53 protein-coding genes (1 of these 53 running past the window's edge) are annotated in these 56234 nt (G+C 73.5%); 25 read left to right on the top strand and 28 right to left on the bottom strand.

From position 1 onward, the window contains the following. A protein-coding gene (locus ACFWP2_RS06660; protein WP_380449066.1) for an ATP-binding protein crosses the window boundary here: on the bottom strand, window positions 1-1765 show its 5' portion. It extends 242 nt beyond the left edge of the window; 1765 of the gene's 2007 nt are visible here — the first part of the coding sequence; its start codon is at window positions 1763-1765; the stop codon falls past the left edge of the window. 199 nt (window positions 1766-1964) lie between these two features. Here ACFWP2_RS06660 and ACFWP2_RS06655 point away from each other — a divergent pair, with 199 nt between their 5' ends. Further along, window positions 1965-3404 (top strand): cation:dicarboxylate symporter family transporter, encoded by a 1440-nt coding sequence (locus tag ACFWP2_RS06655; protein ID WP_380449064.1) that lies wholly within the window; start codon window positions 1965-1967, stop codon window positions 3402-3404. A 160-nt stretch (window positions 3405-3564) separates the two neighbouring features. On the opposite strand, the gene ACFWP2_RS06650 is transcribed toward ACFWP2_RS06655, so the two are convergent. Both ACFWP2_RS06650 and ACFWP2_RS06645 read right to left on the bottom strand, forming a co-directional pair. Continuing rightward, entirely contained in the window at window positions 3565-4584 is a 1020-nt protein-coding gene (locus ACFWP2_RS06650) for a hypothetical protein (protein ID WP_380449062.1), read from the bottom strand. A gap of 102 nt (window positions 4585-4686) precedes the next feature. Beyond that, window positions 4687-5283 (bottom strand): RNA polymerase sigma factor, encoded by a 597-nt coding sequence (locus tag ACFWP2_RS06645; RefSeq protein WP_380449060.1) that lies wholly within the window; start codon window positions 5281-5283, stop codon window positions 4687-4689. Window positions 5284-5666: 383 nt separating this feature from the next. Here ACFWP2_RS06645 and ACFWP2_RS06640 point away from each other — a divergent pair, with 383 nt between their 5' ends. Then, on the top strand, window positions 5667-6041 hold the full coding sequence (locus ACFWP2_RS06640; protein WP_380449057.1) for a hypothetical protein: 375 nt from the start codon (window positions 5667-5669) through the stop codon (window positions 6039-6041). A 168-nt stretch (window positions 6042-6209) separates the two neighbouring features. On the opposite strand, the gene ACFWP2_RS06635 is transcribed toward ACFWP2_RS06640, so the two are convergent. From ACFWP2_RS06635 to ACFWP2_RS06605, 7 genes are all read right to left on the bottom strand, one after another. Further along, entirely contained in the window at window positions 6210-6803 is a 594-nt protein-coding gene (locus tag ACFWP2_RS06635) for an ATP/GTP-binding protein (RefSeq protein ID WP_380449055.1), read from the bottom strand. Between the two features lie 148 nt (window positions 6804-6951). Then, complete coding sequence (locus tag ACFWP2_RS06630) at window positions 6952-7281, bottom strand: DUF742 domain-containing protein (RefSeq protein ID WP_380449385.1); 330 nt, start codon at window positions 7279-7281, stop codon at window positions 6952-6954. Window positions 7282-7424: 143 nt separating this feature from the next. Continuing rightward, window positions 7425-7835: a roadblock/LC7 domain-containing protein gene (locus ACFWP2_RS06625; protein WP_355257205.1), complete on the bottom strand. Its 411-nt coding sequence runs from the start codon at window positions 7833-7835 to the stop codon at window positions 7425-7427. Next, complete coding sequence (locus ACFWP2_RS06620; protein ID WP_380449053.1) at window positions 7832-10822, bottom strand: nitrate- and nitrite sensing domain-containing protein; 2991 nt, start codon at window positions 10820-10822, stop codon at window positions 7832-7834. Before ACFWP2_RS06620 ends, ACFWP2_RS06625 begins: the two co-directional genes overlap by 4 nt. Window positions 10823-10931: 109 nt before the next feature. Beyond that, entirely contained in the window at window positions 10932-11795 is an 864-nt protein-coding gene (locus ACFWP2_RS06615; protein WP_380449051.1) for an MHYT domain-containing protein, read from the bottom strand. A gap of 374 nt (window positions 11796-12169) precedes the next feature. Next, the gene (locus ACFWP2_RS06610) at window positions 12170-13576 is read right to left on the bottom strand and encodes a cytochrome P450 (protein WP_380449049.1); all 1407 of its coding nucleotides are present in this window, start codon (window positions 13574-13576) and stop codon (window positions 12170-12172) included. A 155-nt stretch (window positions 13577-13731) separates the two neighbouring features. Continuing rightward, window positions 13732-14799 carry an RNA ligase (ATP) gene (locus ACFWP2_RS06605; RefSeq protein ID WP_380449047.1) on the bottom strand — a complete coding sequence of 356 codons (1068 nt, stop codon included), beginning with the start codon at window positions 14797-14799 and terminating at the stop codon, window positions 13732-13734. A gap of 285 nt (window positions 14800-15084) precedes the next feature. On the opposite strand from ACFWP2_RS06605, the gene modA reads away from it, so the two are divergent. From modA to ACFWP2_RS06590, 3 genes are all read left to right on the top strand, one after another. Then, a complete protein-coding gene (modA, locus tag ACFWP2_RS06600; RefSeq protein ID WP_380449045.1) occupies window positions 15085-15933 on the top strand; it encodes a molybdate ABC transporter substrate-binding protein in 849 nt (282 codons plus the stop codon). Window positions 15934-16055: 122 nt separating this feature from the next. Then, window positions 16056-16871, top strand: coding sequence for an ABC transporter permease (locus ACFWP2_RS06595; protein ID WP_380449384.1), 816 nt, complete (start codon window positions 16056-16058; stop codon window positions 16869-16871). Window positions 16872-17034: 163 nt separating this feature from the next. After that, window positions 17035-18111, top strand: a complete 1077-nt coding sequence (locus ACFWP2_RS06590) for an ABC transporter ATP-binding protein (RefSeq protein WP_380449043.1) — start codon at window positions 17035-17037, stop codon at window positions 18109-18111. Window positions 18112-18241: 130 nt separating this feature from the next. Here the strand turns inward: ACFWP2_RS06590 and ACFWP2_RS06585 are convergent, their stop codons facing one another. Together ACFWP2_RS06585 and ACFWP2_RS06580 are read right to left on the bottom strand one after the other, a co-directional pair. Further along, entirely contained in the window at window positions 18242-18949 is a 708-nt protein-coding gene (locus ACFWP2_RS06585; RefSeq protein WP_380449041.1) for a response regulator, read from the bottom strand. Then, complete coding sequence (locus tag ACFWP2_RS06580; protein ID WP_380449039.1) at window positions 18946-20229, bottom strand: sensor histidine kinase; 1284 nt, start codon at window positions 20227-20229, stop codon at window positions 18946-18948. Before ACFWP2_RS06580 ends, ACFWP2_RS06585 begins: the two co-directional genes overlap by 4 nt. 201 nt (window positions 20230-20430) lie before the next feature. Between ACFWP2_RS06580 and ACFWP2_RS06575 the strand changes: the two genes are divergently transcribed. From ACFWP2_RS06575 to ACFWP2_RS06565, 3 genes are read left to right on the top strand one after another with little or no spacing between them, the layout of a single operon-like run. Then, complete coding sequence (locus tag ACFWP2_RS06575) at window positions 20431-21348, top strand: ATP-binding cassette domain-containing protein (RefSeq protein ID WP_380449037.1); 918 nt, start codon at window positions 20431-20433, stop codon at window positions 21346-21348. Further along, window positions 21345-22187 (top strand): hypothetical protein, encoded by an 843-nt coding sequence (locus ACFWP2_RS06570; RefSeq protein WP_380449035.1) that lies wholly within the window; start codon window positions 21345-21347, stop codon window positions 22185-22187. The genes ACFWP2_RS06575 and ACFWP2_RS06570 overlap by 4 nt, the downstream gene beginning before the upstream one ends. A 50-nt stretch (window positions 22188-22237) precedes the next feature. Then, window positions 22238-22981: a hypothetical protein gene (locus tag ACFWP2_RS06565; RefSeq protein ID WP_380449033.1), complete on the top strand. Its 744-nt coding sequence runs from the start codon at window positions 22238-22240 to the stop codon at window positions 22979-22981. A 132-nt stretch (window positions 22982-23113) separates the two neighbouring features. On the opposite strand, the gene ACFWP2_RS06560 is transcribed toward ACFWP2_RS06565, so the two are convergent. Together ACFWP2_RS06560 and ACFWP2_RS06555 are read right to left on the bottom strand one after the other, a co-directional pair. Then, entirely contained in the window at window positions 23114-23821 is a 708-nt protein-coding gene (locus ACFWP2_RS06560) for a peptidyl-tRNA hydrolase (protein ID WP_380449031.1), read from the bottom strand. A gap of 358 nt (window positions 23822-24179) precedes the next feature. Beyond that, window positions 24180-25109 carry a hypothetical protein gene (locus ACFWP2_RS06555; RefSeq protein ID WP_380449029.1) on the bottom strand — a complete coding sequence of 310 codons (930 nt, stop codon included), beginning with the start codon at window positions 25107-25109 and terminating at the stop codon, window positions 24180-24182. A 124-nt stretch (window positions 25110-25233) separates the two neighbouring features. On the opposite strand from ACFWP2_RS06555, the gene ACFWP2_RS06550 reads away from it, so the two are divergent. Beyond that, window positions 25234-25605, top strand: a complete 372-nt coding sequence (locus ACFWP2_RS06550; RefSeq protein ID WP_380449027.1) for a YbjQ family protein — start codon at window positions 25234-25236, stop codon at window positions 25603-25605. 188 nt (window positions 25606-25793) lie between these two features. Then, complete coding sequence (locus tag ACFWP2_RS06545; RefSeq protein WP_380449025.1) at window positions 25794-27026, top strand: NAD(P)-binding domain-containing protein; 1233 nt, start codon at window positions 25794-25796, stop codon at window positions 27024-27026. A gap of 3 nt (window positions 27027-27029) precedes the next feature. Here the strand turns inward: ACFWP2_RS06545 and paaE are convergent, their stop codons facing one another. The 8 genes from paaE to ACFWP2_RS06505 form a co-directional block, all read right to left on the bottom strand. Beyond that, a complete protein-coding gene (gene paaE / locus ACFWP2_RS06540) occupies window positions 27030-28247 on the bottom strand; it encodes a 1,2-phenylacetyl-CoA epoxidase subunit PaaE (protein WP_380449023.1) in 1218 nt (405 codons plus the stop codon). Then, entirely contained in the window at window positions 28248-28931 is a 684-nt protein-coding gene (gene paaD / locus ACFWP2_RS06535; protein WP_380449021.1) for a 1,2-phenylacetyl-CoA epoxidase subunit PaaD, read from the bottom strand. Continuing rightward, window positions 28925-29851 (bottom strand): 1,2-phenylacetyl-CoA epoxidase subunit PaaC, encoded by a 927-nt coding sequence (paaC, locus tag ACFWP2_RS06530; RefSeq protein ID WP_380449019.1) that lies wholly within the window; start codon window positions 29849-29851, stop codon window positions 28925-28927. Before paaC ends, paaD begins: the two co-directional genes overlap by 7 nt. A gap of 13 nt (window positions 29852-29864) precedes the next feature. Continuing rightward, the gene (paaB, locus tag ACFWP2_RS06525) at window positions 29865-30182 is read right to left on the bottom strand and encodes a 1,2-phenylacetyl-CoA epoxidase subunit PaaB (RefSeq protein ID WP_360337971.1); all 318 of its coding nucleotides are present in this window, start codon (window positions 30180-30182) and stop codon (window positions 29865-29867) included. Then, window positions 30179-31210: a 1,2-phenylacetyl-CoA epoxidase subunit PaaA gene (gene paaA / locus ACFWP2_RS06520; protein WP_380449016.1), complete on the bottom strand. Its 1032-nt coding sequence runs from the start codon at window positions 31208-31210 to the stop codon at window positions 30179-30181. The genes paaB and paaA overlap by 4 nt, the downstream gene beginning before the upstream one ends. Window positions 31211-31469: 259 nt before the next feature. Next, window positions 31470-33152, bottom strand: coding sequence for a M20 family metallopeptidase (locus ACFWP2_RS06515; protein WP_380449014.1), 1683 nt, complete (start codon window positions 33150-33152; stop codon window positions 31470-31472). 798 nt (window positions 33153-33950) lie between these two features. Next, the gene (locus tag ACFWP2_RS06510; RefSeq protein WP_380449012.1) at window positions 33951-34610 is read right to left on the bottom strand and encodes a response regulator; all 660 of its coding nucleotides are present in this window, start codon (window positions 34608-34610) and stop codon (window positions 33951-33953) included. Beyond that, complete coding sequence (locus ACFWP2_RS06505) at window positions 34607-36007, bottom strand: sensor histidine kinase (RefSeq protein ID WP_380449010.1); 1401 nt, start codon at window positions 36005-36007, stop codon at window positions 34607-34609. Before ACFWP2_RS06505 ends, ACFWP2_RS06510 begins: the two co-directional genes overlap by 4 nt. 197 nt (window positions 36008-36204) lie before the next feature. Here ACFWP2_RS06505 and ACFWP2_RS06500 point away from each other — a divergent pair, with 197 nt between their 5' ends. The 5 genes from ACFWP2_RS06500 (at window position 36205) to ACFWP2_RS06480 (ending at window position 40522) form a co-directional block, all read left to right on the top strand. Then, window positions 36205-37092, top strand: a complete 888-nt coding sequence (locus tag ACFWP2_RS06500) for a class I SAM-dependent methyltransferase (protein ID WP_380449008.1) — start codon at window positions 36205-36207, stop codon at window positions 37090-37092. Between the two features lie 49 nt (window positions 37093-37141). Next, the gene (locus ACFWP2_RS06495; RefSeq protein WP_380449006.1) at window positions 37142-37444 is read left to right on the top strand and encodes a GNAT family N-acetyltransferase; all 303 of its coding nucleotides are present in this window, start codon (window positions 37142-37144) and stop codon (window positions 37442-37444) included. Window positions 37445-37674: 230 nt separating this feature from the next. Continuing rightward, window positions 37675-38688 carry an aldo/keto reductase gene (locus ACFWP2_RS06490; protein WP_380449004.1) on the top strand — a complete coding sequence of 338 codons (1014 nt, stop codon included), beginning with the start codon at window positions 37675-37677 and terminating at the stop codon, window positions 38686-38688. Window positions 38689-38777: 89 nt separating this feature from the next. Then, window positions 38778-39365 carry a TetR family transcriptional regulator gene (locus ACFWP2_RS06485; RefSeq protein WP_380449002.1) on the top strand — a complete coding sequence of 196 codons (588 nt, stop codon included), beginning with the start codon at window positions 38778-38780 and terminating at the stop codon, window positions 39363-39365. Window positions 39366-39487: 122 nt separating this feature from the next. Further along, on the top strand, window positions 39488-40522 hold the full coding sequence (locus ACFWP2_RS06480; protein ID WP_380449000.1) for an ADP-ribosylglycohydrolase family protein: 1035 nt from the start codon (window positions 39488-39490) through the stop codon (window positions 40520-40522). Here the strand turns inward: ACFWP2_RS06480 and ACFWP2_RS06475 are convergent. Both ACFWP2_RS06475 and ACFWP2_RS06470 read right to left on the bottom strand, forming a co-directional pair. Continuing rightward, complete coding sequence (locus ACFWP2_RS06475; RefSeq protein ID WP_380448998.1) at window positions 40489-40752, bottom strand: GlsB/YeaQ/YmgE family stress response membrane protein; 264 nt, start codon at window positions 40750-40752, stop codon at window positions 40489-40491. The genes ACFWP2_RS06480 and ACFWP2_RS06475 overlap by 34 nt on opposite strands. 205 nt (window positions 40753-40957) lie before the next feature. After that, window positions 40958-41224 (bottom strand): GlsB/YeaQ/YmgE family stress response membrane protein, encoded by a 267-nt coding sequence (locus tag ACFWP2_RS06470; protein ID WP_224275209.1) that lies wholly within the window; start codon window positions 41222-41224, stop codon window positions 40958-40960. A gap of 267 nt (window positions 41225-41491) precedes the next feature. Between ACFWP2_RS06470 and ACFWP2_RS06465 the strand changes: the two genes are divergently transcribed. Then, window positions 41492-42739 (top strand): glycosyltransferase, encoded by a 1248-nt coding sequence (locus tag ACFWP2_RS06465; protein ID WP_380448996.1) that lies wholly within the window; start codon window positions 41492-41494, stop codon window positions 42737-42739. Window positions 42740-42874: 135 nt separating this feature from the next. On the opposite strand, the gene ACFWP2_RS06460 is transcribed toward ACFWP2_RS06465, so the two are convergent. From ACFWP2_RS06460 to ACFWP2_RS06445, 4 genes are all read right to left on the bottom strand, one after another. Continuing rightward, window positions 42875-44437, bottom strand: a complete 1563-nt coding sequence (locus tag ACFWP2_RS06460; protein WP_380448994.1) for an NCS1 family nucleobase:cation symporter-1 — start codon at window positions 44435-44437, stop codon at window positions 42875-42877. A gap of 181 nt (window positions 44438-44618) precedes the next feature. After that, entirely contained in the window at window positions 44619-45632 is a 1014-nt protein-coding gene (locus ACFWP2_RS06455) for a TIGR03842 family LLM class F420-dependent oxidoreductase (protein WP_380448992.1), read from the bottom strand. Between the two features lie 179 nt (window positions 45633-45811). Next, entirely contained in the window at window positions 45812-47263 is a 1452-nt protein-coding gene (gene hydA, locus ACFWP2_RS06450; RefSeq protein ID WP_380448990.1) for a dihydropyrimidinase, read from the bottom strand. A gap of 11 nt (window positions 47264-47274) precedes the next feature. Then, window positions 47275-48117 carry a nitrilase-related carbon-nitrogen hydrolase gene (locus ACFWP2_RS06445; protein ID WP_380448988.1) on the bottom strand — a complete coding sequence of 281 codons (843 nt, stop codon included), beginning with the start codon at window positions 48115-48117 and terminating at the stop codon, window positions 47275-47277. A gap of 331 nt (window positions 48118-48448) precedes the next feature. On the opposite strand from ACFWP2_RS06445, the gene ACFWP2_RS06440 reads away from it, so the two are divergent. From ACFWP2_RS06440 to ACFWP2_RS06400, 9 genes are all read left to right on the top strand, one after another. Next, complete coding sequence (locus tag ACFWP2_RS06440) at window positions 48449-48526, top strand: putative leader peptide (RefSeq protein ID WP_107086570.1); 78 nt, start codon at window positions 48449-48451, stop codon at window positions 48524-48526. Between the two features lie 195 nt (window positions 48527-48721). Further along, window positions 48722-49315 carry a cysteine dioxygenase gene (locus tag ACFWP2_RS06435; protein ID WP_380448986.1) on the top strand — a complete coding sequence of 198 codons (594 nt, stop codon included), beginning with the start codon at window positions 48722-48724 and terminating at the stop codon, window positions 49313-49315. After that, window positions 49309-49695 carry a rhodanese-like domain-containing protein gene (locus ACFWP2_RS06430; RefSeq protein WP_380448984.1) on the top strand — a complete coding sequence of 129 codons (387 nt, stop codon included), beginning with the start codon at window positions 49309-49311 and terminating at the stop codon, window positions 49693-49695. Before ACFWP2_RS06435 ends, ACFWP2_RS06430 begins: the two co-directional genes overlap by 7 nt. Window positions 49696-49910: 215 nt before the next feature. Continuing rightward, window positions 49911-51170: an ATP-binding cassette domain-containing protein gene (locus ACFWP2_RS06425; RefSeq protein ID WP_380448982.1), complete on the top strand. Its 1260-nt coding sequence runs from the start codon at window positions 49911-49913 to the stop codon at window positions 51168-51170. Beyond that, window positions 51160-51828 carry an ABC transporter permease gene (locus ACFWP2_RS06420; protein WP_360337908.1) on the top strand — a complete coding sequence of 223 codons (669 nt, stop codon included), beginning with the start codon at window positions 51160-51162 and terminating at the stop codon, window positions 51826-51828. Before ACFWP2_RS06425 ends, ACFWP2_RS06420 begins: the two co-directional genes overlap by 11 nt. Next, a complete protein-coding gene (locus ACFWP2_RS06415; protein WP_380448979.1) occupies window positions 51825-52502 on the top strand; it encodes an ABC transporter permease in 678 nt (225 codons plus the stop codon). The genes ACFWP2_RS06420 and ACFWP2_RS06415 overlap by 4 nt, the downstream gene beginning before the upstream one ends. A gap of 46 nt (window positions 52503-52548) precedes the next feature. Further along, complete coding sequence (locus ACFWP2_RS06410) at window positions 52549-53505, top strand: ABC transporter substrate-binding protein (RefSeq protein WP_380448977.1); 957 nt, start codon at window positions 52549-52551, stop codon at window positions 53503-53505. 274 nt (window positions 53506-53779) lie between these two features. Then, the gene (locus ACFWP2_RS06405; protein WP_380448975.1) at window positions 53780-54343 is read left to right on the top strand and encodes a hypothetical protein; all 564 of its coding nucleotides are present in this window, start codon (window positions 53780-53782) and stop codon (window positions 54341-54343) included. 636 nt (window positions 54344-54979) lie between these two features. Continuing rightward, window positions 54980-56234: chitinase (locus ACFWP2_RS06400; protein WP_380448973.1), on the top strand; the 1255-nt coding region annotated here is incomplete at its 3' end.

Here is a 56234-nt window from a genome sequence, read left to right as displayed (position 1 = left end):
TCCAGCCGCGCCGGAACACGTCCTCGACCGCGGCCGGGTCGATCCCCGCGCCGGTGTCGGCGACCCGGAGCAGCAGGCAGTCCCCGGCCACCACCTCGCCGGCACCGCCGTCACCGCTGTCGCCGCCGGAACCGCCCCCGCCGCCCTCACCGCTGTCACCGCCGGCACCGCAGTCCGGTCCCCCGCAGTCCCGGCCGCGGGCGACCCGCGCCGTGACGGTGACCTCCGGCGGGACGGGGCTCTCGGCCGCACCGGCGATGGCGGCGTCCACGGCGTTGTCGATCAGGTTGCCGAGCACGGTGATCAGATCCCGCGCGGAGAGCCCGGGCGGCAGCACTCCGTCGTCGATCCGACTGTCCTCGGTGAGCGTCAACTCCACGCCCCGCTCGGCGGCTTGAGCCGCCTTTCCGAGCAGCAGCGCGGCCAGGACCGGCTCGCTCACCGCCGCGACCACCCGGTCGGTGAGCTGCTGGGCGAGTTCGAGCTCGGCGGTGGCGAACTCCACCGCCTGTTCGTGGCGGCCGAGTTCGATCAGCGAGACCACCGCGTGCAGGCGGTTGGCGGCCTCGTGCGCCTGCGCGCCGAGCGCCTCGGTGAATCCGCGCACCGAGTCCAACTCGCCGCTGAGCGCCTGGAGTTCGGTGTGATCCCGCAGGGTGACCACCCGGCCGAGCCCGGTACCGGTGCCGATGGTGGAGGTGTTCAGCACCACGACCCGCTCGACGGTCAGGTGCACCTCGTCCCGCAACGGCTCCTCCCCCAGTACGGCCGCCACCAGCGCCTCCGGCAGCCCCAGTTCCGCCACCCGACGACCGTCCACCTCGCCCGCCAGGCCGAGCAGTTCTCGAGCCGCGTCGTTGCACAGCACCACCCGGTGCGAACGGTCCAGCAGGACCAGCCCCTCGCGCACCGCGTGCAGAGTGGCCTGGTGGTACTCGTAGAGGTGGCTCAGCTCGTCCGGCCCCATCCCGTGGGTGTGCCGCCGCAGCCGGGAGTTGGCGAGGTACGTGCCGACCCCACCGAGCGCGAGCGCGGCCACCGCCACGCCGACCAGGGCGAGCAGCGGACCGCTCAGCTGCGCGGAGATCGACTCCACCGTGAGGCCGGCACTGACCAGCGCGACCACCCGGTGCCGGTCGTCCCACACCGGGGTGACCACTCGCACGGACGGACCGAGCGTGCCGGTGTACGTCTCGCTGCGGGTCTGCCCGGCGAGCGCCCAGTCGATGTGCCCGAGGTAGGTCCGCCCGATCTGCTCGGGCAGCGGGTGGGTCCAGCGCACGCCGTCGGTGTCCATGACGGTGATGAAGGAGACCCCGGCGTCGGACCGCACCTGCTCCACGTACGGCTCGAGTTCCGAGGTCGGGTCCGGACCGACGACAGCGGCCCGGACGGACGGCGAGTCCGCGACGGCGTGCGCGACCGCGGTGACCTGTCGGCGGGCGGCGTCCTCGGCGCGGTCGGCGGTGAAGAGGTACGCGAGCACGGCGCCACCGGCGACCACCGCGGCGACGATCACCACCTGGACGACGAACAGCTGCCCGGCCAGGCTACGGACCAGGCGCCGGGACAGGCATCCGGGCAGGCGCCGGACCAGCCGGGAGGGCAGGCGTCGGGGAAGGTGCCGGACCAGCCGGAAGGGCAGGCATCGGGACAGACGCCGGGCCGGGCGCCGGGGCGACTCCGGAGGCAGTCGCCGGGCTCCGCGGCCCGCCGTCCGGTGCGAGCGGCGGCGCGGGGCGGTGGGGGCGGTGCGCTCGGACATGCCTGCCAGTGTGCACCACGCTTCCGGACGCCCCCAGGGCCCGTCCGGCGCGCACCGGCCGACGAACCCGCCATCGGGGCCACTCGCGCGGTCCGTGAACTCTATGAACGCAAACGTGACCTCCGTCACCTCCGGGGCTCATAGTCGGAGCGGCCCTTCCCCCCGGGGCCACCAGGACTGCACGGCAAGGGAGCCGCAGATGTCGATCGCTGGAGCCGCCCCGGCGGCGGGACCCAGACGCAAGGACCGGACCCACTACCTCTACATCGCCGTGATCGCCGCGGTGGTCGCGGGCGTGGTGGTCGGCCTGGTCGCCCCCGGGTTCGCCGTGGAGCTGAAGCCGGTCGGCACGGGCTTCGTCAACCTGATCAAGATGATGATCAGCCCGGTGATCTTCTGCACCATCGTCCTGGGCATCGGCTCGGTGACCAAGGCCGCGAAGGTCGGCAAGGTCGGCGGCCTCGCCCTCGGCTACTTCCTCGCCATGTCGACCGTCGCGCTGGCCATCGGCATGGTCGTCGGCAACCTCCTGGAGCCCGGCGGCGGCCTGCACCTGACCGCCGCGCTCGCCAAGTCCGGCCACGCCCAGGCGGCCGCCGGCGGCGCCCAGTCGACCACCGACTTCCTGCTCGGGATGATCCCGGAGACCCTGTTCTCCGCCCTCACCCAGGGCAAGGTCCTCCAGACCCTGCTGGTCGCCCTGCTCGCCGGCTTCGCGCTCCAGGCGATGGGCGCGGCCGGAGCTCCGGTGCTGCGCGGGATCGAACACCTGCAGCGCCTGGTCTTCCGGATCATGTCGATGATCATGTGGGTCGCGCCGATCGGCGCCTTCGGGGCGATGGCCGCCGTCGTCGGCGCCACCGGCACCGCCGCGCTGAAGAGCCTGGCCGTCATCATGATCGGCTTCTACGTCACCTGCGTGCTGTTCGTCGTGGTGGTGCTGGGCACGCTGCTGCGCCTGGTCGCCGGGGTCAACGTGTTCGCGCTGCTGAAGTACCTCGGCCGCGAGTTCCTGCTGATCCTCTCCACCTCCTCGTCCGAGAGCGCGCTGCCCCGCCTGATCGCCAAGATGGAGCACCTGGGCGTCAGCCGCCCGGTCGTCGGCATCACCGTGCCGACCGGCTACAGCTTCAACCTCGACGGCACCGCCATCTACCTGACCATGTCCTCGATCTTCATCTCCGAGGCGATGGACAAGCCGATGTCGCTCGGCGAGCAGGTCTCGCTGCTGGTCTTCATGGTGATCGCGAGCAAGGGCGCGGCCGGAGTCACCGGCGCCGGACTGGCCACCCTCGCGGGCGGACTCCAGTCCCACAAGCCCGCGCTGGTGGACGGCGTGGGCCTGATCGTCGGCATCGACCGCTTCATGTCGGAGGCCCGCGCGCTCACCAACTTCGCGGGCAACGCCGTCGCGACCGTGCTGATCGGGCACTGGACCGGCGAGCTCGACGCCGAGCGCGCCCAGCGGGTGCTGGCCGGCGAGCTGCCGTTCGACGAGCTGACGCTGGTCGACGCCCACGGTGCGCCCGCCGGTCCCGCCACCGCGTCGGACGGCTCCACGGCCGACGCCCCCGAGGCCGTCCCCGCCCAGGGAGCCCTGCCGGGCACCCCTCAGGGGACCTCCCCCGTCGGCGTCTGAGCCCAGCGGCTCCACCCCCGCACTCCCTGGTCCGGCGCCTCCCACCAACCCCCGGAAGCGGCGCCGGACCAGGGTCTTCTTCATTCCGTCCGGTTTCCGTACGGCGGGCGCTCGCCGGCCTGAACGACGCTCCGGAGTCGAACGGCCCCGGGCCGGCTCGTCACAAGTCCTGCGAGCCGCTCACCACCCAGGCCACCCCGCCGGCCGGGTCCTCGAGCGCGACGTGCAGATGGTGCAGCCCGGCCGACGGTTCCTGCCAGGTGAAGCAGCGCATCCGGGCCACCAGCGCGTTCACCTCGCGCCGGTCGATCCCGCCCGTACCTTCCGCGCCGGCCGCGCCGTCCGCACGGTCCGCGTCGCCCGCCCCGGCCATCGCCGCCAGCGCCCGCCACAGCCCCAGCCGCCCGTGCGCACAACCCCGCGACCGCTCCACGGCGGCGGCCCGCACCAGCGCCGGATAGGCGAGCGCGAACGGCAGATAGCCCCCGACCACCCGCCGGTCGCGGGCCAGCAGGGCGGCCGCCGCCGGGGCCTGGCCGCGGACACAGGCCGTCGCCGCCCACGGCGCGAGCGCACCCAGCCCGGCCAGCGCCCGGGCGACCCGCGGCCCGGCCGGCCGCCCGGCCGACTGCGCCGCCGGGGGCAGTTCCACCTCGCCCAATCCTTCCCGGCTGGCCGGCAGGGTCAGCAGCGCACTGCGCGCACCCCCGCCGGGCAGGTACTCACGCACCCGGGCCGTCTCGTCCCAGCCCGCCGCCTCCCACGGCTCCAGACGCAGCGGCACGCCCTCCGGATCGGGTTCGGCCCCGTACGAGAGGTCCTCGCCGAGCAGCGCCCGGGTGTGCGCGACCAGCCGTCGCACCGGGGACGGACCGAGCAGCGGGGCCAGCCGCAGCCAGGAGTGCCGGGTCGCCAGCACCTCCCAGAGCGGACCGGCGTCATGATCGGCCACCCCGGCGGCGGTCTCCGCGCCACCGTCCCGGTCGAACAGCCGGACGGCCAGCTCGGGCGGCGCCGCGTAGGCGATCAGGTGGCCGAGCGGAGCCGTCAGCGCCGCCGCGGCCTCCTCCCCCGCCTCCACCACGGCGGCCGCGCGGCCCTGCCGGTAGGCGGCGAGCAGCTCGGGCCAGCGGCCGTCCTCGGCCAGTGCGCGCAGGCCGCCGTCCTCGTACGTGATCACGATTCGCAGGGTACGGGCCCGGGCAGTGCCCGCGCCGACTTGCCGCCGGCTCGGTGCGTCGGGGTGACGCGGCGATCGCGCACCTGTCGCCGCGCCCTCAGATCAGCTCCGCTCGCGTTCGCGCTCGCGTTCCCTCTCGCGTTGCCGTTCCCGCTCGCATTCCCGGTCGCATTCCCGTTCCCGTTCCCGTTCCCGGTCCCGGTCCCGGTCCCGTTCCCGCTGGAGGACGGCGCGCAGCCGGCCGTGGGCGCGGCGCCGGGTGACGGCCAGCGTGCTGCGGTGCAACCCGAGCAGTTCGGCGGCCTCGTCGACGCTGTAGCCGTCGAGGTCGACCAGCACCACGGCGCGGGCCTGTTTGACCGTCAGGAAACCGAGCAGCCGCATCACCTCCCAACGCGCCTGCAGCTCGGCCATCCCGCCGGCCCGGGGGTCGGGCACCCCGCGGTCCCGCTCGCCGATGTCGCCCGCCTCCGGCACCTCGGGCATCGACACCCGACGGCGCTCCCGGCGCCACTGGTCGCGCAGGATGTTCACCATCGTGGTGAACGCGTAGGCGTAAGGCTGTGGATGGCCGAGGAAGCGCTCCGGCCGACGGGCGATCTTGAGGTACGCCTCATGGACGACGTCCCCGGCGCCGGCCGGGCCACCGGCGAGCGAGGCCGCCGCCTGGTGGAGTCTGGGCAGCAGATCCGTGAACACCCGGTTGAATTCGGCCGATTGAACGCCGCCCCGGTTCGGACCGACGCCCCTCTCCCGTCCGCCACCCTCGTTCCGACCGCTGCAATCCGCCATGCCGCTCTCCCCGGAATTCGGCACCCCGAGAACCCGGTCCACCCTGGCCGCAGGAACCATGAGCCAACCGGATTACTTGTGACACAGGTCACATCATAGTTCGTCGTCTCACTGTGCGCATTCATTCGTGTGCAAGACGTCACCAGTCGTGCGGGAGGCGGGACTTCACCTCCGCGCGGCCGCTCGGACCGCTCGGACCGCTCGGGCCGTGCGGGCCGCGCGGGCCGCACGGCCATCCCGGCGGCCGGGGCCACCCGCCCGACGAGAACCGCTCAGCAAGGAGAACCACCGTGCGAGGCTGCATCGCCAGGAAGATCGCCACGTTCGGGCTGGCCGCCACGGCCACCCTCGGAGCACTCGGGACCACCACCCTGCCGGCCGCCGCGGCGACGACGGCCCGGACCAAGTCCGTCAGCCCCGAGGACACCACGGCCTGGAACACCGTCACGTCCGAGGCCTACCGCTGCGTCATCACCGGCAACTACGACTGGCGCTGGGAGGGCTACTGCAACGTCTACCGTGGACGACTGCGCACCATCACCTACTGCGCCGACGGGTCGAGCACCACCGGCCTGTGGATCGGCGCGCGGCCGGAGGCCTGGGCGGTCTGGGGCAAGTGCCCCGGGTCGACCTGGACGCGGATCGTGTTCCAGTGGCACAGCTGAGCCGTTGACGACGACGGCGGTCGACGACTGACAGATGACAGCTGACAGATTTCGAAATCTGTCAGCTGTCATCTGTCATTTGCCCTCGGTCAGCTGTCACTTGCCCACCGTCCGCCCGCCGCCCCTCCACCGCCGGCGCGCCTCGGCTCACCGCCCCTGCCCGCCGCCTCAGCCCACCGGCGACGCGTCCGCGAGCAGGCGGGCGGCGTGCACCCGGCCCGCGTGCTCGACCAGGTTGATCAGCACCTCCTTGCCCGAGGCGCGGCGGCGCGCGTCGCACAGCAGCACGGGCGTACCGGCATCCAGGTCCAACGCGCGGGCGACGTCCTCCGGGCCGAACTCCCGTGTCCCGGCGAAACGGTTCACCGCGACCACAAACGGGATGCCCCGGTGCTCGAAGAAGTCGACGGCCGGGAAGCAGTCGGTCAGCCGACGGGTGTCGGCGAGCACCACCGCACCGAGCGCCCCCTGGGCCAGCTCGTCCCAGAGGAACCAGAACCGGTCCTGCCCGGGGGTTCCGAACAGGTACACCGCCAGTCCCTCGCGGATGGTGATCCGGCCGAAGTCCATCGCCACCGTGGTGGTGGTCTTCCGCTCCACACCGTCCAGGTCGTCCACCTCGCGCCCGGCCTCGGTCAACCGCTCCTCGGTGCGCAGCGGCCGGATCTCGCTGACCGCGCCGACCAGCGTCGTCTTACCGACTCCGAAGCCTCCCGCCACCAGGATCTTGAGCGCCAGCACCGTACCGTCGGGATCCTCCACGTCGAACGGATCCGACCCGCCGTACGGATCGGAGAGGCCGAGGGGATCGGACGGCCCGGACGGTACGCGCGGGTCGGACGGTTCCTGCGAGTCGGACGGTCCGGACGGTAGGCGCGGTGCGGACGGAACGCGCGGTGCGGACGGCTGGTCAGAGTGCGCGGAGTCCACGGATGACCTCCTGGAGGATGCGCTCGTCGGGGAGCAGGGCGGGCGGGACGGGACGGCGGACCCGGATGAGCCCGGCCGTCAGCAGGTCGCCGAGCAGCACCCGCACGACGCCCACCGGCAGGTCGAGGTCGGCGGCCAACTCGGCCACGGACAGCGGAGTGCCCCGGCACAGTGCGAGGATGTGCGCCTGTTCCGGGCCGACCGGCGGCTCGGGCACGCCGGGCAGGAGCGTCGGATCGGGCGGCTCGGCGAGCACCACGGCGATCAGGTCGAACTGCTGCTCCCCGCCCCCGGTGCGCCCCCGGGTCATCGCGTACGGGCGGACCAGCGGCCCGGCGTCGTCGTCGTACCACCGGGCCCGGTGGGCGGCGGCGAGCGGGTTGCGGGACTGTCCGTCGGGGGCGGCCCTCGGGTGCTCCGGATGTCGCCCCCGGTGCGGGCGGGGCACCGGACTCACCGGCCGCCCACCGCCCGCGGCGGTGCGCTCAGGTGCTCCCCGACCCGGCGGACCAGCCTGGCCATCTCGTAGGCGATCAGGCCGAGATCGGCCCGGGCGGTGGCGAACACGGCGAGACAGGTGCCCTCACCGGCCGCCGCGACCAGCAGGTAGCCGCCCTCCAACTCGACCATGGTCTGGCGGACTTCGCCCGCACCGAAGTGCCGACCGGCGCCCTTGGCCAGGCTGTGGAAGCCGGAGGCGACGGCCGCCAGGTGCTCCCCGTCCTCCCGCGCCAGCCCGGCCGACGTCCCCATGGCCAGGCCGTCGGCGGAGAGCATCACGGCGAAGCGGAGCTCGGGGGCGCGCTGGACCAGTTCGTCGAGGAGCCAGTTCAGCTCCCCCGCGCGGTGGGTGGTGGCGATCACGGACGCTCTCCTTCGGTTCGGGACGGGGGTTGGGGGTGGTGCGCCCGCGACGGCTGCGGAGGCCCGGCGGGCTGCCCGCCCCCGCGACCCTCCGGGTGCAGCCCGCGCGCCCATCCGTTCTGGAACGCGGACATCGCCGCCCGCGCCTCCTCGGGACTGCGGCCCGCGGCGCCGAAACCGTCGCCGGGGCCGGGCCCTGCGGAGGCGCGGGCGGAGGAGCCGACAGCCGCACGCCGGCTGTGCGCGGCCGGACGGGCCGGGGCCTCGCGCAGCTGCGGCGCGAGGCTCGCCTGACGGGTCCGACGCGGCAACTCCGCGGGGCTCTGGCCGAGTTGGTGGCCGTCCGGCCGGGGGCTTTCCGCTCGGGGGCCGTCTGCGGCCGGCCCGGGCACCGGCTCCGAGCGGGGCCCCGTACGGTGCGGCTCCGCGCCGTACGGCCGCGGCGGCCCGGACTGCGGACGGGCGGCCGCACCCGCGCCCCCGTCCGCAGCCGGACCGGCTCCCCGGGCACCGGAGCCCCGGAAGGGGGTGCGGCGCACCGGCCCGGGGTCACTGCCCCGGACGCCGAACGGCAGCGGCGCCCCACCCTCCGGCGGCGGCCCACCCGCCGCCGGAAGCCCGTCACTTGCCCCGCCGCGCGGGTGTTCCCGGTGGTCCAGGTGATCCCGGTGGCCGCGGTGGTCCAGGTGCGCCCGGTGGTCCAGCTGGCCCGGGTCGCCCGGGTCGCCGGTCGGCACACCCGTTGAGCCGTCGTTCAGGCCACCGCCCGGACCGCCCGTCGGCTCCTGCGCGTGACCGTGCACCGGAGTGAACTCCCGCTCCGGGGTACCGTGCCGAGTCGACCGCCCGGCGAACACCGGCTCTTCCGGCCCCACCTCGGCCTCCGCCCCGAGACCCGCCCCGAGCCCCGCCTCGACCACTGCGGCGTCCGACGCGGCCACGTCCGCCCCCAGCGTCGCGCCGCCCACCGCCGGCTCGTCGGCCAGCAGCGTGGTCGGCAGCAGGACCACCGCCGTGGTGCCGCCGTACGCGGAGGTGACCAGCGAGACCTTGACGTCCTGCCGCCGGGCCAGCCGGCTGACCACGAACAGGCCGAGCCGGTCGCTGTCGAAGAGGTCGGTCTGTTCGGCGGCGGCGATCCGGCGATTGGCCGCGGCCAGCACCTCCGGCCCCATGCCGAGGCCGCGGTCCTCGATCTCCAGCGCGAAGCCGTTGCCGACCCGTTCTCCCCGGATGTGCACCCGGGTGTGCGGCGGCGAGAATCCGGCGGCGTTCTCGACCAGTTCGGCCACCAGGTGGGTGAGGTCGGCGACGGCGTGGCCGACCACCGCGGCGTGCGGCAGCGGGTGAACCTCGACCCGGGCGTACTCCTCGACCTCCGAGACGGCCGCGCGCACCACGTCCACCAGCGGGACGGGCCGGCGCCAGCCCCGGCCGGGGGCGGCCCCGGAGAGGATGATCAGCCCCTCGGCGTGGCGGCGCATCCGGGTGGTGAGGTGGTCCAGCCGGAACAGGTCGGCAAGCTCGGACGGGTCCTCGGTGCGGCGCTCCATCGCGTCCAGCAGGGTGAGTTGGCGGTGCACCAGGACCTGGCTGCGGCGCGCGAGGTTGACGAACACCCCGGAGACCCCGGAGAGCACCTCGGCCCGTTCGACCGCCGCCGTGACCGCCGCCCGCTGGACGGTGCCCAGTGCCCGGTGCACCTGGCCGATCTCGTCGCCCCGCTCGACCGGCCGGGGCGCCTCGGCCTCGATGTCCACCTCCTCCCCGGCACGCAACTTCCGCATGGTCGCGGGAAGTTTGCGCCCGGCCAGCTCAAGTGCCGAGTTGCGCAGGCCGATCAGCTCGGTGACCAGCCCGCGCCCGATCTGCACCGAGATCACCAGCGAGGCCACCACGCCGACCAGACCGAGCAGCACGGCCATCCCGGCCGGGGTGAACAGGCCCAGGGCGTACGGGTCCTGGCGCTCGGCGGCGAGCCGTCCGGCCTGATCCTCCACGCCCCGCAGGGCGCCGGCCACATTGCCCGCGACCATCGCCCAGCGGTCGGTCGGCACCGCCGCGGCCGCCGCCCGACCGTCGGCGGCCGTCCGCACCTTGTCCTCGTACCCGGCCAGTTCGCGGTGGTCCTGGCCGCCGGTGACGGCGAGCAGCGCCGCCCGGTCGACGGAGCGCAGGTCGGCGACGGCGCCCCGCTCGAACTCGCGCCGGGCGAAGGCCGCTCCGGCGAACTCCCGCAGCTGGTCGTCGCCGAGCCCGCCCGACAGCTGGGCGGCGCGCAGCAAGGCGTCCTCGCGGGACAGCAGCTCGCGGGACCGGCCCAGCTCCAGCAGCACCCGTGCGTCGGCGGCCACTTGGCGCTCCTGGAGCGGCGCGACAGCTCCGGCGGCGGCGAGCGCCCGGTCCACCGCCTCGCCGTACGCGGCGTACGCCTCGGGCCAGCCGACGCTCCTGGCCAGGACCCGGTCGCGCAGCACGGGCAGGGCGGCGAGCGAACTGCCGAGGGCGTCCAGCCGGGCGGCCGCGTCACCGCCCAGTCCCTGGGCGTCGGCACGGTTGTAGCCCCGGTCGGGGCGGTGGGGGTCCGGGAACAGCGGGGTGAGCGCCCGGTCGGTGGCCGCCGCGGACTCGCGCAGGGCGCTCTCCCGGGCGGCGGTGGGCGCGGTCGTCGGGGACGCCAGCAACTGACCGACGGCGGTGCGTTCGGCTTGCAGCCCGGCGACCGTCTCCGCGACGGGGGTGAGCAGCGTGCGCTGGGCGTCGCGCTGGCGCATCAGGCCCCAGACGCCCTGGGCGGTGGTGACGGTGGCGAACCCCCACAGGGCGATGACGGAGACGACCGGGACCATCAGCAGGGCGATGATCCGGGCGCGGACGGTCCGGGGGCGCAGCCCGCGCAGCCACGGGCCGGGGCGCGGTGGCCGGGCGGGCGGCCCGGCATGGGCACCCCGGCGGGCACCGGGGGCGGTACCGCGGTCTTCTCGCATGGGTGAGGAGCCTTTCGGGCGGGGAGGGCGGAGGCCGACTGGACGGCGGCAGGGCAGGCGGCGGCAGGGAGGAGGGCGGTGCGGAGCCGGGGAGGCACGAAGCCGGCGCTCAGGCGGCGCGGTCGTGCCGCCCGGCGTCGTGCCGCCCGGCCCCGGCCGGGGTGGGCTCGTGCCGCGCGTGCCCGGGGTGCGGGGGCGCGTCGAGGACCTCCTCGACTGCCGGTCCGCCCGCCTCCCGGTAGCCGGCCCGCTCCTGGGCGGTCGGTGAGAGCGCGACGAAGGCCGAGGCGAGGAAGAGGAACGAGCCGAGGCCCACGGCGAGCGGGAAGACGAACTCCATCGGGCTGACCCCGCCGAGACCGGTCCGGGTCGGCGACAGCCGGACGTGGACGGCGGCCATGCCGGTGTAGTGCATGCAGCTGACGGCGAGGCCCATGCCCATCGCGGCGGCCGCGGCCGCGTACACGTTGCGGATGGTGACGGCGGCCCAGAGCGCGGCGGTGGCGGCACCGACCGCGATCAGCACGGACAGCGCGACCGTCCCGGCGTCGTAGTGCACGCTCCCGTGCATCCGCAGGGCGGCCATGCCCAGGTAGTGCATCGCGGCGACGCCGAGACCGGTGGTGACGCCGCCGGACAGCAGGGAGAGGCCGCGGTGCCGTCCGTAGCAGACCACGGTCAGGCCGAGGCCGGTGACCAGCACCGCGACCACGAGGCTGAGGACGGTCAGCGGCACGTTGTAGCGCAGCTCGGTGCCGTCGACGGTGAAGCCGAACATGGCGACGAAGTGCATGGTCCAGATGCCGGAGCCGATCGCGGCGGCGGCCGTGATCAGCCAGTTCCGCCGGGTCGCGCCGCTCGCGGCCAGCCCTCGCAGCGTGCAGCGCAACCCGAGGGCCGCGCCGGCGCAGGCCATCAGGTACGAGAGGGCGGGGGTCAGCCAGCCGAGGCTGAGATGGTTGAGGGTGCCCATGGGACCTCCGGTCGACCGGTCGGGCCCGGGGGCGGTACGCGGTGCGCCCGGGCTCCCCGGGCCGGGCGGACTGCACACGAATGGCATATGCCAACCGCATGTGCGCTTCCGGCCTGGGGTGCGTGGGACGCTACCGAGGCACCGGAATCGGCCAGAGAAAGATCTGAAAAGCTACCCGCGAGGGATGGCCGATGTGTTCGAATGGCCCGGTCGTGTATCCAGCGGGCGGCGCACAAGCGACGGCGGACAGATGACAGAGTTTGAAATCTGTCATCTGTCCGCTGAACTCTGTCGTCCGTCGGCTGTCGCCCGCCGTCCGTCGTCTGTCGCCCGCCATCCGTCGCCGCCGGCAGGCAGCTGTCGATCGCCGCCGGTCAGCGACTCGCCGTCACCCGGATCCGCATCGGGCTCGCCGCCCGCAGCGTGATCCCCAGGCCGAGCGCCACCCGCCGGTCCACCGCCTCCACCTCGAAGTCCCGCAGCAGCACCCCCAGCGCCAGCACCGCCTCCAGCATCGAGAAGTGCTGCCCGATGCAGGCCCGCGGCCCGCCCCCGAACGGGAACCAGGCGTAGCGGTGCCGGGCCCGTTCCGCCTCCGGCAGGAAGCGGTCCGGGTCGAAGCGCTCCGGGTCCACCCAGTGGTCCGGGTGCCGGTGGGTGACCAGCGGCGCGACGACGACCTGCGCCCCGGCCGGGATCACGTACCCGTCGATGACGGTCTCCTCGACCGCCCGCCGCCCGCCCAGGGCCGCCGACGGGTAGAGCCTCATCGCCTCCTTCAGCACCCGGGTGATGTACGGGAGCGCCTCCAGGTCGGCCGCCGTCGGCGCACGCCCCGCCAGGACGGTCCGCGCCTCCTCCCGGGCGAGCCGCTGCTGCTCGGGGTGGAGCGCCAGCAGGTGCAGCGCGAAGGCCAGCGCGGTGGCCGTGGTCTCGTGCCCGGCGAGCAGGAACACCAGGACCTGGTCACGGAGTTCGGCCGGGTCCAGCCGCTCGCCGTCGTCGTCGCGGGCCCGCGTGAGCAGGGTGAGCAGGTCGTCCGCGTCCTCGTCGCCACCTCCGCGCGCGGCCCGTTCGGCGATGATCCGGTCGCAGACCCCGTACAGCGCCCGCTGCGCCCCGGCGCCGCGCCGATTGGCCGGGGTCGGCCAGGTGCGCGGGAGGCGGACGGGAGCGTAGCCGCGCTCCTTCACGTACTCGCCGAGCACCGGGAAGCTGCGGTGCACCACCGCGATCGCCTGTTCCACGTCGGCGCCGAAGAGGATCCGCGCGACCGCCCGCAGCGCGAACCGGGACGTCTCCTCCGCCACGTCCACCACTCCGCCGGGCACCGCCCGCCAGCGTTCGCCGAGCGACTGCGCCTCCTGAGCGAGCGCGTCCGCGTAGCCGTCCACCCGGCGGCGGGTGAACAGCGGCTGCACCATTCGGCGTTGGCGCTGGTAGTCGGCGTCCTGGCTGGTCAGCAGCCCGTTGCCGACGCTCGTCCGCAGCTCGTCGTAGAAGGAGTTCTCCTTGCGGAAGTTGGCCGCCTCGCCGGCCAGCACCTGACGGACGCCTTCCGGCGAGAACACCCCGTAGAAGTCGGCCCGCAGCCCGGGCGGCCCGGCCTGGAAGCGCACCACGTCGCCGTGGTCACGGCGGGCCGCCAGGTAGCTGCGCAGCGGCCGGCGGGTGAGGTCGAACAACGATCCGACCAGGGGGTTCCCGGCGGGGACGGGTATCGCGGAGGTGGGGGCGGGCAGCAGCCCGGGGCCGCGAACGGGGATGACTTCGGTGGTCATCGGCACTCCTTCTGCGCAGGGATGCGACCGCCGCCTCCATCGACGAGCGGTCGGCACCGACAGGAGCCGCGTCCGGACCGTCCGAAGGACCGTCCGAAGGACCGACCGACGGGCCGGCCAACGGGCCGACCTGCCCGGCCGGATCCGGACCCGTCTCACTCGTATTCGGTGCCCCCCTTGCGGGTCAGGTAAGCGTCACCGACCACCTTGGCGATCGCCCGCCCGCCGAGCACCGGGCTCCAGCGCTCGGTGACCGGCCGCACCACCACGCCTTCGCGCAGGTGCAGTTCACGCCCGGAGACGCTCTCCTTGCCCCGGGCGAACCCCAGCACGGTCTCCGGGTCGAACGGACCGCGCCACAGCTCGGGCACCAACGGCAGCTCCCCGTCCAGCAGTTCGGCCGCCGACAGCCAGTTCAGCCGCCCGTCCACCAGGGCCGACACGTCGAAGGCCGCGTAGCCGGGCCGCTCGGTGCGCGCCGAGGAACCGTAGCTCAGGTCCTGCACGCCCTCGCCGAAGACCTCGCCGAAGATGCCGACCCGCTCCGCCCCGAGACGCGCCGCCAGCCGGGCGGCCACCGCCGGGATGTCGTACCCGCGAACCGCCCGCCAGTAGAGGTTGCGCGTGTCCTCGGCCAGCGCCAGCCCCTGCGCGCCGATGCCCTTGGACGACACCTGCACCTCACCGGTGGCCGCGAAGTACGTGACCAGGCAGCAGCTGCCGTGCAGCTTCTCGGTCAGCACCACGGGCTCGCCCGGCTCGAAGGCGTCGGGGTAGCGCTTGAGGTTCTCGATGTCCACCCAGGGCAGCAGGTCCGGCGCGCTGACCACGTCGCCGCTCATCGACATCGGCACCGGCGGCTGCCACTTGACGACCCCGAGCAGCTCGGCGAAGTCCTCGCCGCGCCCGGCAGCGGCGGCCAGGTCGGTGTCGGCGAGCACGGCGGGCCGGCAGACGATGCCCTGCGACAGCTCACCGCGCAGCCGTACCGCCTTGACCCGGTTGGCACGCGAGCCGGCCAGCTTGCCGGACAGTCCGAGCTCCTCGATCAACTCATCGGGCAGGACAGCCTGTTCGGGGATGTAGACGGCGTGGTCCCCGGTCCGGTACATGCCCTTGGCGACCACGGCCCGGTAGAGGCCGACCTGGGCGAGCTCCAGGGCATCGGCGTTCGGGTGCTCCAGGATGGTCAGCTTCTCCGCGGTGACGCGCAGCGTGGACATGGACGGACTCCTCCCCTTGGTTCGGCCGCGGCGGTGCATCCGATCCACCCGGCCGCAAGTACGGACGACGACCACTCTGACCGTCCGGCCGCCCCCGGCGCCACGCAATTACCGGGACCCGTTCGAGCCATCCCACAGCGGCCCGCGGGTCCGCACCGGCCCCCGTCTGTGCAAACCGACAGGGGATTTATCGCTCGCATATGCGGCACTATGATCGCCGTCATGGCCGCACCTGCGACCAGTCCCTCGCGCCCCGTCCGGCGCGCACCCTGGAGGGGAACCACGATGAGCACCCGTACGCCCACCGCCCGCAGGCTCGCCGTCGCCACCACCGCGGCCCTCGCGCTCGCCCTCGGGGTCACCGCCTGCGGCAGTGACGGCGGCAAGTCCTCCGGTTCCACGGCCTCCTCGACCACCTCCCCGAACGCCTCCGCCCCCGGAAACGGCGTCCCGAAGGCCTCCGGCACCGTCACCGTCTTCGCTGCCGCCTCGCTCAAGGAGACCTTCACCGAGCTCGGCAAGAAGTTCGAGGCCGCCAACCTGGGCAGCAAGGTCACCTTCAACTTCGGCGGCAGCTCCAGCCTCGCCACCAGCATCAACTCCGGTGCCCCGGCCGACGTGTTCGCCGCCGCCAGCCCGGCCACCATGAAGACCGTGACGGACGCGGGCGGCGCCGGCAGACAGCCGACGACCTTCGTCAGGAACACGCTCACCATCGCCGTCCCCAAGGGCAATCCCAAGCACATCGCGGGCCTCAAGGACCTCGCCGCCTCCGGCGTGAAGGTCGCCCTGTGCGCGAAGGAGGTGCCGTGCGGCGCCGCCGCCCAGAGTGCGTTCAAGGCCGCCGGCCTCACCCTCACCCCGGTCACCCTGGAGCAGGACGTCAAGGGCGCGCTCACCAAGGTCGAACTCGGCGAGGTCGACGCTTCCCTGGTGTACCGGACCGATGTGCGGGCCGATGCTGCGAAGATCGACGGTGTGGACTTCCCCGAGGCCGACAAGGCCGTGAACGACTACCCGATCGTCGCCCTCGCCAAGGCGCCGAACAAGGACGGCGCCGCCGCCTTCGTCGCGTACGTCCAGTCGCCCGAGGCCAAGCAGGTGCTGACCGCGGCGGGCTTCCAGGCGCCGTGAGCGGCCGCGCCACCGGCTCCGGAGGGAACCCCTCCGGAGGGGACCGCCCGAGAGCGGACCGCCTTGGCCGGAACCACCGGACCCACGCCGCCGCCGGCGGCGCGGCAGGACCCGCGCAGGCCCTGCCGCGGCGCCGCCCGCGAGTCCGGCGACCCCGCACGCACCGCGTTCCGGTCACCCTGCTGCTCCCGGCGCTGCTCGGACTGGCGTTCCTGATCCTGCCGCTGGTCGGTCTGCTGATCCGGGCCCCGTGGAGCAGCCTGTCCGAGCAGCTCACCAGCCCCGCCGTCTGGGAGGCGCTACGCCTGTCGCTGATCAGCGCGACCGCGGCCACCGCGGTGTCGCTGGTCCTCGGCGTCCCGCTGGCCTGGCTGCTCGCCCGCACCGAGCTGCCGGGCCGCCGGGTGATCCGGGCGCTGGTCACCTTGCCGCTGGTGCTGCCGCCGGTGGTCGGTGGTGTGGCGCTGCTGCTGGTGCTCGGGCGGCGCGGCATCGTCGGATCCTGGCTGGACTCGGCCTTCGGCATCACGCTGCCGTTCACCACCACCGGCGTCGTGATCGCCGAGGCGTTCGTGGCGATGCCGTTCCTGGTGATCAGCGTCGAGGGCGCGTTGCGGGCCGCCGACCCCCGCTACGAGGAGGCGGCCGCGACCCTGGGCGCGTCCCGGCTGACCGCGTTCCGGCGGGTCACCCTGCCGCTGATCGCGCCGGGGATCGCCGCCGGCACCGTCCTGGCCTGGGCCCGGGCGCTCGGCGAGTTCGGTGCCACGATCACCTTCGCGGGCAACTTCCCGGGCCGCACCCAGACCATGCCGTTGGCCGTCTACCTGGCCATGGAATCCGACCCGCGGGCGGCGATCGCGCTGTCGCTGGTGCTGCTGGTGGTCTCCGTCGCCGTCCTGGTCGGCCTGCGCGACCGCTGGCTGTCGACGCCGTGACCTTGCCCGCACCCATGACCTCGGACACCGTTGTGGACGTTCCCCCGGACACCTCGCCCGACACTCCCCCGAATCCGCCGGGCCTCCCGGACCCACCGGACCTCCCGGGCCCACTGAACCCGCCGGACCTCGCGGGCCCACCGGACACCTGGACGCCACCCCGATGAACACCGACAGCCGCCCCGGCCCCGCCCTGGACGCCCGCCTGCGGGTCGAGCGCGCCGCGTTCGCCCTCGACCTCGCCCTCACCGCCGCCCCCGGCGAGGTGGTGGCGCTGCTCGGCCCCAACGGCGCCGGCAAGTCCACCGCCCTGCGCGCCCTCGCCGGACTGCTCCCGCTCACCGGCGGCCATCTGCGCCTGGACGGCCTCCTCCTGGAGGACCCTGAGCAGCGCGTTCACACCCCGGCCGAGGAGCGGCCGGTCGGCGTGGTGTTCCAGGACTACCTGCTGTTCCCGCACCTCTCCGCACTCGACAACGTCGCCTTCGGCCCGCGCTGCCAGGGCCGCCCCAAGCGCGAGGCGCGGGCGGAGGCGGCCGACTGGCTGGAGCGGATGGGCCTGGCCGACCACGCCTCGGTCCGTCCCGGCCGGCTCTCCGGCGGCCAGGCCCAGCGGGTGGCGCTCGCCCGCGCCCTCGCCGTGCGCCCGCGACTGCTCCTGCTGGACGAGCCGCTGGCCGCCCTGGACGCCCGCACCCGACTCGATGTACGGGCCCAACTGCGGCGCCACCTGGCCGAGTTCGAGGCGGTGGCGGTACTGGTGACGCACGACCCGCTGGACGCCATGGTGCTGGCCGACCGGTTGGTGGTGATCGAGGAGGGGCAGGAGGTGCAGTCCGGCAGCCCGGCGGAGGTCGCCCGGCACCCGCGCACCGACTACATCGCCCGGCTGGTCGGGCTGAACCTGTACCAGGGCCGGGCCGGGGGCACCCGGGTCACGCTCCCGGACGGCACCGTCCTGGCCACCACCGAGGAGTTGGACGGTCCGGCCTTCGTCGCCTTCCCGCCCTCCGCCGTGACGCTGTACCGGGAGCGCCCGCAGACCAGCGCGCGCAACCTGTGGAAGGCCGAGGTCACCGGGCTGGAACTGCACGGTGACCGGGTCCGCGCCGAGCTCGTCGGCGACCTGCCGATGGCCGCCGACCTCACCCCGGCCGCCGTCGCCGAGCTGGCGCTGGCGCCGGGCGTCGCGGTCTGGGCCTCGGTCAAGGCCACCCAGACCCACGCCTACCCGGCCTGACGGCCTGACGGCTTGACGACCTGGCGACGCCGTCGGCCCGTCGTCATCGCTCCGCCGGAATCATTCCGGCGGGTTCACTGCGCCGAGATCCCTGCGCTGGAATCACCGCGCCGGAATCACCGCGCCGGGATCACTCCGCCGGCTCGACGAACCCCGACTCGTACGCCGCGATCACCGCCTGGGTGCGGTCCCGCGCGCCCAGCTTCGCCAGCACACTGCTGACGTGCGTCTTCACCGTCTGCACGCCGAGGAAGAGCTGCTCGGCGATCTCCCCGTTGCTGAGGCCGCGCGCGACCAGCCTCAGCACCTCCGCCTCGCGCTCGGTCAGGGCCGCCCGCTCCATCACCGCCCGGGCGGTCGGGTTGCCGTGTCCGGCCGCCAGGCGGCGGATCGCGGCCGGGAACAGCAGCGACTCGCCCGCCGCCACCAGCCGTACCGCGTGGGCGATCTCGGCCGGGCGGGTGCGCTTGAGCAGGAAGCCGTCGGCGCCCGCGCGCAACGCCTGGTAGACGTAGTCGTCGTTCTCGAAGGTGGTCACGACCAGGATCCGCGGCGGTCGCTCCCCCGGTGCACCGGGGCGCAGCAGCTCGCGGGTGGCGGCCAGGCCGTCCATCACCGGCATCCGGACGTCCATCAGGACCACCTGCGGGCGCAGCGCACGGGCCAGGGCGACCGCTTCCGCGCCGTCGGACGCCTCGCCGACCACCCGCAGGTCACCCTGGGCCTCCAGGACGGCCCGCAGGCCGAACCGGACGAGTTCCTCGTCGTCGGCGAGCAGGATGTCCGTCTTCCCGGCGACTCCTCCGGCCGGACCTTCCGTCACAAGATCGTTCGTCACGAGCCCAAGCGTAGGGGCAACCGCACGGTCAGCACCCACTCCCCGCTCCCGTTCTCCAGCGGCCCCGCCGCCGCCTCCCCGCCGAGCAGCGTGGCGCGTTCGCGGATGCCGCGCAGTCCCTTGCCGCCCTTGCGCGTTGCGCCCCTGCCCGCCCCGCCCGCCGGGGGCCGCGTCGCTCCGGCCGCCGAACGTCCGGCGCCGGGCAGCCGGTTGGCGCAGCGCAGCTCCAACTGACCGTCCCGCACGGCGATCCGGATGTCGAGCGGCTCGCCCGGTGCGTACTTGAGCGCGTTGGTGACACCCTCCTGGACGATCCGGTACGACTCTCGGGAAAGCACGCCGGGAAGACTGCCGGCCGGCACCTCGACCAGCGCCGCCACCGGACTGCCGGCTGCCCGGGCGGTGTCGAACAACGCGGGCAGCTGGTCGATCCCGGGTTGTTCGGTGGCCGCACCGTTCGCCCCGGCCGGGGTCTCGCGCAGCAGGACGAGGGTGCGTTCGAGGTCCTCCATGGCCTGCCGGCCGGTCTCCTCGATGACTTCGAGCGCCTTGGCGACGAAGGCCGGGTCCCCGACCTCCCGCGCCGCTCCGGCCTGGAGGACCGTCACCGTCAGGGCGTGACCGATCGAGTCGTGCAGCTCGCGGGCCAACCGGTTGCGCTCCAGTAGCCGTTCGGCCCGCAGCTCCGCCTCGGCCAGTCGCTCGGCCGGGGAGGGGCCCAGCAGCCTTATCGCCATGGCGAGTTGGAGGCGGCCCGCGTACACCAGGAACCAGCCGAGGCCGAGTGCCGCCAACGGCACGAACGGGACGTACCAGAGCGCGTCCGGGCCGGTCAGCCGGTCGAAGACGCCGACGATCCCGTAGACCATCCCGAAACCGGCCGCCGAACCCAGCGCGACCCGCCCGATCAGCCACCCGGCCGTCCGCCGCCGGTCGGCCCAGGTCCGCGAGAAGTCGGTGGCGATGTCCTCCTCACGGTCGGGCACCAGCAGCAGCCGCGCCTGCACCCCCTCGGCCCGGCGCGTCGCCGGAATGAGCGCGGACAGCGCGAGCAGCACGACGTCCAGCGAGATGCTCTCCATCAGGATCTCGCCGAGGCTCAAGTCGTACGTCCCCGGATAGACCATCAGCACGATGCCCGCGAAGAACCACCCCACCAGCAGGTGCAGCATCCGCGCGTACGTGGCGCCGGCCAGCAACGGCGCGAGGAGCCTTGGCACCACGCCCACCGGTGCGGCGGTCACCGACACCACGCCCCTCAGCACTGCGATCTTGGACATTGGGCCATCCTGCCAGGTCACCCCGAGCCCCCGGCTCCCGCGCCGGTCGTCGGCGATCTCCCTCCCGGGAGGGAGGCGGCTCCCCGCCCCGGCGGGATCCGCCGCACTGGCCCGCTCCGGTCGAATGGGGCCACCGCCCGGGGCCGACCACAGCGAGCACCGGCGGAGACCGCCAAGACGAAGAGACGAGGGGAGCGGGCCGTGATCGAGATCCAGGGCCTGACCAAGGAGTACGACGGCCGGCGCGTCGTCGACGACCTGACCTTCGAGGTCCGACCCGGCGTGGTGACCGGCTTCCTCGGCCCGAACGGCGCCGGCAAGAGCACCACCATGCGTCTGGTCCTCGGCCTCGACCGGCCGACCTCCGGGCGCGCCCTGGTTGCCGGCCGGCCGTACGTCGAACTCCCCGCCCCACTGCGGACGGTGGGAGCACTGCTGGACGCCCAGGCGCTGCACGGCGGCCGGACCGCGCACGGGCACCTGCGCTGGCTCGCCGCGAGCAACGGGCTGCCGGCCCGCCGGGTGGACGAGGTGCTCGGCCAGGTCGGCCTGGCCGACGTGGCCGGACGGCGGATCCGGGGCTTCTCGCTCGGCATGCGCCAGCGCCTCGGCGTGGCCGCGGCACTGCTCGGCGACCCGCCGGTGCTGCTGCTGGACGAGCCCGTCAACGGCCTGGACCCGGAGGGCATCCGCTGGATCCGCACCCTGCTGCGCGATCTGGCCGCCGAGGGCCGGGCAGTGCTGGTCTCCTCCCACCTGATGACCGAAATGGCGCTCACCGCCGACCACTTGGTGGTGATCGGACGCGGCCGACTGCTCGCCGACGCCGCCACCTCCGAGTTCATCGACCGCCACGGCCGGACCAGGATCAGGGTCCGCGCCGTCGACCCGACCAAGCTCGCCGCTCTGCTCCGCGACCCCGGCCACGGCTTCGACGCCACCGAAGTCGACGGCGGCGCCTGGGAGGTGAGCGGCACCGAACCCGAGCGGATCGCCGCGCTCGCCGCCGCCAACGGCGTGGTGCTGTACGAGATCGCCGTGCAACAGGACTCACTGGAGGAAGCGTTCATGCGGATGACCGCCGACAGCGTCGAGTACCGTGCGGAGGCCGCCGCATGAACGCGCCGACGCCTGCCGCGATGCCCACCCCGATGCCCACCCCGATGTCCACCCCGACGCCCGCCACGGCTCCGAGCACGCATCCGACCGCACATCCGACCGCGCATCCGGCCGTCAGCGCGTTTCGCGCCGAACGGATCAAGCTGACCACCCTCCGCTCGCTCTGGATCACCCCGCTGCTCTCCCTGGTACTCACGGCCGGTGTCACCACCGCCGTCGGTGAGGCCCTCGGCGGCAAGGACCACAACCTCACCGACGACCCCAGCGTCGGGATCTTCTACGGCCTCAACTTCGGCCAGGCGGCACTGATCTGCTTCGGCATCCTGCTGATCGGCCAGGAGTTCAACACCCGCATGATCGACGTGTCGCTCACCGCCGTCCCCCGACGCCGCCGGCTGTACGGCGCCAAACTCGCGCTCGGCGCCCTGGTCGGGCTGGCCGTCGCCGTCCTCGCCACCCTGGGCGCCTTCGCCGGGTACGCGGCCACCGTCCCGGGCGCCTGGGACGGGCCGGCCCTCGTCCGCAGCGCCGCCGCCGGGGTGCTCTACCAGACGCTGCTGGTGGTGCTCTGCCTCGGGACGACCGCCATGCTGGGCAACCTCACCGCCGCCATGGGCCTGCTGGTCCCGTCCCTCTTCCTGCTCTCGCCGCTGCTCAGCGGTGTGCCCGGGGTCCGCCGCGTGGTCCAGTTCCTGCCCGACCGGGCCGGCCAGTACGCCCTGCGGTACGCCGACGACCCGCAGATCGCCTACGGCCACTGGACCGGGCTGCTGATCATGGCGCTCTGGACCGCCCTGGCGGCGTACGGCGGCCTGCGAGCCCTGCAGCGCACCAAGTGACCGCAGGCGAAAGGGCCATGGGAGACCGGAGTCGGAAGATGGGGGCGACGATGAGCACGACGGCCGACGCGCTGCGCGCCGAACGGGTCAAGTTCACCACCCTGCCCTCGCAGTGGACGGCCCCGCTGGTCGCCCTGGCGCTGACCGTCGGCATCACGGCCGCCGTCAACGCCGCCTACGGGACGAAGGACCACACGGCCGGCGAGGACCCGGCCGGGGGGATCTTCTACGGGCTCCTCTTCGGCCACGTCGCGGTGGCCTGCCTCGGCATCCTGCTGATGGGGCAGGAGTTCAACACCCGCATGATCGGCACCTCGCTCACGGCCGTCCCCCGGCGCGGCCGGCTGTACGGCGCCAAGCTCGCGCTCGGCGCCGGGCTGGGCCTGCTGCTTGGGCTGGCCTCGACGGCGGGGTCCTTCCTGGCCGTCGGCGCCACCGTCGGCCTGGACCTCTCCACCCCGGGCCTGACCCGCAGCTTCCTGGCCGGTGTGCTGTACCACCCGATGATGGTGCTGCTCTGCCTCGGACTGACGGCGATGCTCGGCAACTTCACTGCCGCACTCGGCCTGCTGACCCCGATGGTGTTCCTGGGCACCACCTGGCTCGCCGCCATCCCCGGCGTCCGCGAACTCGGCCAGTTCCTGCCCGACCGGGCCGGCCTGTACGCGATGCGCACCCAGCCCGAGCCGGGCGTCCACTACGGCCACTGGACGGGGCTGGCGATCATGGCGCTCTGGACCGCCCTGGCGGTCTACGGCGGACTGCGGGCGATGCGGCGGTACGAGCAGAGCTGACGGGCGACGGGGTCGGCGAACAGATGACGGGCAACGGCGAACGGATGACAGATTTTGAAATCTGTCATCCGTTCGCCGTCATCTGTCCGCTGACATCCGTTCTCCGTCACCTGTCAGCCATCACCCGCGCCGTCACCGCAGCGCGGGGTGCTCCGCGATCACCGTGCAGCTACCCGGCGCGATCTCGGTGAAGCCCGCGTCCTGGACCACCGGCAGCCCGCTGCGAACGAGCTCCTCCCACGCCTCCGGCGAGGCCGTGCGGACCGCGAGCGCGAAGCCGGCCTCGGCCCACTCCTTGCGCTGCGCCTCGTCCAGCCGCCACCACGCGAGCTGGGCGGCGTGCCCGGTCTGCGCCATCGTCTTGCCCGCGCTCATCTCCAGCTCGGGGTTGAGCCACAGCACCGGCAGCCCCGGCTCGGCCGCCCCGACCCCGGCCGTCTCCCCGAGGTCCGTCCCGGACACCTGGAGCTTGGCGAGCTCCTTCGGCCACCCGTCCAGCGGGACCGGCGGGAACACCCGCACCTCGGCCTCCCGACCTCGCACCGTGACGCCCGGCAGCTCGCCCGCCCGGCGCCACTCCCCGCCCCGCGCCCGCCGGACCACCTTGCGGATCCGGGCGTCCTCCCAGGCCGCGACCCGCTCCGCCCACTCGCCCTCCGCCTCGGTCACCCGGGGGTCGGCCAGCAGGGTCAGCACCGCCCGCGCCGACGTCTCCAGCGCGTCCGTCCGGCCCGGCGGAGTGGCCCGCTCCATCCGGACGACCAGCGGCAGCACGTACTGCGGCCGCTCGTCGCGGTCCTCGCGGTCCTCGCGGTCCGTGGCCTCGCCGGGTTCGGTCACCGGGGCCGGAGGAGCCGCAGCCGGCGTCGGAGCCGGAGCAGCGGTCGGAGCAGGAGTCGGAGCAGTGGACGTCGGTGCATCGGAAGGATCAGTCACCCGTCCAGGATGCCAGCCCCGCCCCGACCGGCTGGGCCCGCCCCGTTCAGCTCGGCGTTCACCCCTCCCGCCGCCGCCCCGTTCACCGCAGCCGGTGCCGCGGCGCGTCCACCGCCGTCCGGATGCTCGCGCTGTACGCGTCCTGCGGCAGCGCGTCCAGACTGCGCACGGTCCGTTCGAGCTGCTCACGGGCGAGGTCCGGCTCGCCGAGCTTCAGGTGGTCCGAGGCCAGGTTGAGGTGCGGCGCGCGAGACCCGGGCCTTCAGCGCCGGTAGCCGCGCTGCGGGTCCCGCTCCTCCGCGTCCTCGTACATCAGGAACCAGCCCTCCGGGTGGGTGGCCGCCAGCAGCATCTCCGTGCGCTGCTCCGCCCCCAGCTCCGGATCGCCGTCGTCCGGCCCGTAGACCCCGAACAGTTCGTCGTGGCAGCCGTCCCAGTCGTAGTCGTAGAGATCGGCCGGGAGGTCGCCCATCATGTCCGCCACCGACTCGGGCTGTGCGCCGAGCAGCGTCCGGGCGTCCACCAGGGCCATCCGCAGTGCCACCTCCTCGGCCAGGCAGCGCGGCAGCGGCCACTCGCCGAGCGCGAGGTCGTCGGCGAGGTCGTCGAAGGCCCGGGCCATCGCGCGGCGCCAGCCCCGGTGCATCCGCCAGGTGCGCTCGGGCAGCCGGGCGAAGACCGTCCAGTCCGTGTCCTCGCCGTCGGCGACCGCCTCGTCCCCGTGCTCGTCGAAGTCGTCGTACGCGGCGTCGGCCAGCCCGATCAGCTGGGCGTGGAGCAGGCAGGCGGTGCGCGGGGTGAGCCTCCAGTCCGCGCCCGCACCGCCGTCCTCCTCATCGCCCTCCAGCGGGAAGAGGTCGGCGAAGTCCGGCGTGAAGTCCTCCGTGACGCTGATCTCCAGGGTCCCGCCGATCGCCTCGACCCCGGGGATGGCGGCCACCAGCCGGTCCGGATGCAGCAGCGCGCCGAGCGCCGCGTTGGCGTCCTCGGCGACCTCGCGCAACAGTTCGCGGCGCTGTCCGGCCGGGTCGATGCCCTCGAAGTCCAGCTCCTCGACGGCCCTGATCGCGGCCGCGCGCAGGGCCGGCCAGTCGGTGATCCGCAGGCCCAGCACCACCGTCGCCTCGATCTCCTGCGCGTCGGAGTCCTCCGCCGCGCCCGGCCCCTGTGGATGATCGCTTCGCTCGCCCATGGGGCTAACGGTACGGCCTTTCGGTCCCCCGATCGCCGGTCCGGACCAGCTTCCGGCGGCCTTCTCGGCCACCGCCCGGCCACGCCTCGATCACTCGGACGCAGGAACTGGCAGGATGCGTCCCATGGCTGACATCAACGAGTACGGCGGCGGGCAGGGCCCCAACGCCGACGTCCTGGTCGTGACCACCAACGACATCCCCGGCTTCCGGGTCGACCACGTGATCGGGGAGGTCTTCGGGCTGACCGTCCGCAGCCGTCACCTCGGCAGCCAGATCGGTGCCGGTCTGAAGTCGCTGATCGGCGGCGAGCTGCGCGGTCTGACGAAGACCCTCGTGGAGAGCCGCAACGAGGCCATGCAGCGGCTGGTCGAGCAGACCAAGGCGCGCGGCGGCAACGCCGTCCTGATGATGCGCTTCGACGTCACGGAGGCGGCCGACGTCGGCACCGAGGTCTGCGCCTACGGCACGGCCGCGGTCATCTCCCCGATCTCCTGACGCCCCGCGCGTTCACGCACTGCCGTTCACGCATCGCCGTTCACGCATCGCCGTTCGCTCACTCCCCTTTCACGCCCGCCCGTTCTGCGCTCCCGGCCGTTCTGCGCTCCCGGCGGGAACAGCCGTCGCCCCCGCGATGTTTCAGGGGCGTGACTGTTTACGGTGCAACGAACAGCGTTCCGGAACGCGTGGACGTCCTGGTGGTGGGCGCCGGGCAGGCCGGCCTGTCCGCCGCCCACCACCTGCGCCGGCGCGGCTTCGCCCCTTACCGGGCGGGCGTCGACGGCGGCTTCGTCGTCCTCGACGCCAATGCCGTGCCCGGCGGCGCCTGGGCGCACCGCTCGCCGTCCCTGCGCATGGCCACCGTGCACGGCGTCCACGACCTCCCCGACGCCGAACTCCCGCCGCCCGACCCCGGGGCCCCCGCCCGCGAGGTGGTACCGGAGTACTTCGCGGCGTACGAAGTCCAGCACGCGCTCCCGGTCGTACGCCCGGTCGCGGTGCGTGCCGTACGCGCCGAGTCCGAACGACCGGACGCCCGGCTGCTGGTCGAGACCGACCACGGCACCTGGTCCACCCGCGCGCTGATCAACGCCACCGGCACCTGGACCCGTCCCTTCCTCCCGCACTACCCGGGCCACTTCGCGGGCCGCCAGCTGCACTACGCCGAGTACCGCGGCCCCGAGGAGTTCGCGGGCAGGCGGGTGCTGGTGGTCGGTGGCGGCGCCTCGGCGATCCAGGTGCTGTCGGAGGTGGCCGCGGTCGGCGAGACGGTGTGGGTCACCCGCTCCGAGCCCGTCTACCACGACGGGCCGTTCACCCCCGAGTACGGGCGCGCGGTGGTCGCCAAGGTCGAGGAGCGGGTCCGGCAGGGCCTGCCGGTGCGCAGCGTGGTCAGCGTGACCGGGCTCGGCCCGTCCGTCGCCTACCGGCGCGCCGAGGAGCTGGGCGCGCTGCGCCGCCGGCCGATGTTCGACCGCCTGACCGAGCACGGGGTCGCCTGGGGCGACGAGGAGCTGGCGGTGGACGAGATCGTCTGGGCCACCGGCTTCCGACCCGAGATCGGGCACCTCGCCCCGCTCGGGCTGCGCTCCCCCGGCGGCGGGATCGCGCTCACCGGCACCCGCGCCACCGCCGACCCCCGGGTCCACCTGGTCGGCTACGGTCCGTCCGCCAGCACCATCGGCGCCAACCGGGCCGGCCGCGCGGCCGCCAACGACCTGGTCAAGCTGCTCGGGGACCCGGCGCTCGGCATGCTGACACCGGGAACGCCGACGCCCGGAAGTCCGACGTCCGCGAGCCAGGCGCCCCGGAGCCAGACGCCCGGGAGCCAGACATTCGCAGACCCGGCCGTGGAACCGGCCATGGAACCGGTCATGGACCCGGCCGTGGACCCGGCCGTGGACCCGGCCAGCGTCTGAGACTCAGCGGTCGTAGTCGACGGTCACCCGGTCGGTGACCGGGCGGGCCTGGCAGGTCAGGACGTACCCGGCGGCCAGCTCCTTCTCCTCCAGCGCGAAGTTGCGGCGCATCTCCACCTCGCCCTCGGTGACCAGGGCGCGGCAGGTGCCGCAGACTCCGCCCTTGCAGGCGAACGGCAGGTCGGGGCGGGAGCGCTGGGCGCCGTCCAGGATCGAGCGGTCGCGCGGGAGACAGAGTGTGCTGCCGCGGCCGTCGAGGACGACGGTGACCTCGCTCTGCGGGCCCGACCCGCCGCCGGCCGAGGCGTCCGTCCGGTCCCAGTCCTCGTCGCGCTCCGGGAGCGGCTCGTCCTCGGCGTGGAACAGCTCCTGGTGCACCCGGTCGCCCGGCACGTCCAGCTCGGCGAGCAGGTCCTTCGCCCCGGTGACCATGCCGAACGGGCCGCACAGCCACCAGTGCCCGACGTTCCCGACGTCCACCAGCGCCGCCAGCAGCGCCCGTACCCGCTCCGGGTCCAGCCGACCGCTGAGCAGTTCGGCGTCCCTGGTCTCCCGGGAGAGCACGTGGACCAGCTGGAAGCGGCCGAGGTAGCGGTCCTTGAGGTCGGCCAGCTCGTCGGCGAACATCACGGTGTCGCTGCGCCGGTTGCCGTAGAGCAGCGTGACGGTGGAGCTGCGGTCGGCGGCCAGCACGGAGGCGGCGATCGACAGCATCGGGGTGACGCCGGAGCCGGCCGCGAGCAGCACGTGGTCGGCCGGGACGCCGAGTTCGGGGGTGAACAGGCCGGACGGCGTCAGCACCTCCACCTCCTCGCCCGGCCTCGCGTCGCGCACCAGCCAGCGCGAGAACAGCCCGCCGGGCACCTCCCGGACGGCGATCCGCAGCGGCCCGCCGACCGGGGCGCAGATCGAGTACGAGCGCCGTTCGTCGGCGCCGTCCACCAGCTTGCGCAGGGTCAGGGTCTGCCCGGGGCGGAAGGCGTACTCCTGCGCCAGACCGTCCGGCACCGCGAAGGTCACCGCGACGGCGTCCTCGCAGAGCCGCTCGACCCGGTCGATCCGCAACCGGTGGAAGGTCGGACGGCGGGCGGGGCGGATGCCGGTCGCGGACCCGGTGGCGACGGAATCGGGTCCACCGGATTCGGAACCGGCGGAGGCGGGCCCAGCGGAGGCGGCAGCGGCGGAGGCGGCGGCAGAAGCGGCGGCGGCAGCGGCGGGCATTCAGATCTCCTTGACGCGTTCGAACGGCTCGCGGCAGGCCCGGCAGCGCCAGAGCGCCTTGCAGGCGGTGGAACCGAAGCGGGACAGCTCCTCCGTGGCGGTGTCGCCGCACTGCGGGCACGGCACGGGGGGTGCGGTGCCCGGCCCGGCCGTGGCCGAGGCTCCGGTGCGGGTCGGGCCGAGGGTGAGCGCCACCGGTCCGGCCGCGGCCGCGACGGCGGCGGTCGGGCGCGGCGGGGCGATGCCCGCCTCGGCGAGCTTGCGGCGGCCCTCGGCGGTGATCAGGTCGGTGGACCACGGTGGGTCCAGCCGCAGCCGCACCCGGACGTCCGGGTACCCGACCGCGCGCAGCCGCCGGTCCACGTCCGCGGCCATCTCGGCGACGGCGGGGCAGCCCGAGTAGGTCGGGGTCAGCCAGGCGGTCACCGTGCCACTGCCGCAATCCACCTCGACCCCGGCCAGGACGCCCAGGTCGGCCAGGGTGAGCATGGGCAGCTCCGGGTCCGGGACGGCCGCGGCGACGGCCCAGGCCAGGTCGCGGGTCGTCGGATCGGCCGGAGACACCGCGCCCGTCGGGCCCGCGGTGCCGGTCTGGTCTGCGGTGGCGGTCGGGCGCGCGGTGCCGGTCTGGTGCGCCGTGCCCGTCGGGCGCGCCGCGCCCGTCGCGACGTCGTCCGTCACCATGCCGCCCCCGGGTGCGCTCGGGCCACCACCTGGAGCTCGGCGAGCAGCGGGCCGAGCGCCTCGGTGTGCACGCCGTCCCGGCCGGCCCGGCCGAGGACGGTGGCCAGCGGCGGTACGTCCGGCACGGTCAGTCCGGCCTCGGCGAGGACGGCGGCGAGCGCGCGCAGCACCGGTTCGCGCAGGGTCGCCGGGTCGACACCCGCCCGCAGCTCCACCGGGTGTGCCGTGAACAGCTCCTCCAGCAGCGGCCAGACCGCGTCCAGGCCGGCCTGCATCCGCTCGGCGGAGTACGGCGTGCCGTCGCCGAGACGGAGCGTCCAGGCGGTCGCGTACTCCCGGTGGTAGGCGAGCTCCTTGACGCCCCGGGTGGCGACCGCGGCCAGCACCGGGTCGGGGTGCGCGCTCAGCGCCTCGTACAGGGCGCCGCGCGCGGTGGCGAACAGCAACAGGCGGGCGATCGAGTACGCGAAGTCGCCGTTCGGCGTCTCCACCAGACGGACGTTGCGGAACTCGTGCTCCTCGCGCCAGTACGCCAGGTCGTCCTCGGTGCGGCCGGTGCCGTCCGCCTGCCCGGCCCGGGTGAGCAGCAGGCGGGCCTGGCCGAGCAGGTCGAGGCCCAGGTTGGCGAGTGCGACCTCCTCCTCCAGCTCGGGCGCCCGGGTGCACCACTCGATCAGCCGCTGTGCGAGGACCAGGGCGTCGTCACCCAGCATCTGGCAGTAGGCGGCCAGGTCGGCGCCGTCCAGACCGGCGGGCAGCGCGGTGTCCACGCCGAGCAGCGGGTCGGCGAAGCCCGTCCCGTACGCCCAGCGGCCCTCGCCCTCGGGGCCGGGGGCGGCGTCGACGAGGCCGAGGTAGACGTGGTCGTCCTGGTCGGTGCCCGGGCCGGTGCCGGTGGTGGAGGTGGTGTGGTCGTGCACGGTGGCTCCCCCGTCAGATGTGCGGGACATCCTCGGGGATGTCGTAGAAGGTCGGGTGGCGGTAGACCTTGTCGCCGCTGGGCTCGAAGAACGGGTCGCGCTCGTCCGGGGTGGAGGCGGTGATCGCGTCCGAGCGGACCACCCAGAGGCTCACGCCCTCGTTGCGGCGGGTGTACAGGTCGCGGGCGGCGAGCAGCGCCATCCGGTCGTCGGCCGCGTGCAGCGAGCCGACGTGGACGTGGTTCAGCCCGCGCCGCGGGCGCACGAACACCTCGTACAGCGGCCAGCCGGCCTTGGACCCGGCCGGGGAGCCAACCTGGGGTTCGGTCACTTTCCGTTCTCCTGTTCGGTGGCTTCGGTGAGTCCGGCGGCTCCGGTGGCTCCGGTGGTCACGGAGGCCGCAGCGGCTTCGGCGGTGCGCTTGGCGGCGTAGGCGACGGCCGCCTCGCGCACCCAGGCACCGTCCTCGTGGGCGGCGCGGCGGCGATCGATCCGCTGGGCGTTGCAGGGGCCCTGGCCGCGGATGACCCTGGTGAGCTCGGACCAGTCCGGCTCACCGAAGTCCCAGCCGCCGCGCTCCTCGTTCCAGCGCAGCTCCGGGTCCGGGAGCGTGACCCCCAGGTGCTCGGCCTGCGGGACGGTCATGTCGACGAAGCGCCGACGCAGCTCGTCGTTGCTGTGCCGCTTGATCCGCCAGGCCATCGAGCGGGCGGAGTTCGGCGAGTCGGCGTCCGAGGGGCCGAACATCATCAGCGACGGCCACCACCAGCGGTCCACCGCGTCCTGGACCATCCGGCGCTGGGCCTCGGTGCCGCGCATCAGCGTCATCAGGAGCTCGTAGCCCTGGCGCTGGTGGAAGGACTCCTCCTTGCAGATCCGCACCATCGCGCGGGCGTACGGGCCGTAGCTGCAGCGGCAGAGCGGGACCTGGTTGCAGATCGCGGCTCCGTCGACCAGCCAGCCGATCACACCGACGTCGGCGAAGGTGAGGGTCGGGTAGTTGAAGATCGAGGAGTACTTCTGGCGGCCGGAGATCAGCTTCTCGGTGAGCTCGGCGCGGTCGACGCCGAGGGTCTCGGCGGCGGCGTAGAGGTAGAGGCCGTGCCCGGCCTCGTCCTGGGCCTTGGCGAGCAGGATGGCCTTGCGGCGCAGGGAGGGCGCCCGGGTCAGCCAGTTGCCCTCGGGCTGCATGCCGATGATCTCGGAGTGGGCGTGCTGGGCGATCTGGCGGATCAGCGTGGCCCGGTAGGCGTCGGGCATCCAGTCCCTGGGCTCGATCCGCTGCTCGGCGGCGACGACCGCCTCGAACCGGTCCTCCGGCGTCTGCGCGGGGACCGCCTCGGCCACCTCTGCTGTCACCACGGTCCCCTCTCGTGTCCTGCCCGGTCGGCTGCCGCAGTGGCGCCGATCAACCAACCGACTGACCGTTCGGTCGGTACCATTCTGCGCGGCGGGGCGGAGGGATGGCAAGGTGCGAAACAGATAACAGCTGACAGATTCTGAAATCTGTCAGCTGTTATCCGTCGGCTGCTGTCTGTCAGCTGCTACCCGTCGGCGGCTCTCTGCTCGCCGGCACCTGTCTGCTGTGACCCCCGGCTATCAGCGGCTCACCGCCGCCTCACCCCTCCGCGCGGTCGCGCAGTCGCGGCAGCGGAACGGCGAGCAGGGCCGCCAGCAGGGCGATCCGGGGGGCGATCTGGTCGAGCCGGATGTGTTCGTGCCGGGCATGGGCGCCGGCGCCCACCGCTCCGAAGCCGTCCAGGGTCGGAAGCCCCCGCGAGCCCGGCAGGTTGGTGTCCCCGGCCCCGCCCGCCGGGGCGCCGTCCAGCTGCTGACCGAGCATGGCGGCCAGCGAACGCACGTGCCTCAGCAGCGGGTTGCCGGTCCGCTCGGGCCAGGCCGGGCGACTGGACAGGACCTCCGTGCGAACCCGGGCACCCGGACGCAACGGAGCGAGCCGGGCGAGGTCGTCGAGCGTGCGGCGCTGCGCCTCGACGGTGGCGAAGCGCAGCCCCAGCTCGGCCTCGGCCCGGCCGGCGACCACGTTGGCGCGCGAACCACCGCTGATCCGACCGGCGTTCAGCTCGGTGCCCGGCTGACCGGCGAGGTCGCGCACCAGCACGAGCTGGTCCACCAGCTCGTCGACCGCGGACACCCCGTCGTGGGCATCGTTGCCCGCATGCGCCTCGCGGCCGGTCACGGTGAGCCGCACCCGGGTGCTGCCGCGCCGCGCGGTCTTCAACCGGCCGTCGGGGTGGGGCGGTTCGAGCCCCAGGACCGCCGCGGCACCGCGCAGCTGGCGTTCGACCAGGCGCCGCCCGTCCGGGCTGCCCACCTCCTCGTCGGAGACCACGACCAGGCGAACGGTCCGGTGCGGGCGCTCGCCCAGGTCCGCGAGCAGCGACAACGCGCTCTCCAGGACGGCGAGTCCGCCCTTCATGTCGACCACGCCGGGGCCGGTGAGCCGACCGTCCTGCTCGGTCACCGGCCAGTCCGCGAGGGTGCCGACCGGCCAGACGGTGTCATGGTGCCCGACGATCAGCAGGTGCGGCAGGGACTCGTCCCGGCCTTCCCATTCCAGTACGAGGTGGTCCCCGGCCGGTCCGGGCTCACGCCGGGCGGTGGCACCGGTGGCACGGAAGCCTGCCGCCAACTCCTCGGCGAGGGCGTCGAGTCTGGGGGCGTCCCCGCTGGGAGACTCGATCCGCGCCAGATCGGCACAGCGCCGCCGGACGGCTCCGACGAGGGCACGGGCACGGACGCCGAGCGTCTGCGGCACACCGGGCAGGGCCGCGGTGACGGTGGAGGGCCCTGGGGCGACGGGGGCGGCCGGGCCCGTCGTGGGCTTCGCGGCAGTGGCCCCCCTCGGCACCGCGGTCGTCGCCACCGCGGTCTTCGCGACGACGGCTTTGGTGAGGGCGGATGTCGTGAGGGCGGACGTGGTTGCCGCCGCCTTGGCGGACGCGGTCTTGGAGGATGCGGTCTTGGTGACGGCGGCCGTCGCCGAGGCGGTCTTCGCGGCACTGGATGCCACCGCAGCGGCCTGAGCCGAGGCGGCGGGAGTCGCAGTGGCCGAGGCCGCAGTGGCAGTTGCCGTACCGGTGGTGGTGCTCGCGGCGGCGGCGGTGGTGGTGGCGGCAGTGGTGCCTACGGTGGTGGCGGCAGCGCTGGTGGTCGCGGTGGTCGTGGCGGCTGCGGCAACGGCCTCGCCGTCGGTGGCGGCCGGGACGGTGACCGGCGTCGGGTCCGGTTCCACGGCGGCGCCCGGCACAGCGGGCGACCCGACGATCTGGGGACTCAACGCTCGCCTCCGCGACCACCGCCGGTATACAGCGGACGTACCGGCCGACCGCTCCCACCCGGGTACCAGGCCCGGCCGGACCGCACCGGTCGACGGGGATGGTGGGCGGCCTGTCGAATCAGCCTGTCTGGCCCAAGTACGGTGGAACGGCTGGGCGGCGTGCTTGGCATGTGCGTCCTCCTCGCTCGATCCGGGGGCCCCGGTCCGCCCGGAGCCCCCGTGGACGGCGGCCTCCTGGCAGCGGGCGCAGTGGCCGCACCGCCGCAGGGAAGCCGAGATGTGAGCCTAGAAGAACCGTTCGGTTTCCTGCGAGGTGGCCCTGCTCCCAGCGTGCCGGTACCGGGCCCCGCTTCGGAGGCCGCCCGTCCACGATCGGCGCGGGCGCTCGGCGCGCGGGCCTGGATCGGCGCGCGGACGCGGTCGCCGGATCGCGCCCATCTCCACCATGGACCCGCCGCCCGAGTTCGGCAGCGCAAACGGCCAAGGCACGGCAATTCCACGCCGGATGGGTGACATCGGCTCAGCACGCGGTACGAACCGGGAGCACGCGGCGGCTCAGGGAAGCCCGCTGAGCCGGCCACCTCGGCTCCGCTGAACGTCGGGGGAACACCCGCGTGAACACGGGCCGATGCCGTGCCCCGGTGTGCCCCGCCGAGCCTCGACGTGCCTCGGTTGCCCACCCCCGGACGCGACAGGACAGCGCCCCTGCACGGTGGGAGGACGCCCGGCACGAATGTGCGCGACCGATCGGAACCCGGGTGTGCGGCCCCGGTCGCAGCCGCTCCCGGCCGTGTGTTCTCATCCACCGTCGCCCACCAGCCCCGCGTCGCGTGCGAGCAGCGCCGCCTGGACCCGGTTGCCGACTCCGAGCCCGGTCAGGATCCGGCTGACGTGCGCCTTGACGGTGCTCTCGCGCATCCCGAGCACGCCCGCGATCTCGGCATTGGAGAGCCCGTCGGCGAGTTCGCGCAGCACGTCGGTCTCCCGCGGGGTGAGCCCGGCGACCCGGTGACGGGCGGCCACCGACCGGGGCGCCCCGACCCGGTGGTAGCGGTCGATCAGCCGTCGCGCGGCCGCCGGATGCAGCATCCCCTGACCACTCGCGACGACGTGGACGGCCCGGGCGATCTCCGCGGGCGGGGTGTCCTTGAGCAGGAAGCCGTCCGCCCCGGCCGCGAGCGCCTGGTACACGTACTCGTCCAGGTCGAAGGTGGTGAGGGCGATGACCCGTGGGCCGTCGGGGAGTTCGCGCAGCCGCCGGGTGGCGGCGATCCCGTCGAGCCGGGGCATCCGGATGTCCATCAGCGCGACGTCGATCCGCCGGCCGGCGGCGATCTCGACGGCTTGCTGCCCGTCGGCGGCCTCGGCGACCACGGCGAGCGCCGGGTCCTGGGCCAGGAGGTCGACCAGGCCGAGGCGAACCAGTGCGTCGTCATCGACCACCATTGTTCGGATCATGCGGCACCCTTCGGCTGCTGCTTCGGTTCCTGCCCTAGGTCCTTCGGTTCCTTCGGCGGCTTCGGGTGTCGGCCCCCGTGCGCCTCTGGCACCTCTTCCCGCGACTGCCGTGCCACTCGTATCCCTTGCCCCGGCGCTCGTTGCCCCGGCTGTGGAGCCGGACCGTCGCCACGGGCCGGAGCCGGGTCGGGCACCACCCGCGGTGGGTGGTCCGGCGCGGGTAACCGGGCCGAGAGCCGGAAACCGCCGCCACCGTCCGGGCCGGCGTCAAGGTGGCCGCCGAGGGCGTCGACCCGTTCGGCCAGCCCGACCAGCCCGTACCCGCTGCCGGCACCCGGCCCGTCCGCTGTCTCCTCGCCCGGGCCGTTGCGGACCTCGACCGTCGTCGCCGGCGCCCCGTAGCCGACCCGGACGGTGACGGGCGCGGCGTGCGCGTGCTTGCGGGCGTTGGTCAGCGCCTCCTGGACCAGCCGGTGCACGGCCAGTCGGTGGGTGGTCGGGATGGTCTCCGGGTCTCCGGAGAGGGCGAGTTCGACCCGCTGACCGGCCTGGGTCGCCTCGCCGACGAGTTCGGTGAGGTCGCGCAGGGCGGGCGCCTGGACGCGCCCGGTATCGACCGGCACAGGAGAATCGTCTCCCACCGCGTGCGGGGCCGGTGGGTCGGCCCGCAGCGCGCCGAGGACGTCCCGCAGATCGTCGAGCGATCGGGCGGCGGTCGTGCGCAGCAGTTCGAGGCGGTGGGTGAGGCGATCAGGGTCGGCGGCGACGGTACCGGCCCTGGCCTGGTCGCCCAGCACCCCTGCGTGCAGCACCAGGAGGCTGAGCCGGTGGGCCAGCACGTCGTGCATCTCCCGGGCGATCCGGGCCCGTTCGGCGGCTCGGGCCTGATCGGCGCGCAGCTCGCGCTCGCGGCGCAGCGCGTCGACCTGCTCGCGCAAGGCGCGGATCAGCACCCGTCTGCCGTGCAGCCAGAGGCCGACCGCCAGGATGGAGGCCTGGACGAGGAGTTGGGACCCGGTGGTGCCGGCCCACCCCGCCAGCGAATCCGCTCCCGTCGCACTGGCCACCGCGATGACCGCGCCGCCTGCCGCCGCCGGGCCCGTCCGGCCCAGATAGGCGAGGTGGAAGACGCTGAACACCCCGGGCAAGGCCCGGTCGAACAACCCACCGGTGAGCACCGGCAGGACGGCCGAGGCCACCGGATAGCGGCGGGCGAGGAGGAGCGAGAGCGAGGCCAGCGCGGCAACGACCGTGCGCGGCAGGCGCAGCGGACCGTCGGTTTGCATCCACTGGACCATCGACTCCTCGATGCTCACGCCGAGCACGCCGAGCAGCAACAACGTGTCGATCCCGGGCCGGCGATCCGGCCCGTACCAGCCGAGCACACTCCTGCGCACGACACTCCTCCTTTCCTCTCTCCTCGCCCCGAAAGCCTTCCGCACGTTCGTCGTTCACCATCTCGGGCTCGATGCTAGGGGCGCTCGACCGCGGAACGCCTCTGTCTTCCGGCCAACCGCACCCTCGACTTTCGTCGGGGGTCGGCGACACTGACCGGCCGATTCGCGGTGGCTCCGCCCTGCCTAGCGTCGACGGCATGACCAGCGAACGGCTCCACCACGGCCCCGAATCCCGCTCTCTCCACCACGGCCCGCCCGCCGGCGCGGACCGCCTGCTGTTCCTCGCCGAGGCCCTGCGCACCTTCCACGACACCGGCGCTCTGGCCCCGAGCGGCGCGGAGCTGGTGAACGCGCTGGTGGTACCGGTCACCAGCCGCCCGAACCGTCCGATCTCGGTGCTGGAGGTCGGCGCCGGGACGGGCGTGGTGACCCGCCGGCTGTCCCGAGTGCTCCGCCCGGGCGACCGGTTGCACGTCGTCGAGGCCAACCCGCGGTTCGCCGAACGGCTCCGGGAGGACCCTGTCCTGGCCGCGCGCCACCCCGGCGTCGGGCTGCGGCTGTCGGTCTGCCGGGTCGAGGAACTGCCGGAGTGCCACCCGCCGGCGACGGACGCGGCTCGGCCGGAGGGCTGCGCGCAGCGGTACGACGTGATCGTGTCCGGACTGCCGTTCACCAACTTCGAGCCCGCGCAGGTGCGCGACATCCTCGACCTCTACCTGCGGCTGCTGGCGCCCGGCGGTGAGCTGACGTACTTCGGGTACCTCGGTACGACGACGGCGCGCACCCTCACCGCGGGCCCCCGCCGGAGCGCCCGCCACCGGGCGGTGGTGCGGCTGCTGCGAGGGTTCGAGGCGGCATACGGCCTGGGCGAGCGCACGGTGTGGCGCAACGTGCCGCCCGCCCGCGTCTACCTGCTGCGGGCCCCGGGCGGCCGCGAGAGCTGGGCGCCCGCCGGGAGCCGGGCCTCCGGACCGGCGGCCGCGGCGAGGGAGGCGGACACGGAGCCGGGGACGAGGCCCGGGGCGACCGACACGAAGGCCACGGCCGGCGAATCGGCGGGCGGGGCGGCCCCGGTCACTCGATGATGGACCGGGGCCGGGCCCGGCTCCGACTCTCCGGCGGTGAGGAGCCGCGATGACCCTCTCGGTACGTGACGTGGAAGCCCAGAATCGCTTCGAGGCCTGGGAGGACGGCCGGCTGGCGGGCTTCGCCGAGTACCTGCGCAGCGACCAACTGGTGGTGTACCCGCACACCGTGGTCGAGCCCGCCTACGAGGGCCGGGGCATCGGCGGCGCGCTGGCCCGCGCCGCCCTGGACGACGCCCGCGCCCGCGGCCTGGCCGTGCTGGCGACCTGCCCGTTCATCAAGGGCTGGATGCTCCGCCACCCCGAGTACACCGATCTCGCGTACGAGAACCGCAGCCGGGTCGCCGACTGACGGCGGGGCGGGTGGCCTCACGGCGACCGGTCTGCGCCTGCGGGGGTGGCCGGCCGACCCGGGAGCCGCGGCCGCTCGTCCGAACAAATGACAATCGACAGATTTCAACTTTCAGACAACAGACGACAGCGAACAGATTTTGAAATCTGTTCGCTGTCGTGCCATAGTGACACCCGGGCCACCCTGCCCCCCGCCTCCCGGCGCCGCACTCGCCCGCCCTTGGAGTCCCCGTGTCACCACACACCCGCCCCGCCCAGCGCACCCTCGGCACCACCGGGCCGGTCACCTCGGCCCTCGGCCTCGGCTGCATGGGCATGTCCGACCTGTACGGCCCGGCCGACGAGGCCGAGAGCATCGCCACCATCCACGCGGCCCTCGACGCCGGGATCACCCTCCTCGACACCGGCGACTTCTACGGCATGGGCCACAACGAGCTGCTGATCCACGAGGCACTGCGCGGCCGTGACCGCGAGAGCGTGCAGATCAGCGTGAAGTTCGGCGCCCAGCGCAGCCCCGACGGCCAGTGGCTCGGCTACGACGCGAGCCCCGCCGCCACCAAGACCGCGCTCGCCTACACCCTGCGCCGCCTGCGCACCGACCACATCGACGTCTACCGCCCGGCCCGCCTGGACCCGGACGTCCCGGTCGAGGAGACCGTCGGCGCCATCGCCGAGCTGGTGCGGGCCGGCCACGTCCGCCACATCGGACTCTCCGAGGTCGGCGCCGACACCCTGCGCCGGGCCGCCGCCGTCCACCCGATCAGCGACCTCCAGATCGAGTACTCGCTGCTCTCCCGCTCGGTCGAGGCCGCGATCCTGCCCACCGCACGCGAGCTCGGCATCGGCGTCACCGCCTACGGCGTGCTCTCGCGCGGCCTGCTCGGCGGCCACTGGGACCGGGAACGCGCCCTCAGCGGCACCGACTTCCGCAGCCACAGCCCGCGCTTCCAGGGCGAGAACCTGGCCCACAACCTCGCGCTGGTCGAGGCCCTGCGCGAGATCGCCGCCGCGCGGGGTGCGACCGTCGCCCAGGTCGCCATCGCCTGGGTGGCCTCGCGCGGTCAGGACGTCGTCCCGCTGGTCGGCGCCCGTCGCCGGGACCGGCTGACCGAGGCCCTCGGCGCACTCGACGTCAGGCTGACCGAGGCCGACCTCGCCGCCGTCGAGGCCGCCGTACCCGCCGGCTCCGCGGCCGGCGACCGATACGCTGCCGCACAGATGGCCCACCTGGACAGCGAGCGCTGACCGCACCACCGGCGCCTTCGCCACCATCGCCGCCGCCTCACGACCCGACCGCACGACCCGACCGCACGACCCTAAGGACGGACCTCCCCGTGACCACGGACACCACACTCACCGCCGAGCAGATCCTGATCGCGGCGGAGGACGTCCTCCGGCGGTTCGGCCCGGCCAAGGCCACCGTCGTGGACGTCGCCCGCACCCTCGGGGTCAGCCACAGCAGCGTCTACCGCCACTTCCCCAGCAAGGCCGCGCTGCGCGAGGCGGTCACCCAGCGCTGGCTCGACCAGGCGCACCACGAACTGGCGACCATCTCCAACGAGGGCGGCCCCGCCGCCGAGCGGCTGCACCGCTGGCTGACGACGCTGTTCGCGGCCAAGCGGAAGAAGGCGCTGGACGACCCGGAGCTGTTCGCCACCTACATGGTGCTGGTGGAGGAGAACAGCGGCCTGGTGGACGCCCACATCGACACCCTGGTCGACCAGATCGCGCAGATCGTCACGGACGGCACGGAGGGCAAGGAGTTCAAGCTCGCCCACATCCGCAACACCGCCCGCGCCGTCTTCGACGCCACCGGCCCCTTCCACGACCCGGCCTACGCGTCCACCTGGTCCGCGCCCGGCGTCGACGACCGGTTCGAGGCCGTCTGGAAGCTCGTCCTCGGTGGCCTGAAGGCGAAGTGACGAAGGGCGAAGTGACGAAGCATCAGCAGTGATGGGGCGGGCGAGCGGAGGGAAATTCGCTCGCCCGCCCCTCGCTCTTCCGCCAGACTGCCGCGCACAGTTGATCTCACCCGGAGGATGACATGCATGCGGCCCGCCCGGCCCTGGACAGCCTGGAGGGACTCACCCTCGGCGATGCCTTCGGCGACCGGTGGTTCTCGGTCCCGTTGGACGAGGCACCCGCCGCGCTGGCCGCCCGGCTGGTCAGGCGCGCACCCTGGCACTGGACCGACGACACGGCCATGGCACTCGTGCTGGTCCGCCACCTGCTCGATGCGGGAGAGGTCCGACCGGACGCGCTGGCCCGGGAGTTCGCCGCCGAGTACGCCCGCGAGTACGGGCGCAAGTACGGCCCCTCGATGCACCGGGTGCTGCGCGGGATCGGCGCCGGCGGGGACTGGCGCGCCATCACCGCGGCCCAGTTCGAGGGCCAGGGCTCACACGGGAACGGCGCCGCCATGCGGGTCGCCCCACTGGGGGCCTGGTTCGCCGAGGACCTCGACGCGGTGGCCCGGCAAGCCGAACTGCAGGCGCTCACCACCCACTTCCACCCGGAGGCGGTCGCCGGGGCGATGGCGGTCGCACTCGCGGCGGCGCTGGCGGTCCGGAGCCGGGGCGGGGACCCTCCCGGCCGGGCCGAGTTGCTGACCGAGATCGCCGGACGGCTGCCGGACAGCGAGGTCCGCTCCGGGCTGCGGATCGCCGCCCGGCTGCCCGGGCACACCAGCGTCCGGCACGCCGCCAACATGCTCGGCTCGGGCATGGTGATCTCCGCCCCGGACACCGTGCCGTTCGCCCTCTGGTCCGCGGCCGGGCACCTGGACTCGCTGCCCGAGGCCATCTGGCACACCCTGGAGGGCTGGGGCGACAAGGACACCACCTGTGCCATCGCCGCCGGCGTGGTCGCCGCCCGGACCGGGCTCGCGGGCGTACCGCCCGGCTGGCTCGCCGCTCGCGAGCAACTCCCGGACTGGGTCGCCGAGGCGTCCGGGGCCGCGGGCCGAGGGTCAGGAGCGGCGGGCCGAGGTCCGGGAGCGGCGGGGACGCCGGGCGATCCGGGCGGCCGGTGCCCGGTGCCCGGTGGTCAGCGCCGGGTGATGAAGCGGAACACTCGGTAGCCGAGGAGCAGGACCATCGCGCCGCCGATCGCCGAGACCCACGTCGTGACGTCCAGGAAGCTCACCTTCACCACCCCGTGCATCCAGTGCGAGACGATCCAGGTGCCGATGTAGGAGCCGGTGATGCCGATCAGGGTGCTGCTGATCAGGCCGCGTTCACCCCTCGACATCGCCATCCTGGCCAAGGTCCCCGACACCAGACCCAGCACGATCCACGCCATCCAACTCATCCGCCGCCCCTTGCGTCATCGGTGTGACGACCCTGTCGAGCCCCCGGGTCCGACCGGAATGACGTACGAGAGCCTCCCACCGTTCCAGCGCCCGGGAGGGCCGGTTCGAACCGGCCACCCGGGCGCTGCCGCTCCGGGCGGCGGACCTCCTCGCGGTACGCCACCCACAGCCTCCCGAACGCTGGGGACGCACCGAACTCGCTCGTCAGCGGCGCGAGTTGCCGAACAACAGCCGGTAGACGATCAGCAGCACCAGGGCGCCGCCGATCGCCGACACCCAGGTCGCGGCGTCGAAGAAGTGCGCCGTGACCGAGCGGTGCAGGAAGTGCGACGCGATCCAGCCGCCGACGAACGATCCGGCGATGCCGATCAGGGTGGTCACGATCAGGCCGCCCGGGTCCTTCCCCGGCAGCAGCAACTTGGCCAGCCCACCCGCCAGCAGGCCCAGCACGATCCACGCGACGATGCTCATTCCGGCATCCCCTCCCGTCGACGGCGCGACGGCCCCGTCCCGTGCGCTCTGCCCGGAAGGACGCCTCCGCCCGCCCGGCCGGTTCCGCCCGGTTCCGCCCGGTTCCCTTGCCGGTTCCGCCTCACGGTTCCAGCCTCGCGGCGACCGCAGACGTCAGCCGTAGGCTCACCACCTGCAGGACGGCGTTCGAACCCAACCCGCGGGGCCTGGGCCACCCCCGCGCGTGGCGCCCTTCCCGCGGGGCGCCCACGCCGAAATACTGCGGCCATGCGCATCCTGATCGCCACCGCCGGCTCCCGGGGCGACGTGTCACCCTTCCTCGGGCTCGGCGTCCGGCTGCGGACGGCCGGACATCAGGTGGCCGTCGCCACCCACGACGCCTTCGCCGGGCCGGTGCGGGCCGCCGGGCTGGAGTTCCGCCCGCTGCCGGTAGACCCGCGCGCCGAACTCGCCTCCACCGAGGGCCGGCGGCTGCTACGGGCCGGCAGCGGACCGGTGGGAATCCTGCAACTCCTGCGGCTCGCCCGGAAGTTCATGCCCGCACTCGGCGACGGCATCGCCGACGCCACGGCGCTCGGCGCCGACCTGCTGCTGACCACCAGCACCACCAGCGCGCTCGGCCAGGTCGCCGCCGAGGCGGCCGGCATCCCCAGCATCGGGCTGTACCTCCAGCCCCTCGCCCCCACCCGGGAGTTCGCGCCCGCCGTCACCGGAACCCGATCGCTCGGCCGAGCCGGCAACCTGCTGGCGGGGCACGCCGTCCAGAGCGCGACCGACCGGCTCTTCGTGCCGGCCGTCCGCGGGCTGCGCCGGCGGCTCGGCCTGTCGCCGCTCGGCGTCGCCCGGGCCCGTCGCAACCACCGGATCCTGCACGGCTTCTCGCCCCTGGTGGTGCCCCGACCCACCGACTGGCACCCCCGGCTGGATGTGGCGGGCTACTGGTGGCCGCCCGACCAGTCGGACTGGAAACCCACGGCCCGACTGGTCGACTTCCTCGCCGCCGGGCCGCCGCCGGTCTTCGTCGGTTTCGGCAGCCTGGTCGTCCCCGACCCCGAGCGGCTCACCGCCACCGTCCTCGCCGCCGCCCGCGCCGCCCGGGTGCGCCTCCTCCTCCAGTCGGGCTGGAGCGAACTGGCCGCCGAGGACTCGGACTCCGTCCTGACCATCGGCGACACCCCGCACGACTGGCTCTTCCCGCGCACCGCCGCCGTGGTCCACCACGCGGGCGCCGGGACCACGGCCGCGGCCCTCCGCTCCGGGACCCCGTCCGTCCCTGTGCCCGCCCAACTCGACGCACCGTTCTGGTCCGCCCGGCTGTCCCTGCTCGGCGTCTCCCCCGGCCCCGTCCCGCTGCGCACCCTCACCCCCGCCCACCTCGCCGCCTCGCTCCGCCAGGCCCTCGACGACCCCGGCTACCGCACCCGCGCCCGGACCGTCGCCGCCGCCCTGGCCACCGAGGACGGCGCGGCGAAGGTCCTCACCGCCGTCGATCGGGCGGCGGCAGCGGCCGGGTGAGGAGCGGAGGGCGGCAGCAGGCGGCGAACAGCGAGTTGCGAACATCCGACAATCGACAACCGACAGAGAACAGCCGACACCCAACAGCTGACAGAGAACAGCTAACAGATTTCGAAATCTGTTAGCTGTTCGCCGTCATCCGTCAGCCCGCCCCTCCCGTGCAGCTCCCCTCCCGAACACCCCGCTCAGCCCCAGGTACACCACGGCCGCCGCCGTGAGCCCGACGGCCCAGCCGTAGTCGGCGAGCGGCTTGAGGACGGGGATCAGGCCGTCCGCCGGGAACGGGCCCTGCTTCGCGCCGTCGGCGTCGAGGGTCGAGTACGAGCCGCCGACGGCCAGCACGCCGCCCACCAGCAGCGCCGTGACGGCCGTCCAGTTCCACCCGGCCGCGTACCAGTACGCCCCGCCCGGTCGGTACAGCTCGGCGAGCCGGAGCCGGGTGCGGCGCAGTACCCAGTAGTCGGCGATCAGCACTCCGCCGACGGTGCCGAGCAGGCCGCCGACCACGCCCAGCCAGGTGAAGATGTACACGTGCGGGTCGGAGATCAGCCGCCAAGGGAAGATCGCGATCCCGACCACCCCCGTGATCAGCGCCCCGGTCCGGAAGTTGACGAGGCGAGGCAGCAGGTTGGCGAGATCGTAGGCGGGCGAGACGACGTTGGCGGCGATGTTCACCGACAGCGTCGCGACCAGCACGGTCAGCAGAGCGAACAGGATGCCGACCGGGTTCTCCATCTTGGCGGCGAGCTGGATCGGGTCCCACACCGGGACGCCGTAGACCGCCTCGGAGCCCGAGGTGACCAGCACGGACAGGAACGCGAAGAGCGTCATCGTGGTCGGCAGGCCGAGTGCCTGCCCGCGTATCTGGGCCCGCTGGCTGCCGCCGAAGCGGGTGAAGTCGGGGATGTTCAGCGAGAGGGTGGACCAGAACCCGATCATGCCCATCAGCGCCGGGAAGAAGACCTTCCAGAAGCCCTCGCCCCACCCCAGCCTGGACGGCTGGTCGAGCAGTGGCCCGAGCCCGCCCGCCTTGACGGTGATCCACACCAGCAGCGCGAGCGCACCGACGATGACGAACGGCGCCGCCCAGTTCTCAAACCGCCGCAGGGCCTCCATCCCCCGCGCGATGATGGCCATCTCGATCAGCCAGAACAGCAGGAACGACAGCCACTGCGTCCACGGGTAGCCGCCGAACTCACTGGCGGTGCGCCAGGATTCACCGAACAGCTTGCCGGCCAGCAGGAAGATGCCCTCGCCGCCGATCCAGGTCTGGATGCCGAACCAGGCGCAGGCCACCGCCGCCCGCAGCAGCGCGGGCAGGTTGGCGCCGCGCAGTCCGAAGGAGGCACGGGCGAAGACCGGGAACGGGATGCCGTACTTGGTGCCGGCGTGCCCGGTGAGCAGCATCGGGACCAGCACGATGAGGTTGGCGAGTGCGATGGTCAGCACCGCCTGCTTCCAGTCCATGCCGAGCGTGACCAGGCCCGAAGCCAGGGTCCAGGACGGGATGTTGTGGGCCATGCCGACCCAGAGCGCGAGGAAGTTGTACGTGGTCCAGGTGCGCCGCGCCACCGGGACCGGCCGCAGGTCGTCGCTGGTGAATCCGTTGGGCGGCAAATCCCCGGTGGCCGGGTCGAGTTCGACCCGGCCGTTGGGGTGATGCCACTGTCTGCTGCCGCTGGCCTCGGTGTCGGGCACGGACAACTCCCGTCCGCCGCGGCCGAATCCGCGGCTGAGCTCAGGTGGGGGTCACGGAATGGTTCACAGGCAGGTTCACAGGCGGGTCCACAAGCGGGTTCACAGGTTGGTTCGCAGTTTGGTTCACGGACTTGTTCACGGACGGTCCACGGAGTGGCTCACGCGGCGTCCGGACAGCCCGTCACAGGTGCGGGATGACGTCCGCCCCGTACGCGTCGATGGTGGCTTCGATGGCGTCGTGCATGGCGTAGACGGCGAACTGGTCGACACCGAGCGAGCGGAGCTCCGCCAGCCGGGCCCGTTGCGCCTCCGCCGGGCCGATCAGGCAGAAGCGGTCGACGATCTCGTCCGGAACGAAGGCCGTGTCCGGGTTCCCGGCCCGCCCGTGGTGGCTGTAGTCGTAGCCCTGGCGGCCCTTGATGTACTCGGTGAGCGCCTCCGGCACCAGGTCGGAGTGCTCACCGTAGTGGCTGACCAGGTCGGCCACGTGGTTGCCCACCATCCCGCCGAACCAGCGGCACTGCTCCCGGGCGTGGGCGAGCGCCTCGGGCGAGTCGTCGGCCGTGACGTAGGCCGGGGCGGCGACGCAGATGGTGAGCGAGTCCGGGTCCCGGCCGGCCTCGACGGCGGCGGCCCGCACCGCCTTGACCATGAACTCGGTGAGGTACGGATCGGCCAGCTGCAGGATGAAGCCGTCAGCCTGACGGCCCGTCAGAGCGAGCGCCTTCGGCCCGTACGCGCCCATCCAGATCGGCAGCGACGCGCCGGGGCGAACCCAGGGCAGGCGCATCTCGGTGCCGTCCACCTCGGCGGTGCGCCCCTCGGCCAACTCCTTGATGCTGTGCATGGCTTCGGAGAGTCGGGCGAGGGTGGCGGGGTGCCGCCCGGCGACCCGCATGGCGGAGTCACCGCGGCCGATCCCGCAGACGGTCCGGTTGCCGTACATGTCGTTGAGGGTGGCGAAGGTGGAGGCGGTCACCTCCCAGGTGCGGGTGCCCGGATTGGTCACCATCGGGCCGACGGTCATCCGCTCGGTCTCGGCGAGGATCCGGCTGTAGATGACGAAGGGCTCCTGCCACAGCACGCAGGAGTCGAAGGTCCAGCCGTGGCTGAACCCGGCCCGCTCGGCGCGGATCATCCGGTCGATGAGCAGCCGGGCGGGCGGGTCGGTCTGAAGGACGAGGCCGATGTCCATGAGGGGCTCCAGGTAAGGGTCCTGCCCGCCACCGCCCGGTCGCCGAGCGGATCGGCGCAACGGGCGGCGACGGGCGAGCGGTGAACGGTCAGGCGGTCGAACGTCGAGCAATCGACGGGCGAAAGGCCGAACGGCGAGCGGTCGGTCGGCCAACGGTCAAGCGGCAAGCGGGAGGGGACTCAGACCAGGTACTGGCAGGTGTCCCGGCGCAGGAAGGTCCCGTGCCCGGCCCGGCCGAGCCAGGCCCCGTCGTCCAGCACGACGGTGCCGCGCGACATCACCGTCCTTGCCCGGCCGGTGAGTCGGCGGCCCTCGTAGGCCGAGTAGTCCACGTTCATGTGGTGGGTCGCGGCGGAGACGGTCTGCACCGCGGTCGGGTCGTAGACCACCAGGTCGGCGTCGGCACCCGGGGCGACGGTGCCCTTGCGCGGGTGCAGGCCGAACATCCGGGCCGGGGTGGTGCAGGCGATCTCGACCCAGCGGCGCCGGCTGATGTGCCCGTCCACCACGGCCTGGTGGAGCAGGTCCATCCGGTTCTCGACGCCCGGCAGGCCGTTGGGGATCTTCGAGAAGTCGCCGCGGCCCAGCTCCTTCTGGCCGACGAAGCAGAACGGGCAGTGGTCGGTGGAGACCACCTGGAGGTCGTTGGTGCGCAGCCCGCGCCAGAGCGACTCCTGGTGCTCGCGCGGCCTGAGTGGCGTGCTGCACACGTACTTGGCGCCTTCGAAGCCGTCGGCGCCCTCCTCGGCGAGGTTGTCCGTGGAGAGGAAGAGGTACTGCGGGCAGGTCTCGCCGAAGACGTTGAGCCCTTCGTCGCGGGCGCGGGCGAGTTCGGCGAGCGCGGCGGCGGCGGAGACGTGCACCACGTAGAGCGGACTGCCGGCCACCTGGGCGAGCTTGATCGCCCGGTGGGTGGCCTCGGCCTCCAGCAGTTCGCGGCGGACCTCGCCGTGGTGGCGGGGGGCGGTCTTCCCGGCGGCGAGCGCCTGTTCGACCAGGACGTCGATGGCGATGCCGTTCTCCGCGTGCATCATGATCAGCCCGCCGTTGGCGGCACCGCGCTGCATGGCGCGCAGGATGCGGCCGTCGTCGCTGTAGAAGACGCCGGGGTAGGCCATGAAGAGCTTGAAGGAGGTGGACTCGCCGGAGTCCACCAGGGCGTCCATCTCCTTCAGCACGGCGTCGTTGACGTCGGAGACGATGGTGTGGAAGGCGTAGTCGATCGCGCAGTTGCCCTCGGCCTTGGCGTGCCAGGTGTCCAGGCCCTCGCGCAGCGAGCCGCCGACCGGCTGCACGGCGAAGTCCACGATGGTGGTGGTGCCGCCCCAGGCGGCGGCCCGGGTGCCGGTTTCGAAGGTGTCGGAGGCCGCGGTGCCGCCGAACGGCAGCTCCATGTGGGTGTGGGCGTCGACGCCGCCCGGGATGACGTAGTGGCCGGTGGCGTCGATGACGGTGTCGGCGGTCCAGGCCTCGGCGGCGGAGCTGCCGGTGGCGGCGAGGGCGGCGATGCGCTCGCCCTCGATCAGGACGTCGGCGTGGACCTCCTCGGTCGCGGTGATGACGAGGCCGCCGCGGACGACGGTGCGCTGGTGCGGGGCACGGACGGCGGCCCGCGCGTCGCTGGTGGTCATCGCGCCGCTCCTCACGCCTCGGCGAGCGGTCCGTAGGCGTCGGGCCTGCGGTCGCGGTAGAACGCCCACTGCTGGCGGACCTGCTCGATCAGGCCGAGGTCGAGGTCGCGGACGACGAGTTCCTCCTCCTTGTCGGAAGCGACGTCGCCGACGAACTGGCCGCGCGGGTCCACGAAGTAGGAGGTGCCGTAGAAGTCGTTGTCGCCGTACTCCTCGGTGCCGACGCGGTTGATCGCGGCGACGAAGTACTCGTTGGCGACGGCGGCGGCGGGCTGTTCGAGCTGCCAGAGGTAGGCGGACAGGCCGCGGCTGGTGGCCGAGGGGTTGTAGACGATCTGCGCGCCGGCCAGGCCGAGGGCGCGCCAGCCCTCGGGGAAGTGGCGGTCGTAGCAGATGTACACGCCGACCTTGCCGACGGCGGTGTCGAACACGGGCCAGCCGAGGTTGCCGGGCTTGAAGTAGTACTTCTCCCAGAAGCCCTTGACCTGCGGGATGTGGTGCTTGCGGTACTTGCCGAGGTAGCTGCCGTCGGCGTCGATGACGGCGGCGGTGTTGTAATAGACGCCGGCCTGCTCCTCCTCGTAGACCGGGACGACCATCACCAGCCCGAGCTCGCGGGCGAGTTCCCGCATCCGGCGCACGGTCGGGCCGTCGGGGACGGCCTCGGCCCAGCGGTAGTGCTCGGCCTCCTGGACCTGACAGAAGTACGGGGAGTTGAAGACCTCCTGGAAGCCGATGATCTTCGCGCCCTGGGCTGCGGCCTCGCGGGCGTACCGCTCGTGGAGCGCGATCATGCTCTCCTGGTCACCGGTCCAGCGGGTCTGGACGAGCGCGGCACGGACGATCTGCGACATGGTTACCTCCGCAACTCCGCGGTCCGGCCGTGCGGTCGGGCCCGCGGTCTGAGGGTTGACGGGGCGGGTCTGCCCCACGGTTCCGCTCGGGGAACCGCGGGGTCTACGTGCGTAGAAAGCGATCTGTAGACGGTAGGCCTGGCCTCGGTGGCCTGACAATACGTTGGCGCAAACGCGTCCGGGGCGATCTCGTCGCGCGGACACGCGGATGTTCCCGGGGTGCGATGAAGAGATGATCTACCCCGGGATTCGCCGTCTTACTCGCAACGGACGGCGGCGGGCCGTCAGCTCGGCTTGACTTCGTCCGGTTCGCTCCGGAAGGATCCGGCGCATGGACTCCGGCGCCACTCTGGTCTGCCGCCTGCACGTCGATCTGCGGCGCCAGGCGAGTTCCATCTGTGCCTGTTGACCTTGCTCTCCCCCGCCGGTACCGCCCTGTGACGTCCGCCAGGGCCCGTGCCGTGCACCCGTACCCGCAGTTCTGACTCCCGACCGCACCCGGCGCACCCGCACGTGCCGGGCCGCTCCGTCGGCCCGCCCGTCCGCCGTCGCCGGTCGCCGGGCGCTTCCCGCCGACGTTCCCGCCGCATCCGAGGACGCCTCCATGAGCCCGAGCCCGAGCATCAGCCACGACATCCGCCCGAGCATCAGCCGCGATACCCGCCCGACCGTCGGCCCTGAAGCCCATGCCGGAGACCACGCCGGAGACCACCCCGGATCCCACGCCGACGCCGACGTCCCCGCGCCGCTCACCCCCGGCACCCTGCGGACCATCGTCCGCGAGCTGGCCGAGCGGCCCGAGGAGTGGATCCACCACGTCCGTCTCTCCGCCGAGGACCGCTGGTACCGCCGGCTGACGGCCGACGACGACCACGAGGTGTGGCTGATCAGCTGGCTGCCCGGCCAGTCCACCGGCTTCCACGACCACGGCGGCTCGCGCGGCGCCTTCACCGTCGCCCTCGGCGAGTTGGAGGAGCTGTCCCTCGGCGGCCCGGAGCAGGGCCTGCTGATCCGCCGGGTCCCGGCCGGCACCGCCCGCGCCTTCGGCCCCGAGTACGTGCACGACGTGCGCAACACCGCCGCCGGCCCCGCCGTGACCCTGCACGCCTATTCGCCGCCGCTGAGCTCGATGGCGCACTACGATCTGCGGGCCGGTGGGCTCGTCCGCACCTCCGAGGAAGGACCCGAACAGTGGTGACCACGATCGACGACCTGGTGGAGCGCGCCCGGCAGGGCGTCCACCGGCCCCGCGCCCGCGAGGCGTACCAGGCCCAGCTGGACGGCGCGCTGCTGGTGGACATCCGTCCGGCGGCGCAGCGGGCGGCCGAGGGGGAGATCCCCGGCTCGCTGATCATCGAGCGCAACGTGCTGGAGTGGCGGCTGGATCCGACGGGCAGTCACCGGATTCCCGAGGCCTCGGGCTACGACGTCGAGGTGATCGTGGTCTGCTCCGAGGGCTACGCCTCCAGCCTGGCCGCCGCTTCCCTGCGCGAGCTGGGGTTGCACCGGGCGACCGACCTGGACGGCGGCTTCGTGGGCTGGGCGGCCGCGGGTCTGCCGACCCGTCAGGGCGGCTGAGGTCGCGGTCGCACCGCGTGCCGGGACGGTAAATCAAGGACAGGAGATGAAGCAGGTCATAGTCTGATCAGAGTTTCCGCCGGTCCAAAGCTGGGCAGCCACGCGGGCGGAAGTACGCCCGGGCGCTTGAAACCGCCGTCGCCGAACGACCCGACCGAACGACCGAACGACCGAGGCGCCGCCTCTCCGGGGCGCCCTGACGAGGAAACTCCCACGTGATCAGATTCGAGGGCGCCGGAAAGCGCCACCCCGACGGCACCGTCGCGGTCGAGGGCCTGGACCTGGAGGTCCCGACCGGTCGCATAACCGTCCTGGTCGGCCCGTCCGGCTGCGGAAAGACCACCCTGCTGCGCATGGTCAACCGAATGGTCGAGCCCACCTCGGGCCGGGTCCTGCTGGACGACACGGACGTCGCGAAGCTGGAACCCGCCAAGCTGCGCCGTGGCATCGGGTACGTGATCCAGCAGGCCGGGCTCTTCCCGCACCGCAAGGTGATCGACAACATCGCCACCGTCCCCTACCTGCTCGGCTGGGACCGCAAGAAGGCCCGCGCCCGCGCCGCCGAACTGCTCGAACTGGTCGGGCTCGCACCGGAGACCGCCAAGCGGTACCCGTTCCAGCTGTCCGGCGGCCAGCAGCAGCGGGTCGGTGTGGCGCGCGCGCTGGCCGCCGACCCGCCGGTGCTGCTGATGGACGAGCCGTTCAGCGCGGTCGACCCGGTGGTGCGGGCCGGGCTCCAGGAGGAGCTGCTGCGGCTCCAGTCCGAGCTGCACAAGACGGTGCTGTTCGTCACCCACGACATCGAGGAGGCCGTCCGGCTCGGCGACCAGGTGGTGGTGCTCCGCGAGCACGGCCGGATCGCCCAGCTGGCCGACCCGCACACGCTGCTCACCACGCCCGCCGACGAGGGCGTGGCCGCCTTCCTCGGGCGTGACCGGGGCCTGCGCGGCCTCGGCCTGCGCCCTGCCGGAGCTGTCGAGCTCCGCCCGGTGGGTGACGGACTCCGGTACGGAGGCTGGGAGTTGGCCCTGGACGACGAGCGCCGACCGATCGGCTGGATCGACCGCGACGCCGCCACCGCCGAACTGCAGCCGGCAGCCGGCTTCCGCCCGGACACCGAAACCCTGCGCACCGCGCTGGACGCCGCCGTCCTCTCCCCCGCCGGGGTCGCCGTCGCACTGGACGCCGACGGCCGGGTCATCGGCACCGCGAGCCGTGAGGCGGTCCTCGCCGCACTGCGTCCCGACGCCTCCGGTTCGCCGGCCGAAGGGGCGCCCGTCCGCGTCGGCAAGGCCCCGATCGACGGAAGCCACCCGGACGGCACCGGCGGCACCGGCGGGGCTAGCGACACAAGCGGCGCGAGCGGCGTGAACGGCACGAACGGCATGGACGGCATGAGCCGCACCAGTGGTACGAGCCGTACCAGTGGCACGGACGGCAGCGTCGGCGCGGACGGAGCCGACGGTGGACGATGAACCGATCGTCCGCTGGTACTGGATCGGCGACCACCTCGGCTACCTCGGCCACCTGCTCGCCGACCACGCCGTGATCGCCCTCGTCCCCGTGCTCATCGGCCTGCTGCTGGCCGTCCCGCTCGGCCTGGCCTGCGCCCGCTACCCCCGGCTGTACCAGCCGCTGTCCGCCGTGTTCAACATCGTCTACGCGCTGCCCTCGCTGGCCGTGTTCGTGGTGCTGATCCCGTACACCGGCCTCGCCACCCAGGCGACCGTGATGATCCCGCTCACCTTCTACGCCCTCGCCGTGCTGCTGCCGACCACCGTGGACGGGCTGCGCGCCGTCCCGGACGCCGTCCGGCAGGCCGCGACCGCGATGGGGTACGGGCCGTGGCACCGGCTGACCTCGGTCGAGCTGCCCGCCGCCGTGCCGTACCTGATCGCCGGACTGCGGGTCGCGGCGGTGTCCAGCATCTCGCTGGCGAGCGTCGGTGCGCTGGTCGGCCGCGGCGGGCTCGGCTACCTGTTCGTCGACGGCTTCCAGCGCACCTTCCCGACCCCGATCGTGGCGGGCATCGTGCTGATCGCCGTCCTGGCGCTGGCCGTCGACCTGCTGCTGGTGACCGCCCGACGCCTGCTCGCACCCTGGGCCGTCCGGGAGAAGGGAGCCGGCTCGTGAACTGGCTGAACTGGCTGAGCGACTTCTTCACCGCCCCGGACCACCTCAGCGGGCCGGACTCGATCGTGCACCGGGTCACCGAGCACCTGCTGCTCTCCGGCGAGGCCCTGCTGTTCGCGGCGCTGCTCGCCGTCCCGCTCGGGCTGCTGATCGGCTACACCGGTCGCGGCGTCACCGTGGTGACCGCGCTCGCGGGCTCCGCCCGGGCCCTGCCCACCCTCGGCCTGGTGACGCTGGCCGTGCTGCTCGCCGGGGTCGGCGACACCGCCGTGCTGATCCCTCTGGTCGCACTCGCCGCGCCGCCGTTGCTGGTGGCCGCCGTCGAGGGGGTGCGGGGCACCGACCCGGACGTCCGCGACGCCGCCCGCGGCATCGGGCTGACCCACCCCCAGGTGCTGCGGCAGGTCTGCCTGCCCTCGGCCGCGCCGACCCTGCTGGCCGGCTTCCGGACAGCGACCGTGCAGGTGATCGCGACCGCCACGGTGGCCGCCTACGTCGGTCTGGGCGGCCTCGGCCGCTACGTCATCGACGGACTGGCGACCCGCAAGTACGCCGTGACCGTGGGCGGCGCGCTGCTGGTGGTGCTGCTCGCGGTCGCCGCCCAGCTGTTCTTCGCCCTGCTCGCCCGCTTCGCGCTCCCGCCCGGGGTGCGCGCCCAGCAGCGGCCCCACTGACGTCCGCCTCCTCTTCACCTCCCGTCCCGGAAGGACATTTGTCATCATGTCGACAATCAACCGAAGCCGCCGCGCCGTCGTCCTCGGCACCCTGGCCGCGCTCGCCCTCGGCGCCACCGCATGCGGTTCCTCCGGCGGAGACCCGCTCGGCGGGGGTTCGAGCTCCTCGGCCCCGGCAGGCGGCTCGGGCGGTTCCGACGGCTCGGGCGGTTCCGGGTCGACGGTCGTGGTCGGCTCGGCCAACTTCCCGGAGAACGTCCTGCTCGGGTCGATCTACTCGCAGGCCCTCAAGGCCAAGGGCGTCAAGGTCCAGGAGAAGTTCAACATCGGCAGCCGCGAGGTGCTCTACGGTCAGCTGCAGAGCGGCAACCTGACCCTCCTGCCGGAGTACAACGGCTCACTGCTCGCCTACCTGGACCCGAAGTCCACCGCCGTCACCACCCAGGACGTGAACGCGGCGCTCACCACGACGCTGCCCGCCGCGCTGGGCATCCTCGACTCCTCCCCGGCCGAGGACAAGGACTCGCTCAGCGTCAGCCAGGAGACGGCCGACAAGGACAACCTCAAGAGCATCGCCGACCTCGCCGCCAAGGCCGGCGAGTTCACCATCGGCGGGCCGCCGGAGTTCAAGAGCCGCCGCGAGCAGCAGCTCAAGGACGTCTACGGGCTGACCTTCAAGGAGTGGAAGCCCACCGCCGACACCACCGCGAACGCACTCAAGGACGGCAGCATCCAGGTCGGCAACGTGTTCACCACCGACCCGAAGATCGCCCAGTACAAGCTCGTCCCGCTGGCCGACCCGAAGAACATCTTCGGCGCGCAGAACGTCACCCCGCTGGTCCACAAGGCGGGCGTGGACGCGACCGCGACAGCGGCGCTCAACGCGGTGTCGGCCAAGCTCGACACCGCCGGGCTGATGGCGATGATGAAGCGCGTGTCGGTGGACAAGGAGGACCCGTCGGCGGTCGCCAAGGACTGGCTGAAGTCCAACGGTCTCGGCTGAACGGTCTCTGCCGACGATCTCGGCTGACGATCAACGGCTGACGGTCTCGGCCGGATTGGCTTGACCGACGGGCCTTGACCGCCGGACTCTGGCTGACGGTCCTTGACCGGCGGGCTTCGGGTGACGGTGGCCCGGCCCCCCGAACGCCCATGGATCGCGAACGCGGCGGCCCGGAGGAGCTTCCTCCGGGCCGCCGCCCGCCATTCCGGAGGCCTCCCTCCAGCCGCCGGAGGGACCTTCCCTTCCACGCCGCGAACATGACACTCTGGGCGCCATGCGCACTCGTCTCCTCGCCGCCACCCTCACGGCACTCGCCGCGGTGAGCCTCGCTGCCTGCTCCAGCTCCGGATCGGGTTCGAACAAGGCCACCTCCGCGGCCGGCTCCCCCACCACCTCCGCCGCATCGGCCCCCGTGCCCTCCGACGCCGCCACCACGCCCGCGGCTCCCGCGCCCGGCACAGCCGCCCCCACGGCCGACGGCGCCACCGACGCGCCCGCCCCCGACGCCGGCGCCTCGGGAGCCCCCGCACCGGCCAAGCCCGCCCCGCCCGCCGACGCCGGACTGCCCGCCAAGCCCGGCAACGACCTGGCGGCCAAGCTGGTGTCCGCGCTGGACGCGATCGACCCGGCGATCGTCGGCGGCAAGCCGGACCAGGCCGTGGACCGGGCGCGCAACCAGTGCCAGGCGATGTACCAGTTCCCCAAGGACAAGCAGAAGCTCGTCGACCTGGCCAACCAGCGCTTCACCTCCGCCGACCACCCGCAGGGCTTCGGCCCGGACACCGCCGCGAAGATCAACGAGGCGCTGCTCGCCACGCTCTGCCCGCCGTCCCGCTGATCCGGAGCGCCGATCCGGACCGCTTGTCCAGGTCGTCGGTCCGGACCGCCGATCCGGGCTGCCGTCCGGGCCGCCGGGTCCGCGAACACATCGCCCCGCGGCTTCAGGGACCCGCGGGATTCAGGGATCCACGGATCTGCGGCACCATGAAACGCCCGGTGTCCTGAGCGCCGGGCCGCCGTGGCCGCGCCCCCTCATGGGTGCGCGGCCACGGTTTTCTCGTCTCCGGGGCCGCCCCTCGCCGTGGCCGCCCGAAGGTGCGCCGTCCGCCCCCTTGCGCTGCGCGGGCCGTGTGCTGACGAACTGTTAGGTCTCTTGACAGACCAGTGGTCTAGTCCAAACATAAGCATGTCGATCCGACCGGGATGCACTGTGGGGGTGTGACCACCGGCGGCTGAGGCACTGCCCTGCCATGCTCCGCTCCACCCCCGCTCCGTACGGCGCGCGCATCCGCACGCCGCCCGCCTCCACGCGAGTCGGTGGGCCTTCGCACGCCCGCACGCGCCCGCACCCCGCACTCCCGCACTCCTGATATCCGACCCGGTCCCGGGATCGCGGCCGACCCCACACGGCCGCCCTGCCCGGACCAACCGCACCTCCCCAACGTCCTGCCCCACCACGTCTGTTGGAGAATCCATGCGCCTTCGCAGAACAGTCCAGGCCGTGTTGACGGCCTGCGCCACGCTGGCCGCCTCGGCCGGCCTGGTCGCCGCCGGGACGAGCTCCGCCCAGGCCGCCACCCCGCTCCCCAGCCGGGTCTTCGCCCCCTACTTCGAGTCCTGGACCGGCCAGAGCCCGGCCCAGCTGGCCGCGCAGTCCGGCGCCAAGCACCTGACCATGGCGTTCCTCCAGACCGCCACCAAGGGCTCCTGCACGCCGTACTGGAACGGCGACACCTCCAAGCCGGTGTCCTCCTCCACCTTCGGCGCCGACATCGCGACCATCCGCGCCAACGGCGGGGACGTGATCCCGTCCTTCGGTGGCTACACCGCCGACAACACCGGCACCGAGCTGGCCGACAGCTGCACCGATGTCAACCAGATCGCCGCCGCGTTCGAGAACGTGATCACCACCTACGACGTCAGCCGGATCGACCTCGACATCGAGGACAACTCGCTGAACAACACCGCCGGGATCGACCGCCGCAACAAGGCGATCAAGATCGTGCAGGACTGGGCCGCCGCCAACGGGCGGAACGTCCAGTTCTCCTACACGCTGCCGACCACCACCTCCGGGCTGGCCAGCAGCGGGCTCGCGGTGCTGAAGAACGCGGTCAGCAACAACGCGCGGATCGACGTCGTCAACATGATGACCTTCGACTACTACGACAACGCCGCCCACGACATGGCGGCCGACACCCAGACCTCCGCGCAGGGCCTCTACAACCAGCTCGCCAAGCTCTACCCGTCCAAGACCCCTGCCCAGCTGTGGGGTTCGATCGGGATCATCGAGATGATCGGCGTCGACGACTTCGGCCCGGCGGAGACCTTCACCCTGGCCAACGCCAACACCGTGTACAACTGGGCGGTCTCCAAGGGCATCAACACGCTGTCCTTCTGGGCGCTCCAGCGCGACAACGGCGGCTGCCCGGGCACGGCCGGCAACGACAACTGCTCCGGGATCGCCCAGAACACCTGGGACTTCACCCACATCTTCGCGCCGTTCACCAGCGGCTCGACGGTGAGCAACGACTTCTCGGTGTCGGTGAGCCCCGACTCCGCCACGGTCGCGGCCGGTTCCTCCACCTCGGCGACCGTCGCGACGGCGGTGACGGCGGGCTCGGCGCAGAGCGTCAACCTCACGGTCAGCGGCGCTCCGGCCGGCGTCACCGCCACCGTCACCCCCGGCAGCGTGACCGCCGGCAACAGCGCCACGCTCAACATCAGCACCA

Source organism: Kitasatospora sp. NPDC058444 (genome assembly GCF_042721415.1).
Lineage (GTDB): Bacteria > Actinomycetota > Actinomycetes > Streptomycetales > Streptomycetaceae > Kitasatospora.
Note: the sequence above shows the minus strand (reverse complement) of the source record. Positions and strands in the feature narration are given on the sequence as shown.

Excerpts from the sequence above, each read along its gene's own strand:
- ACFWP2_RS06435 (WP_380448986.1), top strand. The coding sequence starts at position 48,722 with ATGAGCCCGAGCCCGAGCATCAGCCACGACATCCGCCCGAGCATCAGC.
- ACFWP2_RS06510 (WP_380449012.1), bottom strand. The coding sequence starts at position 34,610 with ATGATCCGAACAATGGTGGTCGATGACGACGCACTGGTTCGCCTCGGC.
- hydA (WP_380448990.1), bottom strand. The coding sequence starts at position 47,263 with ATGACCACCAGCGACGCGCGGGCCGCCGTCCGTGCCCCGCACCAGCGC.
- ACFWP2_RS06470 (WP_224275209.1), bottom strand. The coding sequence starts at position 41,224 with ATGAGCATCGTCGCGTGGATCGTGCTGGGCCTGCTGGCGGGTGGGCTG.
- ACFWP2_RS06455 (WP_380448992.1), bottom strand. The coding sequence starts at position 45,632 with ATGGACATCGGCCTCGTCCTTCAGACCGACCCGCCCGCCCGGCTGCTC.
- ACFWP2_RS06630 (WP_380449385.1), bottom strand. The coding sequence starts at position 7,281 with ATGACCCGGGGGCGCACCGGGGGCGGGGAGCAGCAGTTCGACCTGATC.
- ACFWP2_RS06615 (WP_380449051.1), bottom strand. The coding sequence starts at position 11,795 with ATGGGCACCCTCAACCATCTCAGCCTCGGCTGGCTGACCCCCGCCCTC.
- ACFWP2_RS06655 (WP_380449064.1), top strand. The coding sequence starts at position 1,965 with ATGTCGATCGCTGGAGCCGCCCCGGCGGCGGGACCCAGACGCAAGGAC.
- ACFWP2_RS06410 (WP_380448977.1), top strand. The coding sequence starts at position 52,549 with ATGTCGACAATCAACCGAAGCCGCCGCGCCGTCGTCCTCGGCACCCTG.
- ACFWP2_RS06620 (WP_380449053.1), bottom strand. The coding sequence starts at position 10,822 with ATGCGAGAAGACCGCGGTACCGCCCCCGGTGCCCGCCGGGGTGCCCAT.
- ACFWP2_RS06475 (WP_380448998.1), bottom strand. The coding sequence starts at position 40,752 with ATGAGTTGGATGGCGTGGATCGTGCTGGGTCTGGTGTCGGGGACCTTG.
- ACFWP2_RS06500 (WP_380449008.1), top strand. The coding sequence starts at position 36,205 with ATGACCAGCGAACGGCTCCACCACGGCCCCGAATCCCGCTCTCTCCAC.
- ACFWP2_RS06590 (WP_380449043.1), top strand. The coding sequence starts at position 17,035 with ATGAACACCGACAGCCGCCCCGGCCCCGCCCTGGACGCCCGCCTGCGG.
- ACFWP2_RS06440 (WP_107086570.1), top strand. The coding sequence starts at position 48,449 with ATGGACTCCGGCGCCACTCTGGTCTGCCGCCTGCACGTCGATCTGCGG.
- ACFWP2_RS06610 (WP_380449049.1), bottom strand. The coding sequence starts at position 13,576 with ATGACCACCGAAGTCATCCCCGTTCGCGGCCCCGGGCTGCTGCCCGCC.
- ACFWP2_RS06555 (WP_380449029.1), bottom strand. The coding sequence starts at position 25,109 with ATGGGCGAGCGAAGCGATCATCCACAGGGGCCGGGCGCGGCGGAGGAC.
- ACFWP2_RS06605 (WP_380449047.1), bottom strand. The coding sequence starts at position 14,799 with ATGTCCACGCTGCGCGTCACCGCGGAGAAGCTGACCATCCTGGAGCAC.
- ACFWP2_RS06465 (WP_380448996.1), top strand. The coding sequence starts at position 41,492 with ATGCGCATCCTGATCGCCACCGCCGGCTCCCGGGGCGACGTGTCACCC.
- ACFWP2_RS06565 (WP_380449033.1), top strand. The coding sequence starts at position 22,238 with ATGAGCACGACGGCCGACGCGCTGCGCGCCGAACGGGTCAAGTTCACC.
- ACFWP2_RS06445 (WP_380448988.1), bottom strand. The coding sequence starts at position 48,117 with ATGTCGCAGATCGTCCGTGCCGCGCTCGTCCAGACCCGCTGGACCGGT.
- ACFWP2_RS06495 (WP_380449006.1), top strand. The coding sequence starts at position 37,142 with ATGACCCTCTCGGTACGTGACGTGGAAGCCCAGAATCGCTTCGAGGCC.
- ACFWP2_RS06480 (WP_380449000.1), top strand. The coding sequence starts at position 39,488 with ATGCATGCGGCCCGCCCGGCCCTGGACAGCCTGGAGGGACTCACCCTC.
- ACFWP2_RS06405 (WP_380448975.1), top strand. The coding sequence starts at position 53,780 with ATGCGCACTCGTCTCCTCGCCGCCACCCTCACGGCACTCGCCGCGGTG.
- paaE (WP_380449023.1), bottom strand. The coding sequence starts at position 28,247 with ATGCCCGCCGCTGCCGCCGCCGCTTCTGCCGCCGCCTCCGCCGCTGCC.
- ACFWP2_RS06550 (WP_380449027.1), top strand. The coding sequence starts at position 25,234 with ATGGCTGACATCAACGAGTACGGCGGCGGGCAGGGCCCCAACGCCGAC.
- modA (WP_380449045.1), top strand. The coding sequence starts at position 15,085 with ATGAGCACCCGTACGCCCACCGCCCGCAGGCTCGCCGTCGCCACCACC.
- paaD (WP_380449021.1), bottom strand. The coding sequence starts at position 28,931 with ATGGTGACGGACGACGTCGCGACGGGCGCGGCGCGCCCGACGGGCACG.
- ACFWP2_RS06570 (WP_380449035.1), top strand. The coding sequence starts at position 21,345 with ATGAACGCGCCGACGCCTGCCGCGATGCCCACCCCGATGCCCACCCCG.
- ACFWP2_RS06580 (WP_380449039.1), bottom strand. The coding sequence starts at position 20,229 with ATGTCCAAGATCGCAGTGCTGAGGGGCGTGGTGTCGGTGACCGCCGCA.